The following is a 57671-nucleotide window of genomic DNA, read 5'->3' on the forward strand; positions in this document are numbered from 1 at the left end:
AGTTGATCTGCAATTTCAGCCTGGGATTCGAGCAGATCGAACAGGCGTTCAACATTGATTTCCGAGGCTATTTCGACGACTTGTGGCCACAGCTGCAGACAATGGCGGCAGACGGTCTGATCGAACTGGACGCACAGGGCATCCGCGTACTACCGGCCGGGCGCTTGCTGGTGCGCTCGGTGTGCATGGTGTTCGATGCCTATCTGGAGCACCAGAACAGGCAACGATTTTCACGGGTGATCTGAGCGCAGTTATCGCGAAGCCAGGCTCATGGCTTCCAATTGAGACGCCGGTGGCGCGTCTTTCAGCGCTTTGGCCAAAGCGTTTTGAGCGGTGGTAAAGCTGGCCTGCAATGCCGACACAGCGCTCTGCAGGTTAGCCAACTTGGCCATGCGCGCCTCGGGCGTCATAGAGGTGTCGGCCATGACCGCTGCCAGTTCGGCCATTTTTTCGGCCAGTTGCTTTTTGAGTTCACGGATCATTTTCAGCAACTGCTTGACGTTATCGCTCAGGTTACTGTTGTCGATATCGCTGTTCTCGCCATCGGCTTTGGAGGCGCCCATGCCTGCACCGGAAATGGTCACTTTGACGCCTTCAGTGGCTTTGGGTGGCACTGACGATGCAGTCTGGGTGGCGTCGTTGTCCTTGTCCTTTTCCTTTACGACATCAGAAGGTTTCAAGATCGCAACAACCGGTACGTTGATCGTTGGGCTCTGGAGGGTGCTGACTGACATGATCTGAGCTCCAGCTCATAGGGAATACATCCATGTATCGGCATCGATACAGAGAGCTTTATATCACTGCTGCTTTTTTGTACGTGCTGGCCTGATCTACCCTCGGTGCGTTACCCTTACGTCTTATGTGTGATTTCCCACAAGGATTTAAGAAATGTCCGAGCCAGTTAAACTGCGCGCTCACAGCCAGGCTCATTGCAAGGATTGCAGCCTGGCTCCCCTCTGCCTGCCACTTTCATTGAATCTGGAAGACATGGATGCGCTGGACGACATCGTTAAACGCGGCCGGCCGCTGAAAAAGGGCGAGTTCCTGTTTCGCCAGGGAGACAAGTTTGACTCCGTCTATGCAGTACGTTCGGGTGCCTTGAAAACGTTCAGCCTGAGCGACAGCGGCGAAGAACAAATCACCGGTTTCCACCTGCCCAGCGAATTGGTCGGGTTGTCCGGCATGGACACCGAGATTCACCCGGTGTCGGCCCAGGCTCTGGAGACTACGTCGGTGTGCGAAATCCCCTTCGAGCGCCTGGATGAATTGGCCCTGCAACTGCCGCAGCTGCGCCGCCAATTGATGCGCGTGATGAGCCGCGAGATTCGCGACGATCAACAGATGATGCTGTTGTTGTCGAAAAAAACCGCAGACGAGCGCATCGCTACATTCCTGGTCAACCTGTCGGCACGCTTCCGTGCCCGTGGCTTCTCGGCCAACCAGTTCCGACTGAGCATGTCGCGCAATGAAATCGGCAATTACCTGGGCCTGGCGGTGGAAACCGTTTCCCGGGTGTTTACCCGCTTCCAGCAGAACGAGCTGATCGCCGCCGAAGGCAAGGAAGTGCATATCCTTGACCCGATCCAGTTGTGCTCGCTGGCCGGGGGTTCGCTGGACAGTTGATCCAGCCACCTGCGGCCGCGCCATTCGGCAAGGCCGCAGGTATACTTCGAGTCCGTTTTCCGCTCCCAGGACTCTTCGACGATGACCTTCGATTCGTTCGACATCAAATCCCTGATCCGCCCTGTCATCGATTTCCCCAAGCCTGGGGTGATCTTTCGTGACATTACCCCGCTGTTCCAATCGCCCCGCGCCCTGCGCCTGGTAGCCGACAGCTTTGCCCATCGCTACGTGGAGGCCGACTTCACCCATATCGGCGCGATGGATGCCCGGGGCTTTCTGATCGGCTCGATCATCGCCTACCAGTTGAACAAGCCGCTGATCCTGTTCCGCAAGCAAGGCAAACTGCCTGCCGACGTGCTGGCCGAGGGTTATCAGACCGAGTACGGCGAAGCCTTCCTGGAAGTGCACGCCGACAGTTTGTGCGAAGGCGATTCAGTGCTGATGTTCGATGACCTGATCGCCACCGGTGGCACCCTGATCGCGGCTGCCAACCTGGTACGTCGAATGGGCGCGAAAATCTTCGAAGCTGCGGCGATCATCGATCTTCCGGAGCTGGGTGGTTCACAGCGCCTGGAAGATATGGGAGTTCCAACGTTTTGCCTGACCCAGTTTGCATTGACCGAGCGGTGATCAAAGCCCCATCTGCTTGCTGATGATTTCATTCATCACTTCGCGCGTCCCCCCACCGATGGACAGGATGCGGTTGTCGCGGTACAGCCGCTCCACCAGGCTGCCACGCATATAACCCTGGCCACCGAGGATCTGCACGGCGTCATAAGTGACGCGGTCAGCCGTGTCGGTGGCGAGGTTCTTGGCCATGGAAATCTCCTTGATCACGCTCTTGCCGGCGGCCATCTTGGCCGCCTGGCGATAGGTGAACTCCCGGGACACTTCCACTGCAGTGGCCATTTCCGCCAAACGGTGCTTGAGCACCTGAAACTTGCCGATGGGCTTGCCGAATGCTTCGCGCTGGGTGGCCCATTTGAGGCTTTCCTCGAGCGCCAGTTGCGCGGTCATGTTGGCCATCAGCGCCAGGGCCAGGCGCTCGCTCTGGAAGTTGCCCATGATGCAGGCGAACCCCATATTTTCGGCGCCGATCAGGTTGCCCACGGGCACCCGGCAATCGTCGAAGAACAACTCAGCCGTATCCGACGCCCACCAGCCCATTTTCTTCAGGGGCTGACCGACCGTGAAACCCGGGGTGCCTTTTTCGATGAGCAACAGGCTGATGCCGCCAAAGCCCGGCCCCCCGGTGCGTACGGCCACCGTGTAGAAGTCGGCGCGGATGCCACTGGTGATGAAGGTTTTGCTACCGCTGACGCGGTAATGTTCGCCCTCACGGACCGCACGGGTTTGCAGATTGGCCACATCAGAGCCGCCGCTAGGCTCGGTCACGGCCAAGGCGATGATCTTTTCACCGGCCAACACCGGCGGTACCACACGGTCGCGCACCTCGGACCTTGCCCATTTGACGACGGGTGGCAAGCCGATATCCAGCGAACCCAAGCCCGCCACCACACCGCCAGACCCGCAGCGCATCAGTTCCTCACTGGCAGCCACCTTGGCGAACAGGTCGCCCTCATGACTACCACCAAGCGCTTCGGGATAACCGATGCCCAGAATCCCTGCGGCGCCTGCCTTGAGGTACAGCTCACGGGGAAAGCTTTCGGTCTCTTCCCATTGCTCGACGCCCGGCAATAGCTCGCGCTCGACAAAACGGCGCACGCTATCGCGGACCAATTGGTGGCTGGGATCGAAGTAGTCCTGATAGGCAGACATCGGCAAACTCCACGGTGAGGTGGAGCAAACTTACCAAGCGCTTGCTTGGTTATCAACCCAAATGCAAACGCTGCCAACCCTACACAACCACAGCGCTGTGGTTTTTAGAGCGCGATCGGCTTACGTCCGGCGAATGAGTGGGCCAGGGTGCCGCCATCCACCAACTCCAACTCGCCGCCCAACGGCACGCCATGGGCAATACGCGAAGTGATCAGGCCTTTATTGGTCAACAGCTGGGCGATGTAGTGCGCCGTGGCTTCACCTTCCACCGTAGGGTTGGTGGCCAGGATCACTTCAGTAAAAGTGCCCTGCTCTTCAATCCGTGCCACCAGTTGCGGAATACCGATGGCTTCCGGCCCCAGGCCGTCCAGTGGCGACAAGTGTCCCTTGAGCACGAAGTAGCGCCCGCGATAACCGGTCTGCTCCACCGCGTACACATCCATCGGCCCTTCCACCACGCACAGCAGTGTGTCGTCACGACGTGGGTCGGCGCATTGCGGGCAGAGTTCTTCCTCGGTGAGGGTGCGGCACTGGCGACAGTGACCCACTCCGGTCATGGCCTGGCTCAGAGCCTGGGCCAACCGGGTGCCGCCGCTGCGATCGCGCTCCAGCAGTTGCAGCGCCATGCGTTGGGCGGTTTTCTGACCGACGCCCGGCAAGGTACGCAGGGCGTCGATCAGTTGACGAATCAGGGGGCTGAAGCTCATGGGCAATGGGTCCGACAAAACAACGAGACGCGGTTTATACCCGCGCCCCGGATTAGCGTCAAATGCTCAATCCTGCGCGACGCGCACCACCAACTTGCCGAAGTTGCGCCCTTCCAGCAAACCGATAAAGGCTTCGGGTGCTTGCTCCAGGCCGTCGACCACGTCCTCACGGAACTTGATCTTGCCGTCGCGCACCCACGGCGCCATCGCACTGAGGAACTCGGGCTGGCGGTCGCCATAGTCGTCGAACACAATAAAGCCCTGGATACGCACGCGCTTGGTGAGCAAAGTACGTTGCAGTGCCGGCAGACGATCCGGTCCACTCGGCGCCTCATGCGCGTTATAGCCGGCGATCAGGCCGCACAGGGGAATACGTGCCTTTGGGTTGAGCAGCGGCAGCACGGCATCGAAGACTTTGCCCCCGACGTTTTCAAAGTAGATGTCCACGCCCTTGAAGCACGCCTGGGAAAGCTCATCGGCAAAATGCTCGCTTTTGTGATCGACACAGGCATCAAAGCCCAATTCGTCCACCACGTAGCGGCACTTGTCGGCACCTCCCGCAATACCGACCACACGCAAGCCCTTGAGCTTGGCCACCTGCCCCACCACCGAACCCACCGCGCCGGACGCCGCCGCCACAACCAGGGTCTCCCCGGGCTTGGGCTGGCCGATATCCATCAATCCCATGTAGGCGGTCATGCCCGGCATCCCCAGCACGCCCAGCGCCATCGAGGGGCTCGCCAGGCCCTTGGGCACAGGCATCAGGTTGCGACCGTCGGAAATACTGTGGCTCTGCCAGCCGGTTGAGCCAACTACCAGGTCGCCTACTTCGAATTTGGGATTACGGGATTGCTCAATACGGCTGACGGCACCACCGGTCATCACCTCGTCGATTTCCACCGGTGCTGCGTAGGACGGGGCATCGCTCATGCGTCCGCGCATGTAGGGGTCGAGGGACAGGTACAACGTCTTCAGCAATACCTGGCCGTCCGCCAATTCCGGCAGGTTCACGCGTTCCAGGCGAAAGTTTTCCGGTGTCGGCGCGCCCTGGGGGCGCGAGACCAGAACAATGCGCTGGTTCAGGACCGGTTCTTGAGGCATGGGGAGGTCTCCTTTATCGAATATGTCGGTATAGGGTGCAGACCTTACGCACCCTGCCAGGGTTCGATTGGATCAGCACAAACAAAAATGCCAGGCACGAAGCCTGGCATTGGAGTCCAGCTAAAGCGGCTCGATCAGAACGGCAGCTTCATGCCCGGCGGCAGTTGCATGCCAGCGGTCACGCCGGACATTTTGTCCTGGCTGTTGGCTTCGATCTTGCGCACCGCGTCATTGACGGCGGCGGCGAACAACGCTTCCAGCATTTCCAGATCGTCTTCGCCAACACCTGGCAATACGCTTGGGTCGATGCTCACGCGCTTGATGTCGTGACGACCGGTCATCACCACACTGACCATATCGCCACCGGCTTTACCGGTGACTTCGGCGTTGGCCAGCTCTTCCTGCATCTTGGCCATCTTTTCCTGCATCTGCTGCGCCTGCTTCATCAGGCCGGCCATGCCACCTTTCATCATGGGAATCACCTCAAAGTACGTGGATCAATTTAGTAGCCCGGCGTCAGGATGCCTGGGGCACCGGGGCTTCGACAGGTTCAATTGTATCTTGGCGAACGACTGCGCCGAACTGTTGCATCATTTGCTGGATGAGCGGATCACCGTGGATCGAGTCTTCCGCTTCGCGCTGACGGTTGATACGCCGACGCGTGGCGGCCTGCGCCGGGGTTTCCTGCTCAGGCTTGATCAACTCGATGGTGATGGTCAGCGTACGCTCATGGTACTGGTTCAGGGCATCGTTGAGACGACGCTGCTGCGTGGCGTTGAACAGCGCGCTGTGGGCCGGGTCCAGGTGCAGCAGCCAGTGATCGCCTTCGATGGAGATCAGCGTGCAGTTGGCGGCGATGCTCCCGGTCATGCCGGAAATCGGCAATTTCGGGAACAACTCCAGCCATTGCAAGGCCAGGCCGGTAGCCGGTGCCGCAGCGGGCTCGGCTTCGGGCTCCGGAGCCGGCTCGGCCGTGTGTTCGCTGGCCAGGTCGTCCAGGTAACTGTAGGCCGAATCCATGTCCGGCTCGATGTAGTCTTCGTCCAGCGGCGGTTCGTCGTCGAGGTCAATGCCTGGGGTGGCGGCATCCACCTGGGCGACGGTCGGCTCGGGAACCGGCGCGCTGACCCACTCGGGGGCATCCGGCACCACACTGTCCGGGGTCGGCGTTGGCATCGGCGTCAGCTCGGGCTGCTCGCCACTGGTTTCCAGCACGGGCTCCACGGCTGGCTGCAACTCGGCCTCCACCGGGTCGTTCCAAGGCAGGTCGACGACCGGCTCAGGCTCGGCAACCGGCTGCGGTTCGGCCACGGGAGCGGCCACAGGCACTGGTTCAGGTTCAGGTTCAGGAACAACCGGCGCAGGCGCAGCAACCACTGGCGCGACGACCGCCGCACCAGCCACTGGTTTGGCGGAATCAACTGTGGCCTGGCTGATCCCCACTGGCTTTAGCGGCTGTCTCGGCGCGTCTGCCGTGTCCGCCGGCCGGAAGGCCAGCATCCGCAGCAGGACCATTTCAAAGCCGCCGCGCGGGTCCGGTGCCAAAGGCAGGTCCCGGCGGCCGATCAGGCCCATCTGGTAGTAGAACTGCACGTCTTCAGCCGGCAACGCCTGGGCCAGGGCCAACACGCGGTCGCGGTCGCCATGACCGTTGTCGACACCTTCAGGCAGCGCCTGGGCAATGGCGACACGGTGCAGCACATTGAGGATTTCCGAGAGCACGCCGTTCCAGTCCGGGCCTTGCTCCGACAGGTGGCGCACGGCTTCGAGCAACGCCTTGGCGTCGCCTTCGATCAGCGCGTGCAGCACATCGAATACCTGGCCGTGGTCGAGGGTGCCAAGCATGGCGCGCACATCGGCGGCCATGACCTTGCCTTCACCGAAGGCGATGGCCTGGTCGGTGAGGCTCATGGCATCGCGCATCGAACCATCGGCAGCGCGACCGAGCAGCCACAACGCGTCGTCTTCGAACGGCACGTTCTCGACGCCCAGCACGTGGGTCAAATGCTCGACCACGCGCTCTGGGGTCATGTTTTTCAGGGAGAATTGCAGGCACCGCGACAAAATCGTCGCAGGAAGTTTCTGCGGGTCGGTCGTGGCCAGAATGAATTTGACGTAGGGTGGCGGCTCTTCCAGGGTCTTCAGCAAGGCGTTGAAGGAGTGGCTGGAAAGCATGTGCACTTCGTCGATCAGGTAGACCTTGAAGCGACCACGACTGGGTGCGTACTGCACGTTGTCGAGCAGTTCGCGGGTGTCTTCGACCTTGGTGCGGCTCGCGGCGTCGATCTCGATCAGGTCGACGAAGCGCCCTTCGTCGATTTCCCGGCACACCGAGCAGGTGCCGCAGGGTGTCGAGGTGATGCCGGTTTCACAGTTCAGGCATTTGGCGATGATGCGCGCAATGGTGGTCTTGCCCACCCCCCGAGTCCCGGTGAACAGGTAGGCGTGGTGCAGCCGCTGGCTGTCCAAGGCATTGATCAGAGCCTTGAGCACATGGGTCTGGCCGACCATTTCGCGGAACGAGCGCGGACGCCATTTACGTGCAAGAACCTGATAACTCATCGAAAACCGTCGCAACTGGAGAGCAGAGGCCGGTAATGCTAGCGGAGCAAGGGCGAAATTGCATCCGGCACGCTCGTCTAATCTGATTTCGCGGAGCTGGCAGGCTCTGCGTTGCACCCGACACGCTCCTGACAAGAACTGACAGCACGGCCTTATAGACTCGGTTTCACTCACCACCCGTGCTCAAGGAGCCTGCATGAATACCGTCGCTCACTACTTCCTGCTGTACGTCGACAGCCCAGCCGCCAGCGCCAGATTTTACAGCCGCCTGCTGGACAAGCCCCCTGTGGAACTGGGCCCGACGTTCGCCCTGTTCATCCTCGACAACGGCGTGAAGCTGGGCCTGTGGTCGCGGCACACCGTAGAGCCGGCGGCCCAGGCCACCGTGGGAGGTGCCGAATTGGGCTTCTCGCTGCCCGACAAAGCGGCTGTCGATGCCCTGCACCAGCATTGGGTGGAACGGGGGGCGATGATCATCCAGTCACCGACCGCCATGGATTTCGGCTACACCTTTGTCGCCCAGGACCTCGACGGCCACCGGCTGCGGGCGCTCTGCCTGAGCGACTGAACGTCGGCGTCCTTCCAGGGCGATGGCAGCCACGCTGGCCAACACGAGCACCCCGCCGAGCATCACCTGCAACGCAATGTGCTCGCCCAGCAGCGTCGCTGCCATCACCATCGCCACTGGTGGGATCAGGTACATCGCCACCGATGCGCGACTGACTTCGACATGCTTCAACACATACCCCCAGGCCAGGTAGGCCAGCGCACTGGGGAAAATGCCCAATACCAACACCGACAAGTTCTCCGGCAACGGCGCCCGCATCACTGCGCCCGGCAGGCCAGGCAGGTTCACGCACAGCATCAATGTGCCGGCCCACACCATGTAGCACGCCATGGTCAGCGGGCTGTAGCGGTGCGCGTAGTGCTTCTGGATGGCGAAATAGATACTCCACGAAACCGCCGCCAGCAGGATCAGCAAGCCCCGCGGGTCGAACTCCCCCCTGCCCGCGTCGCCCCAGACCACGATCAGCACACCGGCCAACCCCAGCAGCACGCAGCCCCAACGCCAGGCGCTGACACGCTCCTTCAAGCAGAGAGACGCGATCAGCACACTGAACAAGGGCGCCGACTGGGCCAGCACACTGGACGCCGCCGCCGTCACCCACTGCTGCCCATGGTTGAGGCTGGTGTGATGCAGAAACACGCCAAAAAACCCCAGCACCAGCAACCACGGCAGGTCCCGCAGGCGCGGCCGACCGATACCTGCTGCCAGCGCGACACCGGCCATGAATACCGACGCGATCAAGAATCGCAGCAATGCCAGTTGCCCGGGGCTGTAGCTGTGCAGTCCCATATGCACACCAATCGGCGAGTAGGCCCAGCAGAGGATGACGCCGGCGATGACTAGCGTAAGCTTCAAGGGTGACGGGGTATTCATTGACGGCATCCGCAAACTGAGTAGGAATGCAGTCAGTCTTGGCTTGCACGGGACGCAGGACAATTAACTGTTTCTGACTTCTGAAATCACTGGAACTGAGCAATGGAACTGGCCCAACTGAAAATGGTGCGAGCCGTGGCGCAAACCGGCAGCGTGGCACAGGCCGCCCTGCAACTGCACTGCGTGCCGTCGAACATCACCACACGCATCAAGCAGTTGGAAAGCGAGTTGGGCACGCCCCTGTTCATCCGGGCCGGGCGTGGGCTGGCGATCAGTGCTGCCGGTGAAATCTTCCTGGAGTACTGCGAGCGCATCCTGGCGTTAGTGGAGGAATCCAAACGCGCAGTGGATGCCAACGCAATTCCCCGGGGCACTTTGCGCATCGGTGCCGTGGAATCCAGCGCCAGCGGACGCCTGCCGCCCTTGCTCGCGGAATACCAACGGCGCTACCCCGATGTCAGCCTGGAACTGGTCACCGGCGCCTGGGCGCAACTGCTCGATGATCTGCAACACCACCGCCTCGATGTGGCCTTGGTGGCCAGCGGCAGCAGGCGCGCCAAGCTCGAACACAGCGTGGTCTACAGCGAGCGCCTGGTGTTGATCGCCAGCGCCTCCAGCGCACCGATCAACAGCGCCAAGGACCTGGCCGGGCGCACCTTGCTGGTGTGGCCGCCCGGCTGCCCCTACCGCGCCGCACTGGAAAACTGGGTCAGACCTCACGACTTCAAGCCGAGCATCGCCAGCTATGCAAGCTGGGGCACAATCATCGGTTGCGTCAGTGCGGGCATTGGCGTGGCGTTGGCGCCCGAGGGCATCCTGGCCCGCTATGAGCAGGCCAATCAGCTGGCGTCGTACCGGTTCGAGGAACTGCAGGCGGTGGACAACCTGCTGTTCTGGCACAAGGACACCCAGCGGCATCTGGCGCGGGATGCTTTCGCCGGGTTACTGCGGGAAACCTTTGGCTGACACCGTTCGACCTGTATCGACTCAGCTCTTCGGGGCGGCCAGACGGGCGTACTGGTCCTGGCTGATCCAGCCGGTGAACGAGCGATCCTCGGCATTGATGAACTCTACCTGAGCCCAGCCATCCTTGAACGCCAGCACGCCGACCACGTCATTCTTGACGATGTAAGGGCGCTTGGCGGCCTTGGCACTTGGGCTCTTGAGCAGGTAAGCCTTGTCGGCGGACACCTTGACCAGGCCGATCCATTTCGTGTTGGCGGTCTGGGACAGGTCCAGGCCGGTGGCGATCTCCGGCATCAGCACATTGAGGCAACCAGGGTGCTGGCGGCCTTCTGCCACGGTCAGGGTCACACCGTCCGACGACGGTGCCACGCTGCCGGGGTAGGCGTTGTCGAGCCAGGTGGTCAGCGCAGCGGGCTTGCCTTGCAGGTAGAACGAGCAGCTGCGGGTCACACCCTCGCCCATTGCTTCGGAGTAGTAGCCTTCAACCTGATGCTCAGGCGTCACTGCCAGCATCAGCCCTTCGTATTTGCCTGAATGCAACGCGGGCGAACCGGCAAAGGCAGGTACTGCGGCGCACAACGACAACACACCCATCGCTAGAAAACGCATCATGTTATTTTTTCCCTTCCAGTTTTTCGTAGGCTTTTTGCATAAGGACGTCATAGTTGCCGTAGTCCTCGCCGTTATAGTTGCGCGCCATGCCAGTGAAATCCTTGGCTTTCATGGCTTTCATCAACGCCGGACTCTTGCTGCAAAAACCGAGGAAAGCCTTTAGTTGGTTGCCGGCATTCACTTTTAATGCCGCCGCGAATTCAAACACCGTCTTGTAACCGCATGACGCGTAGTTGAATCCCATGATCTGAAACATGCCCCAGGATGCAGACATCAACGCCGCTTCCTGATCCAGGGCAAAGGCGGTGGCCATGGTTTCCCAGGCCTTGGTCTGGTCCTTGTTATTGGTCTGCCACTGCGGACCGGCCTTCTTCTTGTAGGGGTAAGACAGCAGCGGGTGCGCCTGGTCGTAGATGTGCTTGGTGTACTTGCGAAACAGGTGCCCTTCGAAAGCAATCACCGGCAACTTGGCTGGCCCGAACCCCGAACGCCCACCGGACTCCACCGTGGCAAACGCCTTGATGATATTCACCGAAATGCCACCACCCAACTGCGTGGCAGCGTTCTGGAAGTCGGTCTCGCTGAGCGTCATGCCGCCGTCGCACGTGGCTTGGAGCATCAACTGGCGGTTACGCCGCTCGGCCTCGATCATCGCGCGCATGCGGTCCAGGTACACATTGACCGTGGCCTGCACCGCGTCCCCCTGGTTGTTGCCGAACACATTGAGAAAGCTCGGAATGCGCATGTTCGGGTAAGCCTTCACCGGTACCTTCACCGCTTCTTCGATCAGGCTGTTGAAGGTGCGCCCGGTAGGGTCGATCACGCCATCGGGGTGGGCATACTTGAGGTGACGGAATTGATACTGGCTGATGCATTGCACCAACTGGCCATCGCACTTGCCGTTTTCGGCCAGCGGAAAACCCATTTTCGGAATGATCAGATTGAATAAGTACTGGATGCACTGCACATCGGCGGGCAAGTTGCGGGCTTTACCGGGAGCACCTACCGAAGCACTGATAAGTCGAGGCAACCCTTGCAGGCTTTTCATGACAGACATCCTTGTTAGTTAAAGAAGTGATAGCACTTCAATATCATCCGCATACCCTTGTCATACTCTGAAACAAGCGGCTGGCGAAAACTAACAAGGCGGTTTTGGGTTGTCCAGAGGAGGTTTGGAAAGTTGTGAATCAGCCGAACTTAATCAATCAGCAACCGTGGGACTCACGAAACTTCTGATCCCTGTGGTAATCGATCCATTCAACCACATCATAGGGCAGGTACAGCTGCGACGTGGCCCGGGAAATCGCAATATAGACCGCGCACAGTCGCTGGTCGAACGCGTAGGCATCCTTGAACGGAACGTTGGTCAACAGTTCGGGGGTCAGCAGCACCTGCTCAAACTCCATCCCCCCCGCCTCTTGCGCCAGCATTAACAGGCAACGCTTGCCGGGTTCGCCACCCAGGCGGCTCAAGCGCGTGACATCCGCGACATTGAAACCTTTTTCCAGCTCGGCCTCGACCCACAGGAACGACTCATCGAACTGACTGGCCTCACGTACCTGCCGCCAATCATCCATGCCACTGAAATAAGCGTGTGCGCCTTTTTCGTTGTGCTCATCGCTGTAGAAGTCCGGCTTGAACAAACCGATGACGCTGATCATGAAGCGCTCCAGGTCCTGCTGCGCCGCGTTGCCCTGCAAACCGAAGGGGCAGTTGGCCTGGTACAGCTGGATCGCCCACTTCATGGTGTCCCAGTGGGACGCGGTCAACACCACGCAACCTTCCGGCGGCACAAAGCCCTGTGGGTAGTGCTCGATGCCGACGTCGGCATCACGCGCGCCCTCGAAAGGGATCTTGCACTTGTTTGAGTGCACGCTGATCAACGGGTTGACCAGACGCTCGATATTGCGCCCCGAGCGCACGGAGTAGCTGATGTCGCTTTGCCGGACCTCGCGCTTTCTCCGCACCATCACACCACTGGCCGATTGGTATTCGTCGCCAAGGGTGATCAGTACCTGACGGCCACGCTCGATAATCTGCAGCAATGGCGCGGGTATGTCCTGGCTTTCATCGATCAATACATGGGTGTAACGCGGCGGCACCACACAACCGGCGAGGCAGGCGCGCTTGATCAGCAACAAAGACGCGAACCCGGTCTGGCCGGCCCATTCAGGGTTGCTTTCCAGGTAGGTCCACACACGGCTTGAATACTCCAGCAGCGCCTGGGCATCCACACTGCCCAAAGGCTGCTTGAAATGCGGAAAGTGCCGGGCCGACAGGCTGTGATGCGCGGAGTGACAATAGTTTTCAAGCACCTTGAGACAGACATCCAGGGTCGCCTGGCCGTCATGCCCACGCCAACCGTAGATATCCAGGGCCTGGGCCACCGCCTGCCTGGTGGGTAGCCTGCTCGTTGTGTTCACCACGACGGGCCGCGGGCCGTGCAACAGGGCCTTGGCGAAAGCGGCAAAAGTAGAGCCAGCCTTGCTGTCGCGGGGCAGGCCCATACGCTCGCGCAACGTCGCCAGTTTGGCTCCCGTGCGCGCCAGTACCAACGTCTGTGCAGGGCGCAGGCACTCGATCAAGGCGCCGAGCAGATGGCTCTTGCCGATGCCCGCATAACCCTGCACGTGCAGGTCTTCATTGAGATTGGCGCGGAACGTGCGCACCAGCTTGTCCTGGGCGGGGCTGAGCCAACGTTCACGGTGCCGGGGCGTGATCATCTGCTGGCTGAACGGATCATTGCCGCGCAGGTGGCGGACCTTGTAGTCGACATCCCATTTGCCGGTGGGCAGCAGGTAATCGCGCGCCTGGACTTCTTCAGCCGACAAAAGGCGCAGGTTGATGCTTTTGAGCGCGTTGAAACCGAAATACAAGGTGCGCGGATCGAACAGTCGCTGTGCCTCGGACAGTAATGTGGCCGTGCCCTCTGCCTGCGTATCCACAGCCCAGCCGATCAATTTGGCCAGGATGCGCTCGGCGCCCGTACAGGTCAGGTCTTTTTCCGCGGCCTGGGCCAGGTTCTGGATGACCAGCACCGCCGCCAGTTCCGGGTCCGTCAGGCCGAGCAGGACGTTGGCCCCCTCGGCACCCAGCAAGGCCGTGCAGGTTTGCGCAGTGACCGGCAAGAACACCGGGCTGGATAAATCAAAATGTTCCGGTTGCATACTTCCTCGTCGCGTCGCTGGCGTCAGGCTTCGCCGGGTTCAACCTGAATACCCAGCTCAAAGCGATACTCGCCGAGCGATCCCGACATGCCGCCGGGATGCCTACCCGCGGCACTGGCTGCATTGATCTGCTGCTGCAGTTCGAAGACGGCCATATCGAACAACCGGCGCAAGTCCTCGGTGCTCTGCGCGGCCACATTCAACTGCAGGGTGTACGCGCCGTTCAGCGCGGACGGTGCAGGCTCGGCGGCGGGGGCCACCTCCCCGACCCGGATCATCTCGGCCTGGCTCAGGATTTCAGCGTGCTCGTCATCCATGAGGTCCAGCACCCTCGATAACTCCAGGGTCTGTTCCGGATGCGATTGAATACGGTCCTTGATTTCCAGACGCCGCATCTGCCACTCCCGCAGTTTTTCGCGAGTGAGGTCGTCCACTTTTTCCACGTGTGCTGTCTCCGAATGCCAGGCACTGGAGTATGCCGCCATGGACTGCTCGATGACAGATGGCGTGAAAGCATTTTTGAATTGAATTTGAGACGGTGCTGCCGGGAAGAGCATAAGGAAGAGCGTTATGGAGGCAACCCCACCAGCCACACCCCGGCACACAATGTTCCCGCTGTGGCTGCTCCCTTCCGGGCCTGACCAGGTTAACGGGTAATCGTTGCGGGGGGACCGATGGGGTCACCATAACGACGCCTGCCTCTCGGCAAGCCGCGCCATTGTACCGATCTCATCGGAAGTTACAACCGTTGGTTCCGGATTAAAAATATGAAGAAGCTCAAGTACTTGTCACAGCCATAAGCACTGCGCCCGTGTCCTGTGGGAGACGGCTCCTCATTGGGCCAATACAACCTCATCGGCCCGACCACCCTCCTCCTGAATCACCAGGTGAATAAAGTGCAGCTTGGCGATTACCGCCGGCGGCAACACGAAGGGATAGAAATCCGGCTGGCCCATGCTGCGCGACAGCTCGTTGAGCATGCCGGCCAGTTCGATCCAGGCGTTGACGAACGCCAGGAACGCCGGGCCACCGGGATGCTCGGGGTCATAGAGGGTAGTAAGCGGGAATGGCTGGTAATCCAGGTCCATCTCCCGGGCGCTCATGCCGAAGCCGAGAGCGGTGTCGACGGCGTCCATCATGTGCAGGTAATGCGCCCAGGTTTCCGCCCAGTCTTCCCAGGGGTGCATCGTGGCGTAGGCGCTGACGCAGGTGTGTTGCCAATCCGGGCGCGGCCCGTTCTGGTAGTACTGGCCGAGGGCATCGGCGTAACTGGCGCGTTCGTCGCCGAACAGCTGGCGAAAGGCTTGCAACCAATGGGTGTCGGCAATCAGGCGATCCCAGTAGTAATGGCCGACTTCATGACGGAAATGGCCAAGCAAGGTGCGATAAGGTTCGCGCATCTGGACCCGGACTTTTTCTCGGTGGGCATCGTCGGCCTCCTTGATATCCAGGGTGATCAAGCCGTTGGCGTGGCCTGTCATGGGCGCGTTGCCTTCCAGGTCGATGCCGATGAAATCGAAGGCAAGGCCGGTGTCTTCATCGACGCTTTTGGGCACGACTTGCAGGCCCAGGTTGATCAGTTGCGCCACCAGACGACGCTTGGCGGTTTCCACTTTGCGCCAGCGCTCGTGGTTTTCCGGAACCGAGAGATCGGGAATGGTGCGGTTCAGACTGCAAGCCGTGCACAAGGTTGCCGTACTGTGGGCCGGTATCAACCAGTTGCAGGCCGCGGGGGTATCGAGGTTGGCACAGCGACGGAAGGCACCGGCATCGAGATTGTCATCCTGAAGCCACGTGTCTGCCACGGGGCCGGGCTGCAGCGAGGAAAGGCGAGCTTGCCGGGGGTAATACCCCAGCAGCGCCTGACAGGCCAGGCATTGGCTGTTGCGAAAGAACAATGACTGGCCGCAACGGCACTGCCATACCTTGCTATCGCGAGACGTGCCGGCCACGAAGGGTGCCGCGATGCGTGAACTGAGTTGCTCGAAGTAGCGGAACATGGCGATCTCTCCCTGGGTGACTGAGACTAGATCATTGTCGGGTCGAGATCGTTCCACTTTCCTACCCGGGCCGCTTCGCAGCCCAGCGTGGGGCAAACCTGTTAAGCGCAACAAGCCTGCCCTTCACGACACGCGATCAGACCGTGATGTTGTGCCCGGCCAGGAAGACGACGAACGCCGCTTCATCCAGCACTTTCACGCCCAATTCACTGGCCTTGGCCAACTTCGAACCGGCGCCCGGCCCGGCGACCACGCAGTGGGTCTTCGCCGAAACGGAACCTGCGACCTTGGCGCCAAGACTTTCGAGCTTGTCCTTGGCCACATCGCGGCTCATCAGCTCGAGGGAGCCCGTCAGCACCCAGGTATGGCCGGCTTCCGGCAAGCCCTCAACCACCTTCTTCTCGCTCTGCCAGTGCATGCCGAAGTCCTTGAGCTGTTGCTCGATAGCCAGGGCGCGATTGGCGTTGCTTTCGTCATCGAAAAAGCCGCGCACGGCCTTGGCTTGTTTCTCGGGCAGCGCCTGGCGCATATCCAGCCAGTCGGCCTTGATCACACCTTCCAGGGAGCCGAATTTGTCCGCCAGTTTCTGCGCCGCACCCGGGCCGACGCTCGGCACATGAAGCTTGTCGAGCAAACCACCCAAGGTCGTGCTGGCGGCGAATTCAGCGCTGAGTTCGCCCTGATCCTGCAATTGCAGGCCGCATTCCTGCGGTGACAGCAGCGCACCAATCACGTCCTGGTTATGGCTGTCTTCAAAGAAGCTGTGGATTTCATGCGCCACCTCCAGACCGACGTCCGGCAGGTACGTCAGCACCTCCGGCAGTGCCTTCTGCACCCGCTCCAGGGACGCCAGGGAGCGCGCCAGTACCTTGGCGGTCTCTTCGCCCACGTCGGGAATGCCCAGGGCGTAGATGAAGCGCGCCAAGGTCGGCGTCTTGCTGTTTTCAATGGCCGCGATCAGTTTCTTGCTGGAGATATCGGCAAAGCCTTCCAGGTCGATGATCTGTTCGTACTTGAGTTTGTAGAGGTCGGCGGGCGAGCCGATGAGTTTCTCATCCACCAGTTGCTCGATGGTCTTGTCGCCCAGGCCATCGATATCCATCGCGCGCCGCGAAACAAAATGAATGATCGCCTGCTTGAGCTGCGCCCCACAGGCCAGGCGGCCGACACAGCGGTACACCGCGCCCTCGCTGACGGTTTCCTTGCCTTTGCTGCGCTTGACCAGTTGTGTGCGCTCCACATGGGAGCCACATACCGGGCAGTTCTGCGGCACTTGCACCGCTCGGGCATTTTCCGGGCGACGCTCGACGACCACCGAAACCACCTGCGGGATCACATCCCCGGCGCGGCGGATAATCACGGTATCGCCGATCATCAGGCCCAGCCGTGCCACTTCATCCATGTTGTGCAAAGTGGCGTTGGACACGGTCACACCGGCCACCTTGACCGGCTTGAGGCGCGCCACCGGCGTCACGGCGCCAGTACGGCCGACCTGGAATTCCACGTCGAGCAATTCGGTCAGCTCTTCCATGGCCGGGAATTTATGGGCGATGGCCCAGCGCGGCTCACGGGCGCGGAAGCCCAGTTCACGCTGGGAAGCGATGCTGTTGACCTTGAACACCACGCCGTCGATTTCATAGGGCAGGCTGTTACGCCGCTCGCCGATATCACGGTAGTAATCCAGGCAATCCTGGATACCCTTGGCCAGTTTCAACTCGCGGCTGATGGGCATGCCCCACTTCTGCAACTGCTGCAGGTTGCCGATATGGGTGTCGCTGATATCGGTCGTCACACCGTAGCAGCAGAACTCCAGCGGGCGGCTGGCGGTGATCTTCGAATCCAGCTGGCGCAGGCTGCCGGCGGCGGCGTTGCGCGGGTTGGCAAAGGTCTTGCCGCCCACTTCCAGTTGCGATGCGTTGAGACGCTCGAAGCCGGCCTTGGACATGAACACTTCGCCGCGCACTTCCAGGGTCGTCGGCCAGCCGCTGCCATGCAGCTTCAGCGGGATATTGCGCACGGTGCGCACGTTGACGCTGATATCTTCGCCGGTGGTACCGTCGCCACGGGTGGCGCCGCGCACCAATTCGCCGTCTTGATAAAGCAGGCTGACCGCCAGGCCATCCAGCTTCGGTTCACAGCTGTATTCCACCGCTGCGCCCCCGCCAAACAGATCGCCCACCGGCAGGTCGAGACCTTCCGTAACGCGTCGATCAAACTCGAGCATGGTGGTTTCATCGAACGCGTTACCCAGGCTGAGCATCGGGATCTCATGCTTGACCTGGGTGAACGCCGACAGCGCCGCACTGCCGACCCGCTGCGTCGGTGAATCGCGCGTCACCAGTTCCGGATGCTCGGCTTCCAGGGCCTTGAGCTCGTGGAACAAGCGGTCGTACTCGGCGTCCGGAATGCTCGGCTCGTCGAGGACGTGGTAGCGGTAGTTGTGCTGATCCAGTTCAGCGCGCAGTTCGAGGATACGGGTATGGGCGGCGGTCATGGGTGTTCTCTCATAAAGCAAAAGAGCAGCCGAAGCTGCTCAATATGTTAGTGCACGGATTCTACAGACAACGTTTGAGATCGAACCTCAGCGTTTCTGTGTCAGCGCGCGACGCTCGAACTCGACGATGCGCTGACGATAGTGCTCGATGGTCTGGGCAGTCAGGACGCTGCGCTGATCATCCTTGAGCTCGCCGTTGAGTTCCTGGGACAGCTTGCGCGCTGCAGCCACCATCACGTCGAATGCCTGTTTCGGGTGACGCGGGCCTGGCAGGCCGAGGAAGAAGCTCACCGCCGGGGTGCTGAACAGGTCGATATCGTCCAGATCAAACGTGCCGGGCTTGACCGCATTGGCCATGGAGAACAGCACTTCGCCATTACCGGCCATGCTTTCGTGACGGTGGAAAATATCCATCTCGCCGAAACGCAGGCCGCTTTCCAGGATGTTCTGCAACAGTGCCGGGCCTTTGAAGCCGGCAGCGTCGCGGCAGATCACGCTGATCACCAATACTTCTTCGGCGGCCGGCTGATCGTTCACCGACTGGCGCGGCGCATTGCTTTTGGCCGGAGTCTCATCAGGAAAATCATCATCGCGGCTACTGAAGCTCGGGCCTTCATCGACATCGAGGTTCAGGTCGCCCTGATGCGGCTCGGCAACCGTTGCGGTGTTGCGCTTGCCGCGCTTGGAAGACGGTTCGCGGGCTTCACGCAGCGGCGCACTCATGGACGGCAGGTCGTGCTCGTCCAACTGCGGCTCTTTGTGAGTATCCAGTACACGGGGCGGCCCCAACAGCTCGGCGTTGCCGTCGTCGTCGGGCAAGTTGGACAGGTTGCGGTCCAAGCGGAACTTGAGCTTGCCCTTGCCACCGCGCATGCGGCGCCAGCCATCAAAAAGAATACCGGCAATGACAATAATGCCGATGACGATCAGCCACTCGCGCAGACCGATTTCCATGTAATCCCGTGCCTCTAATAAAAAATGCTGAAAAATAAGGGGCTTAGCAACGTGCAAACCGCTTTAAAACGTGGCGCCAACTCTATGTTCTGACTGACGTTTTGCCCACGCATACGAAAAATTGACATTAAATTAGCACAGTTGGCAGAAAGTGTGTCGGATTGGTCGCTTTCGATACACAGGACGATCTTTTATCTCAGCGCCAACTGTGAGCTATAAGCTGCAAGCTGCAAGCTCAAGCCAACTCACTTGCAGCTTATAACTTGCAGCTTGCCGCTAGGCGTCCACCATCTTCATCGCTTCTTCCACATCCACGGCCACCAGACGAGAACACCCCGGCTCGTGCATCGTCACCCCCATCAATTGATCCGCCATTTCCATGGCGATCTTGTTGTGGGTGATATAGATGAACTGCACAGTCTGGGACATCTCTTTAACCAGCCGAGCGTAGCGTCCAACGTTTGCGTCATCCAGCGGCGCATCCACTTCATCAAGCATGCAGAACGGCGCCGGGTTCAATTTGAAGATGGCAAATACCAGGGCCAATGCCGTCAGTGCCTTTTCGCCACCGGACAACAAATGGATGGTGCTGTTCTTCTTGCCCGGAGGCCGCGCCATGATCGTTACCCCTGTATCGAGTAGATCTTCGCCCGTCAGTTCCAAGTAAGCGCTGCCACCACCGAAAACTTTCGGGAATAAGGCCTGTAAACCGCCATTAATCTGATCAAAGGTATCTTTGAAGCGATTACGCGTTTCCTTGTCGATCTTGCGGATCACGTTTTCCAGCGTGTCCAGGGCCTCTACCAGATCGGCGTCCTGGGCATCCAGGTAACGTTTACGTTCGGACTGCTGCTGATACTCATCGATGGCCGCGAGGTTGATCGCGCCGAGCCTTTGAATACGTGCGGCAATGCGCTCAAGTTCTTCTTCGGCGTCTTTCTCGTTGGCCTGGGCGTCCAGGGTATTGAGCACACCGTGCAGGTCGTAGCCGTCTTCCAGCAGTTGATCCTGCAGGGCCTTGCGGCGCACGGTCAGGGCCTGCCATTCCATGCGCTGCTGTTCGAGCTGGCTGCGGATCAGCTGGGACTGCTGCTCGGCCTGGGTCCGGCGCTTTTCCGCATCGCGCAGTTCGCGGTCGGCGTCTTCCAGGGCGATCTGCGCGGTCTTGAGCTCTTCGTCGACGCTCATGCGCTTGTCGAGCAACTCTTCGAGCTTGAGCCGCAACTCTTCCAGCGGGGCTTCGCCCTCCTCCAGGTTGAGGCTCAGTTGCTCGCGCTTTTCGGTGAGGCGTTCGGATTGCATCTCCAGGCGCTCAAGGGCCTGGCGCGTGGCATCGTACTGAGTGCGCAAAGAGCCGAGACGCACCGCCAATTGATGCGCGTGATCCTTGTGCTGACGCGCTTCCTGACGCACGCGGTCGAGGCGTTCGCGCAGGCTGTCGCGCTGGGCCAGCAGCAGTTCACGCTGCTCGGTGTCCTGCGCCATGCTGTCGAGCGCCTCCTGCAATTGCAGGCGCGCTTCGCCGATCTGCTCGTGCTCGAGGGCGCGCTGCTCGCCCATCTCGGCCACTTCCTCGTCAAGGCGGGTGCGGCGCAGGGTCAACTGCTCCACCTTGGCCTTGCTCGCCGACAGCTGGGCTTTTAATTCGCCTTGCTGGCGCGCTTCATCCTGCAACAGCCGGCGCAGATGCTCGCGGCCGGTCTCCTGCTGGCGCTGGGTGGCACGCAGGGTTTGCAGTTCGGTTTCCAGGCTTTCCAGGGTGGCTTCGCGCTCTTCACGCTCGGCGATCAGGTTGACGATCTCCTGGCCACGGGCCAGGACGCCACTTTCCGCTTCACTCGCGCGGCGCACCCGCAGGAAGTGGCGACCGACCCAGTAGCCATCGCGGCTGATCAGGCTCTCACTGGCCGTCAATTGACCACGCAGGGCGAGAGCCTGCTCCAGGGAGTCCACGGGCTTGACCTGGCCCAGCCAGGGCGACAGGTCAATCGCCGCCTCGACCTTGTCCAGCAAACTGCCCGGTACCCGAGTGCCATCGGTTGCCGGGCTGAGCAAACGTAAATCGCCCTGGGTGAAACCGGCCAGGTCGAACCCGCCAAAATCATCTACCAGCACGGCTTGGAGGTCGGCGCCAAGCACGGTTTCGACCGCCAGCTCCCAACCCGCCTCCACCTTCAAGCCTTCAGCCAGGCGCGGGCGTTCGGCCAAATGCTGGTCGCGCAGCCACTCGGCAGTGCCGGTACCCGGATCCAACGCGGCTTGCTGCAAGGCTTCAAGGGATGCCAGGCGACCGTTGAGCCGCTGCAAATCGCCCTGTGCCTGCTGCTGGGCCTGGGTGGCCTGTTGCAGTTGCTGGCGCAGTTGCTCCAGGCGCTCGACCTGCTGTTCTTCGCTGGCCTCCAGCTCTTCCAGGGTCATTTCACTTTCAGCCAACTGCTCGCTGAGCTCCATGATCGCCGCGTCTTCCGGGTCGGCGGCGAGCAACGCGCGCTCTTCCAGCAGCCGGCGCTGGCGCTCGGCCAGGCGTTCCATGCTGGTTTCCAGCTGCTGGATGCGTGACTGCTGCACCTCGGCCTGGCGGCGCGGCTCGGCGGACTTCAGGTTGAACACATCCCACTGTTCCTGCCAGCCGTGCATGGTGGTTTCGGACTCTTCCAGGGCCGCGGCGGCTTCTTCCGCGGCAGCGCTGGTGACTTCCTGCTCGGGGGTGAGCATGTCCAACTCTTCGCCGAGGGTCAGCAGCAAGGTGCGGTCATGGCCCAGGTGCGATTCGGTCTCCAGGCGCGCCCGTTCGGCTTCCTTCAGATCGTCCTGCAATTGCCGCAGACGCTGCTGGCCATGCTGGATGCTCTGCTCCACGCGGGCGATATCACCGCCAACCGAATAAAATCGGCCCTGCACCAGATTGAAGCGTTCGGACAAGTCATGGTGCCCGTCACGCAGGCGTTCGATGCTCGCGTCGGCGTTACGCTGCTCGGCCACCAAGGCTTCGAAGCTGATCTCCTGGGTGCTGATGATTGCTTCGCGCTGGCCGACCTGGTCATTCAACGCCTGCCAGCGCAGGGCAGAGAGTTGCGCCTTGAGCTGGCGCTCCTCGCCCTTGTATTCCTGATACTTCTCGGCGGCCTGGGCCTGGCGGTGCAGGCGCTCCAACTGGCGCTCCAGCTCTTCGCGCAGGTCGGTGAGGCGGGCGAGGTTTTCGTGGGTGCGGCGGATACGGTTTTCGGTCTCGCGGCGGCGCTCCTTGTACTTGGAGATGCCGGCCGCTTCCTCGATAAAGTTACGCAGGTCTTCAGGCTTGGCTTCGATCAGCTTGGAGATCATGCCCTGCTCGATGATCGAGTAGCTGCGCGGGCCCAGGCCTGTGCCGAGGAAGATATCGGTGATGTCGCGGCGTCGGCATTTGGTGCCGTTGAGGAAGTAGCTGTTCTGGCTGTCGCGGGTCACTTTGCGGCGGATGGAGATTTCCGCGTAGGCCGCGTACTCGCCGACCAGGGTGCCGTCGGAGTTGTCGAACACCAGCTCGATGCTGGCCTGGCTCACCGGCTTGCGGCTGGTGGAGCCGTTGAAGATGACGTCGGTCATCGACTCGCCGCGCAGGTTCTTCGCGGAGCTCTCGCCCATCACCCAGCGTACGGCGTCGATGATGTTCGACTTGCCGCAACCATTGGGGCCGACCACCGCCGCCATATTACTGGGGAAGTTTACCGTGGTCGGGTCGACGAAGGATTTGAACCCCGCCAACTTGATGCACTTGAGCCGCACGCTTAGATGTCCGCCAACGCAGCGATAACCAGCGAGCTGCTGCGCTGGCAGTAGGCCGACAGCACCAGGCGAATCTGCACCAGGTCACGGGCCAGCACGGCGGCGAGCAGTTGTTCGAACAGCTCCAGGTATTCGCTCATGGATGCCTGGCGCTGATCCAGGGCGAGGTAATAGGCACGGTTCATCGCCGGTTGCAGGTTTTCGACGGTTTCCTGCAGGTACGGATTGTTCGCAAAGGGGTATGCCGCGCGCATCACATTGAAGCTTTCTTCGACGAAGGCGCGGATGTCGCCACGCTCATAACTGCCCTTCAAGCGTTGCTGGATCTGCAGGAACGGCGCCATGTCGGCCTGGGTCTGCCAGCCTTCGGCAACCGCATTGCCGAGCAGGATGTACATTTCGCCCATCAACGTGCACAGGCTCTGCACCTTGTGCGCGGTGAGCTCGGTGACGTGTGCGCCACGGCGCGGCAGGATCGCGATGAGATGACGGCGCTCGAGGATCAGCAAGGCTTCGCGCACGGAACCACGGCTGACATTGAGCGCCAGCGTGACCTTCTGTTCCTGGATCCGCTCTCCAGGCTTGAGATCGCCGCGAATGATACGTTCGGCGAGGTGATGAGCAATTTGCTCGGCGAGACTGTCCGGCGCCTTGAACGTCATGTTTTCCCTTCAGAATCTTCTGTCAATACAAGCGCGGCAGTGTAGCGCATTGGCCCGCTGATGGCGCTACGTCAACCGTGGCGAATTGGCATGAAACACGCAAGTCCCAACGCCCAGACGCCCCGAAAAACACTGGCCTCAGGAGACTGGGCCATAATTGAAAGTGTTGTGACCGAAGTTTCTTGACCCTTAGGTCAGAAAACCATTGACCGAAAAGTCAGACATGACTAGATTCGGCGCAAAGCGGTTAACAACAATAATGAGTCTGCGAGGCCTTCCGTGATCCAGTTTTTACTCAACCAGGAACTCCGTAGCGAGCACGCCCTGGACCCCAACCTGACCGTGCTCAACTATTTGCGTGAGCACGTGGGCAAACCCGGAACCAAGGAAGGCTGCGCCAGCGGCGACTGCGGTGCCTGCACCGTGGTGGTCGGCGAGTTGCACAACGATGCGCAAGGCGTGGAGCACATTCGTTATCGCAGCCTCAACGCGTGCCTGACCTTTGTTTCGTCGCTGCACGGCAAGCAACTGATCAGCGTGGAAGACCTCAAGCACCAGGGCCAACTGCACAGCGTGCAACAGGCGATGGTCGAGTGCCACGGTTCGCAATGCGGCTTTTGCACCCCTGGCTTTGTGATGTCGTTGTTCGCGCTGCAAAAAAACAGCGAGGCGCCCGACAGCCAGAAAGCCCATGAAGCCCTGGCCGGCAACCTCTGCCGTTGCACCGGCTACCGCCCGATCCTGGCGGCCGCCGAGCAGGCTTGCTGCAACAAACCCCTGGATCAGTTCGACAGGCGCCAGGCCGAGACCATCGCCCGCCTCAAAGCCATCGCGCCGACGCAAACCGCTGAACTCAAAAGCGGCGACAAACGCTGCCTGGTGCCACTGACGGTGGCCGACCTGGCCGACCTCTACGACGCTTATCCGCAAGCCCGCCTGCTGGCCGGCGGTACCGACCTGGCACTGGAAGTCACCCAGTTCCACCGCACTCTGCCGGTGATGATCTATGTCGGCAATATTGAAGAAATGAAGCGCATCGAGTCGTTCGACGACCGCCTGGAAATCGGCGCGGCCACCGCGCTGTCCGATTGCTATACCGCCCTGCACCACGAGTACCCGGACTTCGGCGAGCTGCTGCAGCGCTTCGCCTCGTTGCAGATCCGCAACCAGGGCACCCTGGGCGGCAATATCGGCAACGCCTCGCCGATCGGCGATTCGCCACCGCTGCTGATCGCATTGGGTGCGCAGATCGTGCTGTGCAAGGGTGAGACCCGTCGCACCCTGGCGCTGGAAGATTACTTCATCGATTATCGCGTCACTGCCCGCCAGGACAGCGAATTCATCGAGAAAATCATCGTGCCCAAGGGCCACACGCTGTTCCGTGCCTACAAGGTGTCCAAGCGCCTGGACGATGACATTTCCGCCGTGTGCGCCGCCTTCAATCTACAGATCGACAATGGTGTGATCAGCCAGGCCCGCGTGGCATTCGGTGGCATGGCCGCCACGCCCAAGCGCGCGAAACACTGCGAAACCGTGTTGGTCGGTGCCACCTGGAATGCCGCCACCGTGGAAAAAGCCTGCGCCGCCCTGGCCGAGGATTTCACGCCGCTGTCGGACTTCCGCGCCAGCAAGGAATACCGCCTGCTCAGCGCGCAGAACCTGTTGCGCAAATACTTCATCGAACTGCAAACGCCGCACATCGAGACTCGGGTGACCGCTTATGTCTAACCATCACGCCGTCGTTAAAACCCAGGCCGAACTCGCCGAGCTGTTTGCCCAGGACCTCACCAGCGGGGTCGGCCGCAGCGTCAAGCATGACAGCGCCGCCAAACACGTCAGCGGCGAAGCGCAGTACATCGATGACCGCCTGGAATTCCCCAACCAGTTGCATCTGTACGCGCGCATGTCCGATCGCGCCCACGCCAGAATCCTCAGCATCGACACCACCCCCTGCTACGCCTTCGACGGTGTGCGCATCGTCATCACTCATGAAGACGTTCCGGGCCTCAAAGACATTGGCCCGTTGATGCCCGGCGACCCGCTGCTGGCTATCGATACGGTGCAGTTCGTAGGCCAGGTCGTCCTGGCCGTCGCCGCCCGCGATCTGGAGACCGCCCGTAAGGCGGCGATGGCGGCGGTGATCGAATACGAAGACCTGGAACCGGTGCTGGATGTGGTCGAGGCATTTCGCAAAAAGCACTTCGTGCTGGACAGCCACACCCATCAACGGGGTGATTCGGCAGGCGCACTGGCCACCGCGAAACACCGTATCCAGGGCACGTTGCATATTGGCGGCCAGGAACACTTCTACCTGGAAACCCAGATCTCGTCGGTCATGCCCACCGAAGATGGCGGCATGATCGTCTACTGCTCCACGCAAAACCCCACCGAAGTGCAAAAGCTGGTGGCTGAAGTACTGGACGTGTCGATGAACAAAATCGTCGTCGATATGCGCCGCATGGGCGGTGGTTTCGGCGGCAAGGAAACCCAGGCCGCCAGCCCGGCGTGCCTGTGCGCGGTGGTGGCGCGCCTCACCGGCCAGCCGACCAAGATGCGTCTGCCGCGCGTGGAAGACATGCTGATGACCGGCAAGCGCCACCCCTTCTACATCGAATACGACGTGGGCTTCGACGACAGCGGCCGCCTGCACGGGATCAACCTGGAACTGGCAGGAAACTGCGGTTGCTCGCCAGACCTGTCCAACTCGATTGTCGATCGCGCCATGTTCCATGCCGACAACTCGTATTACCTGGGCGACGCTACGGTCAACGGCCACCGCTGCAAGACCAACACCGCCTCGAACACGGCCTATCGCGGCTTCGGCGGCCCCCAAGGCATGGTCGCCATCGAGGAAGTGATGGACGCCATCGCCCGCCACCTGGCGCTGGACCCGCTGGCCGTGCGCAAGGCCAATTACTACGGCAAGACCGAACGCAACGTCACCCACTACTACCAGACCGTCGAGCACAACATGCTCGAAGAAATGACCGCCGAGCTTGAGGCCAGCAGCCAGTATGCCGAACGCCGCGAAGCAATCCGGCTGTACAACGCCCACAGCCCGATCCTGAAAAAAGGCTTGGCGCTGACGCCGGTAAAATTCGGCATTTCATTCACCGCCAGCTTTCTCAACCAGGCCGGTGCGCTGATCCACATCTACACCGACGGCAGTATCCATCTGAACCACGGCGGCACCGAGATGGGCCAGGGCTTGAACACCAAGGTCGCGCAGGTGGTGGCCGAGGTGTTTCAGGTGGAAATCGACCGTGTGCAGATCACCGCCACCAACACCGACAAGGTGCCCAACACCTCGCCGACGGCTGCCTCCAGCGGTGCCGACCTGAACGGTAAGGCCGCGCAGAACGCTGCCGAAATCATCAAGCAGCGCCTGGTGGAATTTGCCGCGCGCAAATACGACGTGAGCGAAGCGGACGTGGCCTTCCACAACGGCCATGTGCGGGTGCGCGATCAGATCCTGACCTTTGAGGCGCTGATCCAGCAGGCTTACTTTGCCCAGGTGTCGTTGTCGAGCACCGGGTTCTACAAGACCCCGAAAATCTTCTACGACCGCAGCCAGGCGCGCGGCCGGCCGTTCTATTACTACGCTTTCGGCGCGGCCTGCTGTGAGGTGATCGTCGACACCCTGACCGGCGAATACAAGATGCTGCGCACCGACATCCTTCACGACGTCGGTGCCTCGCTGAACCCGGCCATCGACATCGGCCAGGTGGAAGGCGGCTTTATCCAGGGCATGGGCTGGCTGACCATGGAAGAGTTGGTATGGAACAACAAGGGCAAGCTGATGACCAACGGCCCGGCGAGCTACAAGATCCCGGCGGTGGCTGACATGCCCCTGAACCTGCGGGTGAAGTTGGTGGAAAACCGCAAGAACCCAGAGGACACGGTGTTCCACTCCAAGGCTGTGGGTGAGCCGCCGTTCATGCTGGGGATTGCCTCATGGTGTGCGATCAAGGATGCGGTGGCGAGCCTGGGCGACTATCGCCATCAACCCAGGATCGACGCACCGGCAACACCGGAGCGGGTGCTGTGGGGGTGTGAGCAGATGCGGCAGGTGCAAACCACCCCACCCCCTGTAGGAGCTGGCTTGCCAGCGCTGACGGCCTGACAGACACCACAAGAGGTGACTATGAACAACTGGATCAGCGCCCTCGCCGATCTGCAGAACCAGGGCGAACCCTGCATACTGGTGACCATCATCGAAGAGCTCGGCTCCACGCCGCGCAATGCCGGCTCGAAGATGGTGATCAGCGCCGCGCAGACGTTCGACACCATCGGCGGCGGGCACCTGGAATACAAAGCGATGCAGATCGCCCGCGACATGCTCGTGCGCGGCCAACAGAACACCCATCTGGAACGCTTCAGCCTCGGCGCCAGCCTGGGCCAATGCTGCGGCGGCGTGACGGTGCTGCTGTTCGAACCCATGGGCCAGGTGCAGGCGCAGATCGCGGTGTTCGGTGCCGGCCACGTGGGACGCGCGTTGGTGCCGTTGCTGGCGAGCCTGCCGTGCCGGGTGCGTTGGATCGATTCCCGTGACCAGGAGTTTCCGGACCACATCCCCCAGGGTGTGCGTAAAATCGTCAGCGAGGAGCCGGTGGACGAAATTGCCGACCTGCCGGTGGGCAGTTACTGCATCGTCATGACCCATAACCATGCGCTGGACCTGGAGCTGACCGCCGCCCTGCTCAAGCGCAATGACTTCGCCTATTTCGGCCTGATCGGTTCGAAGACCAAACGGGTCAAGTTCGAACACCGCCTGCGTGACCGCGGCTTCGACGCCACGCAACTGCAACGTATGCGCTGCCCCATGGGCCTCACCGAGGTGAAGGGCAAGCTGCCGATGGAGATCGCCATCTCCATCGCCGGCGAAATCATCGCCACCTATAACGCCAATTTCGGCCAGCGCAGCGCGAGCGCCGAACCCATTGCCAAGCTGCTGCCGGCGTCACGTCGCAGCCAAGCTTCGACTTCTTTTGCCAAGAATTGAGATGATCATGCCTTTGACCCGCAAAGCCTACCGTGCCGCCCTCCTGCACAGCATCGCCGACCCCGCTGAAGTGGGTATAGAAGCCTCCTATGAGTATTTCGAAGACGGCCTGCTGGTCATCGAAAATGGCAGGATCAGTGCGGTCGGCCATGCCGGCGACCTGCTGCCGACCCTGCCCGCCGATATCGAAGTCACCCATTACCAGGATGCACTGATTACCCCGGGCCTGATCGACACCCACATCCACCTGCCGCAAACCGGCATGGTCGGCGCCTATGGCGAGCAGTTGCTCGACTGGCTCAATACCTACACCTTCCCCTGTGAAAGCCAGTTTGCCGACAAGGCGCACGCCGAGGAGGTCGCCGACATTTTCATCAAGGAACTGCTGCGCAACGGCACCACCACCGCGCTGGTGTTCGGCAGCGTGCACCCACAGTCGGTGAATGCATTCTTTGAAGCGGCCGAGAAACTCGACCTGCGCATGATCGCCGGCAAGGTGATGATGGACCGCAACGCACCGGACTACCTGACCGACACCGCCGAATCCGGCTACCAGGAAAGCAAGGCGTTGATCGAACGCTGGCACGGCAAGGGCCGCCTGCACTATGCCGTCACGCCGCGCTTCGCCCCCACCAGCACACCGGAACAATTGGCGCTGGCCGGTCAACTGCTGGGCGAGTACCCGGATCTGTACATGCAGACTCACATCAGCGAGAACAAGCAGGAAGTCGAGTGGGTGAAAGCGCTGTTCCCGGAGCGCGATGGCTACCTGGACGTGTACGACCACTACAAGCTGCTGGGGGAACGCTCGGTGTTTGCCCATGGCGTGCATCTGTGTGACGAGGAATGCGCGCGGTTGGCCGAGACCGGTTCGGCGGTAGCGTTCTGCCCGACGTCGAACTTCTTCCTCGGCAGTGGTTTGTTCAACCTGCCGATGGCCGAGAAACACAAGTTGAATGTGGGCCTCGGCACGGATGTGGGCGGCGGCACCAGCTTCTCACTGCTGCAAACGTTGAACGAAGCGTACAAGGTCATGCAGCTCCAGGGCGCGCGGTTGAGCCCGTTCAAATCGCTGTACCTGGCGACCCTGGGTGGCGCGCGGGCGCTGCGCCTGGAAGACAAGATCGGCACCTTGCAGCCGGGCACCGATGCGGACTTCCTGGTATTGGATTACAACGCCACACCACTGTTGAGCTATCGCCTGAAACAGGCGAACAACATTGCCGAGACGTTGTTTGTGCTGATGACGCTGGGGGATGATCGGACGGTGCTGCAGACGTATGCGGCCGGCCAGTTAGTGCATCAACGCTGATTTCAGCTACAGGCAAAAAGGGGGCGCGCTCCCGATTGCGGTAGATCAGTCAATGGAACCGATGACTGACAGACTGTAATCGGGAGCACGCCCCCTTGCACATTCGATTAGGTTTACAGCTTTATGGAGGAACGCCCCGGCTTCTTGGTCTGCAACAAATGCGAGAACACCGCATGCAGGTCATCCGACGCGCTCTCTTCATCGAGGTTGAGCTTGCTGTCGATATGATCCATGTGGTGCATCATCAAATTCACCGCCAGCGTCGCGTCCCGAGCCTCGATCGCGTCGATCAACTGGGTGTGTTCATCGTAGGAACAGTGCGAACGGTTGCCGCTTTCGTACTGGGCGATGATCAATGAGGTCTGGGACACCAGGCTGCGCTGGAAGCTGATCAGCGGTGCGTTCTTCGCCGCTTCGGCCAGCTTCAAGTGGAATTCACCGGAGAGGCGGATGCCCGCACCGCGGTCGCCACGGGAGAAACTGTCGCGCTCGTCATTGACCATCTGGCGCAATTCGGCCAACTGTTCGGCGGTGGCATGCTGCACCGCCAATTCGGTGATCGCGCGCTCCACCAGACGCCGGGCCAGGAACACCTGACGGGCTTCTTCCACACTCGGGCTGGCCACCACCGCACCGCGATTGGGCCGCAGCAACACCACGCCTTCATGGGCCAGGCGCGAGAGCGCACGGCGAATGATGGTGCGGCTGACGCCGAAGATCTCGCCCAGTGCCTCTTCACTCAATTTGGTTCCGGGCGCCAGGCGTTGTTCGAGGATCGCCTCGAAGATATGCGCGTAGACGATATCGTCCTGGGTTCCGCTGCGACCGGCCTTGCCGGCTCGCGGTTGTTTCTTGAGAGGTTGCAACTGTTCGTTCATGGGCACTCGGGTTTGGAGAACGGCGGCGAATTAACGGGTAATACGGCAACAACGGGTCGCTGGCAAGTATCACCTAAAAACAGCGCACATTGTACACAACCCAATACGCCAACACACTGTACGGCTGTTTGTGGTATCGGCTGTATTGCAATGACTCGCTGCGTTTGAGTTTAGGCTTGAATCAGCAACTTCTCAGGTAAAAGGAACACCTCCCCCATGACCGACGTCACCCACGTGCCCTTGCGCCCGCTGGCCGACACATCCGCATCGGCCGTCGTCGCCGGCTTTATCGCCATGATGACCGGCTATACCAGCTCCCTGGTGCTGATGTTCCAGGCCGGACAAGCCGCCGGTTTGACCAGCGCACAGATTTCTTCGTGGATCTGGGCGATTTCCATCGGCATGGCGGTGTGCAGCATCGGCCTGTCCCTGCGCTATCGCACGCCGATCACTATCGCCTGGTCCACACCCGGCGCGGCGCTGTTGATTACCAGCCTGGGCGGCGTGAGTTACGGCGAGGCCATCGGCGCGTACATCACATGTGCGGTGCTGGTCACAATCTGCGGGCTGACCGGCAGCTTCGAAAAGCTCGTCAAACGCATCCCGGCATCATTGGCAGCGGCATTGCTGGCGGGGATCCTGTTCAAGATCGGCAGCGAGATCTTCGTCGCTGCACAACATCGCACCGGGCTGGTGCTGGGGATGTTTTTCACCTACCTGATCATCAAGCGCCTGTCGCCGCGCTATGCGGTGCTGGCTGCGTTGATCATCGGCACGTTGCTGTCGGGGCTGATGGGCCTGCTGGACTTCAGCGGCTTTCATCTGGAGGTGGCAACGCCGGTGTGGACCACGCCGCACTTCTCGCTGGCGGCAACCATCAGCATCGGCATCCCGCTGTTCGTGGTGGCGATGACCTCGCAAAATATGCCCGGCGTCGCCGTGTTGCGGGCCGACGGGTACAACGTGCCCGCCTCTCCGCTGATCACCGCCACCGGCCTGGCCTCGCTGGTGCTGGCTCCTTTCGGTTCCCACGGCATCAACCTGGCGGCGATCAGCGCGGCAATCTGCACCGGCCCCCACGCCCATGAAGACCGCACCAAGCGCTATACCGCCGCGGTCTGGTGCGGAGTGTTCTATGGGATAGCGGGCGTATTCGGTGCCACGTTGGCGGCGTTGTTTGCGGCCTTGCCCAAGGAGCTGGTGCTGTCGATTGCAGCCTTGGCGCTGTTTGGCTCGATTATCAACGGCCTGAGTATCGCCATGAATGAGCCGAAGGAACGGGAAGCGGCGCTGATCACTTTTATGGTCACCGCGTCAGGCCTGACCTTGTTTTCCATCGGTTCGGCGTTCTGGGGGATTGTGGCGGGGATATTGACGCTGCTGATTCTGAACACGCGTACACGCGCTTAAGCGGGCATGGACGGCCTCGAGAACGCCGGCCATGTCTTGGGCAGGACGGTCTCAGTGACGCAAAAGCTTGCGTAACGGCACACCGTCCTTCAACACCGGTGACTTGATCACGATATAGCTGAAGTACTTGGAGATGCCGATGTTTTTGTCCAGCAAGCCTTCCACCACCTCCTGATAGTGCTGGATGCTACGGGTCATGAAGCGCACCAGGTAATCGTAGCCGCCACTGATCAAGTGGCATTCGAGCACCTCATCGACCAGGCGGATGTTGGACTCGAATTTGGCGAAGTCTTCACGCTTGTGGTCGCTGAGGGTGATTTCGGTGAACACCGTGACCGAATCTGTGATCTTGGCCAGGTTCAGATGTGCCTTGTAGCTGGAGATATACCCGGCCGACTCCAGCCGCTTGACCCGTTGCAGGCAAGGGCTTGCAGACAACCCTACGGCGTCGGCCAGGCTGACGTTGGTCATCCGGCCGTCCTTTTGCAATTCAACCAGAATACTGATGTCGATCCGGTCCAGCTTGACGAGCCCTTCCATTGCATACCTCTTGACTGCCGTTTGTAAGACAATCTTCTAGCAAAATCAGCGCCGTAAACACAACTGATGCTGAGCCACCAAGTCAGCCATGCTGTTGATGCAATAGTCGGCCGCGCACGGCACGGGCTGTCGAGCCGACTGGCGACCGATCAGGCAGCGGTCGAGCGACACGTCGGGGCCGACCGATGGCCGGGTCACATGCAACACAGGCTGGACCTGCGCGCCGTGCCGGTCAAGCCATTGCCGGGCATCGACCAGTGAGATGAAATCGTCCGCTTCTATGCCGAGGCGCTCGCACAACAGACCACGGTCTTCGAAATCGCGGTCGCCACACACCAGCAGGCGATAGAACTTGCGCAAGTACAGCATCGCCCCCGGGGCATCTTCGAACAGCGACCAGTTGCCTGCCGAGCGTGCAAAGCTCATCCCCTCCTCCCAACTGGCCGGCAGCCCCCAGCGCTCGGCAAGTTGGCGATGGGCGAAACACAAGATGCCGCTGAAGCCGAGCTCGGCAAAGCGCGGGTACAGGCCCTCGATCACCGCATGGAATTCGGCCAGTACCTGCTCCCGGGGCAGCGACTTCCCGCCTCGACTGTCGAGCAACGGCTGCAATGCCGCCAGCACGCCCGAGTCGCGATCCACCAGTACTCCATCACAATCGATCAGCAACGCTCGGTAATCTGTGAGTCCCATGCGGGTCAAGCCTCTAATGATGCAGTGTGATCGCCCGTGCGCCAAAACGGTTCACGGGCAGTGCCGCCAACAGGTCCCGAGGCGGGCACGGGCTCAGTTCAAGACCCGTGCCAAGGCCGCATCGAGAATCTGCACGGCTTCGTCGACCTGCGCCTCGGTCGCCACCAGCGGTGCCAGGAACCGCAGCACATTGCGGTGCACGCCGCACTTGATCACCAATAAACCACCGGCGCGGGCTTCATCGATCACCCGTTGATTAAGGTCGGCATCCGGGGTGCGCGCCGAATCATCCTTGATCAGCTCGATGGCCAACATAAAGCCGGTTCCCCGGACATCGCCGATGCGCGGGTAGCGCGCCTGCAGACCCAGCAGGCCATGGCGCAGGCGCTCGCCGAGCACTTGGCTGCGCGCCAGTAATTGCTCCTGCTCGAATGCGCTGATCACCGCCAGCGCCGCCGCGCACGCTAGGGCGTTGCCGCCGTAGGTGCCGCCCAGGCCACCGGGCAGCGGCGCATCCATGATGTGCGCTTTGCCCACCACGCCGGACAACGGCAAACCGCCGGCCAGGCTTTTGGCCACGGTCACCAGGTCGGGCTGGATCCCGGCGTGCTGGAAACCAAACCAGGTACCGGTGCGCCCGAAGCCGGTCTGGATCTCATCGAGGATCAGCACAATGCCGTGCTTGTCGGCCAACGCACGCAGTGCCTGGAGAAACTCGGCCGGCGCCGCGAGGAAGCCGCCGTCGCCCTGCACCGGCTCGATGATGATCGCCGCAACGCGCTCCGGGGCAACCTGGGTGGCCAGCAATTCATCCAGGGCCTTGAGCGCCAGCTCGCTGGTCACGCCGCGATAAGCGTTTGGATAAGGCGTATGGAAGACCTCCGGCGCAAACGGCCCGAAGTTCTGTTTGTACGGCTGGCTCATGCCGGTCAGCGTGGTCCCCAACAACGTACGGCCATGGAAACCGCCGCGAAAGGCGATGACCGCCGAGCGATTGGTGTGAGCGCGCGCGATCTTCACCGCATTTTCCACCGCCTCGGCGCCCGAGGTGAAGAACGCGGCCTTGTAGGCTTCCTGCCCACCGACCAGTTCGCACAGGCGCTGGGCCAGGTCGAGATAGGGCTGGTACGCCACCACCTGGAAGCAGGCGTGGGAGACTTTCTGCAACTGCGCCTGCACAGCCGCCACCACCTGTGGGTGGTTATGGCCGATGTTCAACACGCCGATACCGCCGACGAAGTCGAGATAGCGCTTGCCATCCACGTCCCACAACTCGGCGCCCTGGGCGCGATCGATCACCAATGGGTGCGCGGTGATCAGGCCACGCGGTACGAATTGATCGCGCTGACGGAGCAAATGTGGGGTTTCGTCGACTCTGCTGTTCATGGCATTTCCCATTGTGAGACTGGCAACCTGAGACAGTTGCGATGCCATTCAGAGTACGACCTGCCGGAAACGAACTGCACCGAAGTTACCCCGTGAGAAATTCGGATCAACTGTTTTTCCCCTGTGTTTCAACAGATCCTGCGCCGCGCTTGGAGGATGATGAGGACTACTTTCAACCCTGCGGAGAGACCCATGGCCCTGCTCTACAAATCCGACCCGGTACGCGGCCAGCGCTGGCAGGCACTGTTCGCCGAGCATGCGCCGGACATCGAATGGCGCGCCTGGCCCGACATCGGCAACCCCGCCGAGATCGAATACCTGGCCGCCTGGCTGGCACCGGACGATCTTGAGCAACTGCTGCCCAATCTGAAAGTGCTGTTTGCCGTGTCGGCCGGGGTCGACCAGCTCGACCTCGCGCGTTTGCCCGCGGACGTGCCCGTGGTGCGCCTGCTCGACCCGGGCATCACCCGCGGTATGTGCGAATACGCCAGTTGGGCCGTGCTCAGCCTGCACCGCGATATGCTGCGCTACCGCCAGCAGCAGGTGGCGCGCAACTGGCAGGCGCACCTGTTGCAACCGGCGGCGAACCGCCGTGTCGGCGTGATGGGCCTGGGCGCCCAGGCCCAGCAGATCCTCGCTACGCTGGCGCCGCTGGGGTTTGCCTTGTCGGGTTGGGCGCGCAGCCCTCATCAATTGCCGGGCGTGGACTGCTTTGCGGGCGAGGCGCAACTGCCGGCGTTCCTCAGCCAGTGCGATATCCTGCTGTGCGTGCTGCCGCTGACCGAGCAGACCCAGGGCATTCTCAATCATCGCCTGTTCGCTCAACTGCCAAGGGGAGCGGCGTTGGTCAACATGGGCCGCGGTGGGCACCTGGTGGAGGAGGACTTACTGCAAGCCCTGGCCAGCGGGCAACTCAGCGGCGCCGTGCTGGATGTACTGCAAGAGGAACCGGCGCCGGCGGACCACCCGTTCTGGGACCATCCACAGATCCTGCTCACGCCGCATATTGCCGCGATGACCCAACCGGACAGCGCATTTGCGGTGTTGCTGGAGAATATCCGGCGGCATCAGCGTGGCGAGCAGATGGTGGGCGAGGTAGATCGGGACAAGGGTTATTAAGCGGCAGATTCACTGATTGAGCCGCTGTCCGTTACCAGGGTAACGGACCGCGGCCCCCGCCTGCATCGGGCGCGTCAGCGCACGAGCCTTTCGGTAATCGCCGCTCCCACGTCTTGCGTCGACGCCTTGCCGCCCAGATCCGGCGTGATCGGCCCCTCGGCAATCACCGCTTCGATCGCCTGCAGGATTGCGTCATGGGCCGCGCGATAACGTGCATCGCCATTACCGAGGAAATCCAGCATCAAGGCGCCCGACCAAATCATCGCAATCGGGTTGGCAATGTTCTGCCCATAGATATCCGGCGCCGAGCCATGCACCGGCTCGAACAACGAGGGAAAGCGGCGTTCGGGATCGAGGTTGGCCGACGGGGCAATGCCGATGGTGCCCGCACACGCCGGCCCCAGGTCAGACAAAATGTCGCCGAACAGGTTGGACGCCACGACCACGTCGAAGCGATCCGGCTGCAGCACGAACCGCGCGCACAAGATGTCGATATGCTGCTTGTCCCACGTCACCTCTGGGTAGTCAGCCGCCATCAGCGCAGTGCGTTCATCCCAGTAAGGCATGCTGATGGAAATGCCATTGGACTTGGTCGCCGCCGTGAGTTTTTTACGCGGACGGCTCTGGGCCAGGTCGAAGGCGAACTTGAGGATGCGGTCGACGCCGCGCCGGGTGAATACCGACTCCTGCAACACGAATTCATGTTCGGTGCCTTCGAACATCTTGCCACCCACCGAAGAGTATTCGCCCTCGGTGTTTTCCCGGATGACCACGAAATCGATATCACCCGGCTTGCGCCCGGCCAGTGGGCATGGCACGCCAGGAAACAGCCGTACCGGGCGGATATTCACGTACTGGTCGAAGTCGCGGCGGAACTTGAGCAGCGACCCCCACAGCGAAATGTGATCCGCGACCTTGTCCGGCCAGCCCACGGCCCCGAAGTAAATGGCGTCGAAGTCCTTGAGCTGCTCGAACCAGTCGTCAGGCATCATCTGCCCGTGTTGCAGGTAGTAATCGCAGTGGGCCCAGTCGAACACTTCGATGCTCAGGTTCAGGTCCCAGACCTTGGCGGCCTGCTCCAATACCCGCAGCCCTTCGGGCAACACTTCCTTGCCAATGCCATCGCCGGCAATGGCGGCGATTCTGAATGCCTTGCTCATTGATCATGCCTCACTCGTTCAATCCGCCAATGTGGAAAGCCTTGACTTCAAGGTACTCGTCCAGCCCGTACTTGCTGCCCTCGCGCCCCAGCCCCGATTGTTTGATGCCGCCAAACGGCGCGACTTCCATTGAGATAATTCCGGTATTGAGCCCCACCATGCCGAACTCGAGGGCCTCACCAAAGCGCCACGAGCGCGCCAGGTTCTGGGTGAAATAATAGGCCCCCAAACCGTAGGGAGTGGCGTTGGCCAGGGCGAGCGCCTCGGCTTCGTCGGTAAAGCGCATCAGCGGCGCCACCGGGCCGAACGTTTCTTCGTTGGCCAGCAACATCCCGGCGTGAGCGTCGCCCAGCACCGTGGGCTGCACGAACGGGCTGTCGTCGGAAGGGATTGCGCCGCATAACAACGTAGCGCCCTGGCTCAAGGCATCCTCGATATGCCGCGTCACCTTGGCGACTGCCGCCGGGTTGATCAACGGGCCGATACTCACGCCCTCGTCCAGGCCGTTGCCGACCTTGAGTTTGTCCACCTCTTGCACCAGGCGTGCGGCGAAGCGCGCGTAAATGCCGTCCTGCACCAGGATGCGATTGGCGCACACACACGTTTGCCCGGCATTACGGAACTTGCTGAGCATGACCCCCGCCACGGCCTGCTCGAGGTCGGCATCGTCAAACACCACAAACGGCGCATTCCCGCCCAGCTCCAGGCTCAACCGTTTGATGTGCTCGGCGCTCTGGCGCATCAGCAGGCGGCCGACAGCCGTGGAACCGGTAAAGGAAATCTTGCGCACCGTCGGGTTGCCGGTCAGCTCAGTGCCGATACCGGCAGGCAGCCCAGTGATGACGTTGAACACGCCGGCCGGAATGCCGACGCGCTCGGCCAGCACCGCCAGGGCCAGGGCCGACAACGGGGTAAGGTCCGATGGCTTGACGATGATCGGGCAGCCGGCAGCCAGCGCCGGCGCGCACTTACGGGTGATCATCGCGTTGGGGAAATTCCACGGAGTGATGGCGGCACACACGCCCACCGGTTGCTTGAGGGTCAGCAAACGCCGGTCGCCGCTGGGTGCCGGCATGGTTTCACCGTAGACCCGGCGGGCCTCTTCTGCGAACCATTTGACGAAACCGGCGCCATAGCGGATCTCGCCCTTGGCTTCATTGAGCGGCTTGCCCTGCTCGAGGGTCATGATCAGCGCCAGGTCGTCGAGGTTATCCAGCATGGCCTGGTACCAGCGCTCCAGCAACGCCGCGCGTTCGGCTGCCGGGCGCGCACGCCAGGCGGGCCAGGCCCGTTCGGCGGCTTCAATGGCGCGACGGGTGTCGACCGCATCCATGGCCGGCACCCGGGCGAGCACCTGGCCGCTGGCGGGGTCGAGGATGTCCAGAGTGGCGCCGCTGTCGGCGGCGACCCATTGGCCATCGACATAGGCGAGTTCAGTGAGGAGGCTGGGGTCTTGCAGGCGAGTAGTGAGCATGGTCGAGTCCTGATCCGAGACACGCTCCAGTCTAGGGAGGGGCCACGGATAAGGATGCCGAAAGCGTCGCGTGGGCAGCGTGGCCTGCTGAAATTACGCCCAGGACGGCAGGCTCTGCTAGGCCTTCAACGAGTCGAGCAGGCCGTGCAGGAAAACCTCGCCGGCGTCCATCTGGCTGATCTCGATAAACTCATCGGGCTTGTGCGCCTGCTCGATCGAGCCCGGCCCGCACACCACCACCGGTACATCCAGGCGCTGCTTGAACAGCCCGCCTTCAGTGCCGAAAGAAACCTTGGCAGTGCCCGTGCCCGGCGCGGCGAACTGTTTGAGAAAGCGCACCGCTTCAACACTGGGATGGGTATCAAGGCCCGGGTAGACGTTGATGGTTTCGATCTCGATAGCCGCCACGCTCGACAGCTTTTTCGCCTCGTGCACGATCACTTCGGCGCGCTCGCGCAGTTGTCCCAGGAAGTGCTCAAGGTCATCGGCCGGCAAGTTACGCACCTCGAAATCCAGGGTGCACAGGTTGGGCACGATATTCAGCGCCTTGCCACCGACAATCTGCCCGACATGCACGGTGCTGTAGGGCACGTCGTAATCGCTGTCCTGGGCACCGTGGCGCTGCAACTGCTGCTGGCTCTCACGCAGCGCGGCGATAAAGTCGCAGGCCACGTGAATTGCGTTCACCGAGCGTGGCGCCAGCGACGAGTGCGCCTCCAGGCCACGGCAATACGTACGGTAGGAACCCTTGCCTTTGTGGCCCAACACAAATTGCATGTTGGTGGGCTCGCCGACTACGCACAAAAACGGACGCACCGGTGCCAAATGCAGCACATCGAGCAGGCGCCGCACGCCGACACAGCCGATTTCTTCGTCATGGGACAGGGCCAGTTGCAATGGACGGCTCAACGTGTGATCGGCCGCATCGAGCATCGCGTCAATGGCCAGGGCAATAAAGCCCTTCATGTCGCAACTGCCACGCCCATAGATGCGCCCGTCCTGTACGGTCGCGGCGAAGGCGGGAAAGGTCCAGGCCTGCCCCGCCGCCGGTACCACGTCGGTGTGCCCGGAGAGCAGCACGCCAGGCTGGCCCTTGGGGCCGGTGCTGGCGAACAGGTTGGCCTTGCGGCCGCTCGGATCCTTGACGATCAGCGACTCGATGCCTCGGGTCAGCAGCAGGTCGCGCACATAGTCGATCAGGGCCATGTTCGACTCCGATGAAACGGTGTCGAACGCCATCAGTTTTTTCAGGATATCCAGTACGCGAGGTTTCATGAGGCCCGGCTCCGTTGCAAGGCAAAAACAGCAAGGCGCCGGCTCATGCGCAGGCTCCCGAGGTCTCGGCCACGAGGCCGTGCTGGGTCTTGCGCAGTTGGGCAGCGTCATGGTGGCAGAGAACTTCACTGCCATTATCCAAGACGCGACGAGGGGGGGCGACGCGGTTGCACAGACCGTCGACGCGCACCGGGCAGCGATTGAGGAAGGTGCACAGCCCCGGCACACCGGCCCGTTCGCCCATGGCCGGCAGCGTATCGCAGGCCGTGCCGCAGCTTTCCAGCCAGCCCTGGCGCAGGTCGGGCACCGAGTGGATCAACAGGTCGGTGTACGGATGGAACGGCGGCTCGGCAAACGATTCGCGGCGGCCGGCCTGCACCTTGTAACCGCTGTACATCACCACAATGTCATCGCACAGCGCACGCACGGTGGAAATGTCGTGGCTGATAAACAGATAGGACACGCCCAACTGCTGGCGCAGGTCGCGCAGCAGTTCGAGGATCGCCGCGCCCACCACGGTATCGAGGGCCGAGGTGACTTCATCGCAAAGGATCAGGTCCGGTTTGGCCGCCAGCGCCCGGGCCAGGTTGACCCGTTGTTTTTGCCCACCGGACAATGCGCCGGGGCGCCGCTCGGCCATGTCCCGTGGCAGGCGCACCAGGTCCAGCAGTTCGCCGATGCGTGCCTGCAGCGCCGCACCCTTGAGGCCGAAATACATCTTCAGCGGGCGGCCGAGGATGGTCGCCACGCTGTGCATGGGGTTAAGCGCGGTGTCGGCATTCTGGAACACCATCTGGATACGCCGAAATTGCTCCGGGGTGCGCTCGGACAGACTGCCGCCCAAGGGTTGCCCGTCGAACGTCAGGCCGCCCAGGGCCGGCGGCAGCAAGCCGGCGACCACCCGGGCCAGGGTCGACTTACCCGAGCCGGATTCGCCGATCACGCCGATGGCCTGCCCCCGGCGTACGGTGAGCTCGATGTCTTCCAGCACCCGGATCGACGGCATGCCCTGGGGCGTTTTATTGCCGTAGCCGGCGGTGAGTCCGCTGATGGTGAGCAACGGTACGTCTGCGGCAATGCCGCAAGGCGGCCGGATATTGCTGTCGGGGCGCGCAGCCGCCAACAGGCTGCGGGTATAGGCATGGGCCGGGGCCTTGAGCAAGGCTGTGGTCGCGCTCTGTTCGACGATCTGCCCGCCGTTAAGCACCACGATCTGGTCGGCCATCTGCGCTACCACCGCGAGGTCGTGAGACACATACACCGCCGTGGCGCCACGCTCGCGCACCACACGCTTGAAGGCGCGCAACACGTCGATCTGGGTGGTCACGTCCAACGCGGTGGTCGGCTCGTCCAGTACGACCAGCAAGGGGTCGCTGATCAGCGCCATCGCCGCCATCACCCGCTGCAGTTGCCCGCCGGAGACCTGGTGCGGGTAGCGTTGCCCGATGCGCTCGGGGTTTGGCAGGGCCAGGTCACGGAACAACTCGATGGCCTTGGCTTGAAGACCGGCGCGAGTGCCCAGGCCATGGATCAAGGCGCCCTCGACCACTTGGTCGATGAGCCTTTTCGCCGGGTTGAACGCAGCCGCCGCGCTTTGCGCGATATACGACACACGGTTGCCGCGCAGGCCCTGCAGCTGTTTTTCGCCGAGGGCCAGCATGTCGTGTTCACCCACCTGCACCACGCCACCGGACAGGCGACAGCCGCTGCGGGCATACCCCAGCAACGCCAGGGCGATGGTGGTTTTGCCCGAGCCGGACTCGCCTATCAGCGCAAGTACCTCGCCTTTTTCCAGGGCGAAGCTCACGCCCTTGACGATCTCGACCTCGCCGCGCTCGCCGGAGGCGACCACGCGCAAGTCTTCGACGCGAATCAACTCGCTCATGTCAGTGGCCTCCCGTGCGTCGACTGCGTCGCGACGACAAATAGTCGATCAGCAGGTTTACGCCAACGGTCAAGGTGCCGATGGCCGCCGCCGGAATAATGATGGCCAGCGCCCCCTGGCTGAGGCCGCCAATGTTTTCACGGACCAGGGAACCCAGGTCGGCATCGGGGGGCTGTACGCCGAGGCCGAGGAAACTCATGCCGGCAAGCAACAACACGATGTAGCCGAAACGCAGGCCCAGGTCGGTCAGGACCGGGTTGAGCATGTTCGGCAGGATCTCCCTGCACGCCACATACAAGCGGCGCTCACCCCGGGTGCGGGCAACCTGCACGTATTCCAGGGTTTCGATGTTCACCGCCATGCTGCGCGCCACGCGGAACGAGCCGGGGATATAGCTGATCACGGCGGTGCAGATGAGCAGCGTCACGGACGAACCGAAGGCCGAGACCATGATCAACGCGAGCATTTTGCTCGGAATCGAAATGAAGGCATCCATCAGGCGACTGATGATTTCGTCCAGCCATTTGGGCGACACCACTGACAACAGCGCACAGCCGGTGCCCAGGGTGCTGGCCAGGACGGCGGCTACCAGCGCCAGCCCGACGGTGAAACGCGCGCCCACCAGCACCCGGCTGAGCATGTCACGCCCCAGGTAGTCGGTGCCGAACGGGTACGCGAGGCTGAAACCCTCGAAGACGTTATCGGACACCACTTCCCCCACCGGGTGTGGCGCCAGCCATGGGCCGAACAACGCGACCAGCAGCCAGGCCACGCATACAGCTGCACCCACCAACCCCAGCCAGGGCGGCCCGTTGGACGCTTTGGCGAGGGCCAGGGCGGAAGAGGCAGGCTTGGATTTCGCAATGAGCGTATTCATTGGTTTCTCAGCCTCGGATTGGAGAGGATTGCACACAGGTCGGCGAGCAGCACCAGGCCCAGGTAAGCGGCACAGAACAACATGGTGCAGGCCTGCACCAGCGCCATGTCGCGGTTGGTCACGGCATCCACCATCAAGCTGGCAATCCCGGGATAGTTGAAGATGGTTTCGACGATCACCACCCCGCCCAGCAGATAGGACAGGCTCAGGGCGATGGCATTGGCAATCGGCCCAATGGCATTGGGCAAGGCATGGCGCAGCACAATCCGTATCGGGCCAACGCCCTTGAGGCGCGCCATTTCCACGTAGGGGCTGTCCAACTGGTCGATGACCGCGGCGCGGGTCATGCGCGCCATTTGCGCGACGATCACGCAGCACAGGGTCATCACCGGCAACGCGTAGGTGCGCATGAATTGCCACGGCGAGCTGATATCGCTGGCATAGGACAATGACGACAACCAACCCAGGTTGACCGCGAAAATCAGCACCGCCAGGGTGGCCACCAGGAACTCCGGCACCGCGACCATGGCCAGGGTGACGAAGCTCAGGAGACTGTCGATGCGCCCGCCCCGCCCCATCGCCGAACCGATGCCCAGCACCAGCGCCACCGGCACCGAGACCAACGCCGTGGCTCCCGCCAGCATCAACGTGTTCGGCACCCGCCCCGCCATCAGCTCACTGACCGGCGTGGCGCTGGAAACCGACACGCCCATGTCGCCGGTCAGCAGGCTCATCAACCAGTGCAGGTAACGCAATACACCGGGTTGATCGAGCCCCAGCTTCAGGCGCAATGCCGCGACCTGTTCAGGGGTGGCGAACTGGCCAAGGGCTTGTTGCGCCGCATCCCCCGGCAATACCGCCGTGATCGCGAACACGACCATGGACACGATCAATAAGGTCACGACCCCGGCGCCCAGGCGCCGGCCGATCAACCACAGTGTAGTGCTATTCATCGTCCTGCCCTCACGGTGCTCAAGCGTCCAGCCAGACTTGCTCGGAGAACATGTAGCCCATGAAACCACCGAGCGGATTGGCGACATAGCCCTGCACACGCTTGTCCACGCCATCAATGTTGCTGATGAACACTGGCACGCCGATACCGCAATGGTCATGCACCAGCGCCTGCATGTCGTGGTACATCTGGGTGCGCTTGGCTTCATCGGTTTCCGCGCGGGCCAGCAGCAGCAACTGGTCGAACTGCTCATTCTGCCACCCGGACTCGTTCCACGGTGCCTTGGACTGGAAGAACTGCGAGAACATCACGTCGGCGTTCGGCCGTGGGTTGATGTTGCCGAAGCCCAGCGGGTGTTTCATCCAGTGGTTGGACCAATAACCGTCGGTGGGCAAGCGGCTGACGTCCAGCTTGAGCCCCGCCTGTTTGGCCGACTGCTGCAGCAATACGGCGATGTCCACCGAACCGGTCGCGGCGGGCGATGCCACCAGCGGCATGGTGATGCTCTCCATGCCGGCTTTCTTAAGCAGGAATTTGGCTTTCTCAGGGTCGTACACGGTTTGCGGCAGGTCGGTATTGTAATAACGCGCACCGGGCGAGATCGGGTGATCGTTACCCACTACCGCATACCCACGGAATACCGCCGATTTGATTTGTTCACGGTCCAGCAGCAGCTTCATGGCCTGGGTGAATTCGGGGCTTTTGCCAGGCATCTGGTCCTGGCGAATGATCAAGTCCGTGTAGTTGCCCGACGGCGCATCGACGACCCGATGCTTGGGGCTGGCGCTGATACGCGTGGTGGAGCGCGCATTGACCTCGTTGATCATGTGCACGTCACCGGACAGCAGCGCGTTGATCCGCGATGGTTCGTCGGCGATGGCAATGAACTCGATCTCGTCGAGGTACGGCAAGCCCGGTTTCCAATAGTTCTTGTTGCGCACGGCAATCGAACGCACCCCTGGCTTGAACTCGCCGACGGTGAACGGGCCGGTGCCGATGCCCTTGTTGAAGTCGGTGGTGCCTTCGGGAACGATCAACAGGTGCGACACCGCGAGGATCGAAGGCAGCTCGGCGTTCGGTGAACTGAGGCGGATCTGCACTTCGTTCGGACCGCTTGCCTTGATCTCGGCGAACTGCTCGACCAATGCCATGACCTTCGAGCCGGTGAGCGGATCCTTGTGCCGGCTCAGGGAAAACACCACGTCGGCGGCGGTAAGCGGCTTGCCGTTGTGAAAGGTCACGCCGTTGCGCAGGGTAATGGTCCAGAGCGTGGCGTCGGTATTATCGATGCGCTCGGCCAGTTCCAGTTGCGGGGTCATGTGGCTGTCGAAACGGGTCAAGCCGTTATAGAACATGTAGTGACGCACGTAGTCGGTGGACAGCGCGCCCTTGGCGGGGTCCAGCGTATCGGCGGTGGAGCTGGACACACCGGCCACGCGAATCTTGCCGCCCGGCTTGCCCTTGCCGGCCGCCGGCGCTTCATCGGCCCACAATTTGCCGGCCGCACCGAACAAACTGCCCGCGCCGGCCGCCGCCACACCGGCCACGCCGAGCATCTGCAGGGCGTTGCGGCGCGACATGCCGCGATTGAGGCTTTCGAATACCCGCAGGCTCTCTTCACCGGAGATGAGAGGAGGCGTGGTTTTGTTGTCTGTCATGGCAAGGCTACCTGTCGAAAATCGGAAGATTCGAGTGCTCACGGTTATCCGGAGCGTTCTGGAAACACAAACGACGGTGAGGCAACAACGGCAACTCAGTGTAAGTAGTCTTGAAAGCGGTAATAGGCGCCCACGAACGGCAGGAACCAGGGTTTGCCGAAATGCCCGGGGATCGCCGGCCATTCGAGTTCACGCCAAGGATTGGCCTCGGCATTGCCGGCCATCACCTGGGCCATTACCTGGCCCATATGCACCGACATCTGCACCCCATGGCCGCTGTAGCCCATGGAATGAAACACGCCGCCATGCTGGCCGGCACGTGGCAGGCGGTCGGAGGTCATGTCCACCAGGCCACCCCAGCAATAATCGATCTTCACCTGCGCCAGCTGCGGAAACATGTTCAGCATCGCGGCCTGCAGCACTTTGCCGCTCTTGGCATCGGACACGCTATTGGACATCGCGAAGCGCGCACGCCCGCCGAACAGCAGTCGATTATCCGGGGTCAGGCGGAAATAATTGCCGATCATGCGGCTGGTGACGTAGGCACGGTGCTGCGGCAATAGCTGATCGATCAGCGCCTGGGGCAACACTTCGGTGACGATGACAAAACTGCCTACCGGTACGATGCGTCGGCGATACCAGCCAAGCCCACCGTGCTGGCAGGCACCGCTGGCAAGCAGCACTTGACCGGCGTGCAGCGAGCCCCGGCCGGTGTTGACTTGATAGCCACCGGCCTGCGCCTTCCAGTCATTGACGAGGGTGTGCTCATAAATCATCGCGCCGCGTCGCGCCGCCGCCTCGGCCAAGCCCACACCGAAACGGCCGATGTGCATTTGCACGCCGTTGCGTTGCAGCAAGCCGCCGTGAAACTGCGTCGAATTCACTTCGGTCCGGGTCTGGCCGGCGTCGAGCAACTCGACATCGGCATCGACTTCGCGGCGAATCAGATCGCAGGTGCGCGCCAGCCCTTCGTAATGCATGGGCTTGGCCGCCAGCTTGAGCTTGCCGTTGCGCACCATGTCACAGGCGATCTGCTCCTGGTCCACTAACGACACCACGGTCTGCACCGCGCTTTCATAAGCCTGGTAATAATCCCGCGCCTTGGCTGCCCCGAGGCTGGCATGCAGCCCGGCGTAATCCTGGGCCACCCCGGTGTTGCACTGCCCACCGTTGCGCCCCGAGGCTTCACCGACCACCCGCCCGGCATCCAGCACCACCACACTGGCGCCGCGCATGGCCAATGCCCTGGCCGCCGAAAGGCCGGTAAACCCACCACCGACCACCGCCACGTCGACCTGCCTGGGCAGGTCACCCAACTGCGCGCCGGTGAAGGCTGGTGCGGTATCGAGCCAATAGGATTCACTGCCCATGTTTAACCTCGTGCGCCAATGACGTTGGTTTTTACAGACCGACCAGGCCAGGCAACCCACCGATATCGGTGATCTGCTGGTAGCCGAAGGCAGCATTACCCGGAACTTCATGACCGCGGGCGACAAACGCCTTGTGCTTGATCTTCATGTCGTGAGCCGACATCAGGTCGTAACGGAAGCTGGACGACACATGCAAGATGTCTTCCGGCCCGCAGCCGAGGTTGTCGAGCATGTACTCGAACGCTTGCAGGCGTGGTTTGTAGGCCTGGGCCTGCTGAGCGGTGAACACCTTGTGAAACGGCGCACCGAGCTTTTCGACGTTGGACATGATCTGACTGTCCATGGCGTTGGAGAGAATCACCAGGGGAATCTTGTCGGCGATCTTCGACAGGCCGGCCGGCACATCCGCGTGAGGGCCCCAGGTCGGTACGGCGTCGTAATACAGCTGACCTTCTTCACGGTAGTCGATACCCCAGCGCTTGCAGGTACGCGCCAGGGCGGTCTTGAGAATTTCGTCGTAGGGCCGCCAGTCGCCCATCACCTGATCAAGACGGTAGGCGGTGAAATCCTTGACGAACTGGTCCATCTGCCCAGGCGCGAGGCGATCCGCGAACAGCTCGCGGGTCATGGTGCCCATCTGGAAATTGGTCAGCGTACCGTAGCAGTCGAACGTGATGAATTTGGGACGAAGGAAGCTCATGGGGTGCGGTCCTGGAGTCAGTGGAAAGTGACAAGCATTCGCGGCTCTGACGGCGCGTCGGCCTCGTTGCAGCACAGGTTCATTACACCACTGTGAAATCAGCAGATGGCATCAAAAATGCCCCTGACTCAATACAAAGCACCGTTTTTGCCGTCGGCGCCAGCAGAGTTTGCGGCGCGCTCCAGGCTTGGGCAAAGCCCGTATTCATGCGCTTTTATGGGCCTTTTCAGGTGCAAGGGCTCAAGGCTGGGGGTGACGAGCGGCAGAATGTGTGGCGCACGGCACTCTATAAAGAAGCGTTCCGCGCACAGCGCTGAACAGGCTCATCGGCCGCGAGGCATTTGCTGCTGAGCACCCCCTCCAATTTGGTAGTAACTATGGTGGCGTCACCCTCTTGCACGGCAAATCTACCGAATACCGCGCGCCCTCTTGCCAGCCCTGAAAGCAGGTGGGATACAGGCATTTCAACGACTCTCAACCGGTGCTTAACGGAGACCCGCCATGGCTGCCCTGCCACACCCTGATTACGTTTACCGCTCGATGACGGCAGCCGACCTTCCGGCCGCCCATGCGTTATCGGTGCAACTCAAATGGCCCCACCGCCTGGAAGATTGGGCGATGTTGCAACGGGTCAGCGATGGCTTTGTGGTACTCGACGGCGAGCGCCTGATCGGCACGGCTTTCGCCTGCCCCCAAGGCGATTACACGACGATCGGCCTGGTGATCGTCAGCAACGACTACCAGGGCCAGGGCATCGGCCGCCGCTTGATGGAAATGGCCCTGAAGGCCTGCCGGTCAAGCACGCCACTGCTCAATGCCACCCTGGCTGGTGCGCCGCTCTACGCAAGCCAAGGCTTTGTCGAGTTTGGCCAGGTGCAGCAGCATCAAGGCCAGGCGCAGGTTCCCGCACTGACCGCGCTAGCCGAGGGCGAAACCTGCCGCACGCTGAATGCCGACGATCATGCCGCCTTGATCGCCCTGGCCAATGCCGGCAGCGGCCTGGACCGCCGTGAAATCCTGCGCGACGTGCAAGTGGAGCACGCCGTGGGCATCGAACGCGACGGCCAGTTGCGCGCGATTGCGCTGCTACGCCCCTTTGGTCGTGGGCGTTGCATCGGCCCGGTGGTGGCCGAAACGCTGGACCAGGCCAAGCACTTGATCGGCGCGTTGCTGGCCGAGGTGCCGGATGCATTTGTGCGCATCGACATCCCGGCCGAATGCGGCCTCAACGACTGGCTCGAACAGGCCGGTTTGAAGTGCATCGACACGGTTGCACGCATGGCCATGGGTGAACCGCCCAAAGCCCGCGCCGGCGTGCATGCATTTGCCCTGATCACCCAAGCGATCGGCTGACCTTCCTGGAGTATTGCCCATGTCTTCCCCTCGTATCCTGATGCTCGCTCGCGCTGACGGCAGCCCCGTCGACACGCCCTTTCGCAACGCGGCCTTGAGCGCGCTCGACCCCTTCGGCGACAACCGCCGGCTTGCCTGGCTGAGCGACGACGGCGTGTCTGCCGGTCTGGTCGCGCTGAACGGCGAAACCGTTATCGAAGATTTCCCCCACAGTGAAACGCTGGTGGTTCACGCCGGTTCAGTACAGCTGCACAGCGCCGGGCAGACGCTGGAGCTGGGGGTCGGCGACAGCGCGGTGATCGGCCGCGGCACCCGCCTCACCCTGCAGGCCAGCCCCGGCACCTGGTGCGCGTTCTGCGCCGTGAACCTCACCGATGCCCCGCTGCGTCCCGGCCTGACCTGGCTCGATCCGCGCGCCATGCTCAACCCTTCAGCCGCACCCGACGCACACATCCTGATCGGCTCCGCGCCGCAATGCCGCTCCAACAACCTGTTTGACGATGCCAGTACCGAACTGCGCGTCGGCATCTGGGATTCGACGCCCTATGCCCGCCACGCTCGCCCGCACAAGCTGCACGAATTGATGTACCTGATCGAAGGCAACATGACGCTTCAGGACGCTGAGGGTGTCGATCTGACGGTCAACACCGGCGATACGGTTTTTGTCCCCAAGGGCGCGCCATGTGCCTGGCGCGGCACGGTGTATGTGCGCAAGGTTTACGCGGTGAAATAAGTTCGCAACGCCTGTTATCGCTCCAGGGAGCCCGTTGAAATGACTACACACTCTACGAACCAGCACAGCGTCGCCCCCCACATACTGGGCAGGTTCTACATCAATGGCGAGTGGGTTTCGCCGGCAGTTCCGGCCAGCCTCGGGGTGGTCAACCCGGCCACCGAGCAGGTGGTGGCGCAGGTGGCGCGCGGCACTGCCGAAGATGTCGATCGCGCCGTTGCGGCAGCGCGTGCGGCGTTTCCGGGCTGGGCGGCGTGCGCCCCTGCCGAGCGCGCCCGCGTGCTTGGGAAGATCCATGAGCTGATCCTTGAACGCAAGGAGGCGCTTGCCCAGGCGCTGTGCCTGGAGATGGGCGCGGCGATAGGTTTCGCACGTGCCATGCAGGTGCCGCTGGCGGCCGAGCACGTGCGGGTCGCACGTGACCTGCTGGCCGACTATCGCTTCCAGACGCTGGAAGGCAGCACCGCGATCGCGCGTGAGCCCATCGGCGTATGCGCACTCATCACCCCGTGGAACTGGCCGTTGTATCAGATCACCGCCAAGGTTGCCCCGGCGATTGCCGCCGGCTGCACGGTAGTGCTCAAACCCAGCGAACTGTCGCCGCTGAGCGCGTTGCTGTTCGCCCAGTTAGTGCATGATGCCGGCCTGCCGCCCGGGGTGTTCAACCTGGTCAATGGCAGTGGCCACGAGGTGGGCGCCGCCATGGCCGCGCATGCCGACGTCGATATGATCTCCATCACCGGCTCCAACCGCGCCGGAGCCCTGGTTGCGCAGGCGGCGGCGCCGACGGTGAAACGCGTCACCCAGGAGCTGGGCGGCAAATCACCGAATGTGTTGCTGCCCGACGCGGACTTTGCCAAGGCCGTGCCGCTGGGCGTGATGTCGGCATTTCGCAACGTGGGGCAATCCTGCAGCGCGCCAACGCGGATGATCGTGCCCAGGAACAGACTCGCGGAGGTTGAAGCGCTCGCGGCGGCAACCGCCAACGGCATCGTCGTGGGCGACCCGCAATCGGTGGACAGCGTACTCGGGCCGATTGCGAATCAGGCACAGTTCGAGCGTGTACAGGCCATGATCGAGATCGGCATCGCCGAAGGCGCGAAACGCGTCTGCGGTGGTCCCGGGCGCGTGCCCGGCTTTGACACAGGCTTCTATGCCCGCCCGACCGTGTTTTCCGAAGTCGCGAGCAGCATGCGCATCGCCCAGGAAGAAATTTTCGGCCCGGTCCTTTGCATCATCGCGTATGACAGCCTCGATGAAGCCGTCGCCATCGCCAATGACACGGTGTACGGGCTGGGTGCCCATGTGCAGGGGCAGGACATCCAGCTTGCCCGAGCCGTGGCGTCGCGTATTCGCGCCGGGCAAGTGCACCTGAACCATCCCGCCTGGGACCCGATGGCACCCTTTGGTGGCTACAAGCGTTCGGGGAATGGCCGGGAGTATGGTGTGCAGGGTTTTGAAGAGTATCTGGAGACCAAGGCCATTGTCGGCTTCGGTGCCTAGAGCAGCGTCTGCCGGCACTGCACATCGACTGTGAAAAGGGGGCTTGCTCCCGATAGGGGTGAGTCCCCCCTATCGGGAGCAAGCCCCCTCTTACATTGCGGACCGAAACCGGCATGCTATGCCGGTCCGGCGCAGAGCCATTCGGCCCCTCAGAAATCCGCGACTTTGCCCCACGCCGATGACTTGAACCGGTCCGGATGATAAGGCGTCGGGTCTACGATAGGTTGCGCACCACTGACAATGTCCGCAATCAGATGCCCCGCCCCCGGCCCGATACCAAACCCGTGCCCACTGAACCCCGCCGCCAGTATCAGCCCAGGCAGGTTGGCCATTTCACCGATGCCGGGTACGCCGTCGGGCGTGCTGTCCACATACCCCGCCCACGCGGCCGTCACCGATGAGTCCTTGAGGGCCGGCATCAATGCCGTCCCGCGCTCGTAGGTCAGCTTGACCGCCAAAGCGTCCGGGGTCGGGTCAAGAATTCGCATTTTCTCCATCGGCGTCGGCTCGTCCAGACGCCAGCGCTTCCAACTTTCGTGGCCTGCCCGTACGCCTTCGAACCCACCCACGGCGAGGTTGCGCCAGCGCCGTTGAAACATCGGCAGGAACTGCGGCGCAAAGCTGAGCAGCTGCGGGGTGGGATCGACACGCCCGCGCCCGCTGATCGCCAGGGTGTAGCTGCCATCGAAACGGCGCGTCATCGAGGCATTGGCCGTGTGCAATGCAGTCGGCAGTTCCTGACTTGGGGGCGACACGCGCAGCACGGTTTGGCGAATGGTCGCCTGGGGAAAACGAATGCCGTATTGGCGGCAGAACGAGGAGGCCCAGGCACCTGCGGCGAGCACCGCAAGCCGGGTGCGGATGGTGCCTTTTTCAGTCACCACCGCAGACAGTCGGCCGCCTTCGGTTTCCACGCCCCGCACCGCGCAGTCCTGATGCACCGTGCTGCCTAGCGCCATGATCGCGCGTGCGACCGCCGGGGCTGCGCGGGAGGGGTCGGCAATGCCGTCGGTGGGTGCGTATACCCCGCCTTTCCACGGCTTGCCGGTCGCACTGCCGCGCTCAGCGGCTTGCTGCGCGGTGAGCATATGGGTCTCGACGTTGACCGAGCGAGCGAACTCGCCCCAGCGTGCCCAACCGTCAATTTCCTTTTCGTCGTTGCTCAGGTAAAGCAGGCCGCACCGAGTGAAGCCGGTCTGCTCGCCGGTCTCGGCAGCGAACTGCGCCCACAGTTCCAAGCTCTTGGTGGCCATCGGCAGCTCGCGCGCATCGCGATTCTGCTGACGGCACCAGCCCCAGTTACGGCTCGACTGCTCGGCCCCTATACGGCCCTTTTCGACCAAGGCGACCTTCATGCCGCGCTTGGCCAGGTAGTAAGCGGTAAAGGAACCGATGATGCCACCGCCAATCACCACCACGTCAGCGTCAGTCGGCAAGTCGGGAGAAGTTTCTACAGCAATCAAGGGAGCGGGCATAAGTGGGTATCCGTCAAGGGTCGGTCATGGCATCGCGGCAGCATGGATTCATTACACCACCATGAAGCCATGCATAAACGGTTAAAAAGACCGGTCGGGTGGTACAAACCACCGTTTATCAGGCCCGCTCCGGCAGACTTTACCGCCCGGGCACACCACGGTTTTCTGCCAGGCGGCAGACGGTGATAGCACGCAAATGGGGCAGTCACGCCTATTAACTGGTAGAGTGCGCACCGTTATTTATTAAGAGGAATGTTTTCATGGCCACTAACCGCTCCCAGCGTCTGCGCAAAAAACTGTGTGTGGACGAGTTCCAGGAATTGGGTTTCGAGCTGAACCTGGAATTCAAGGAAAATCTGGCTGACGATGCAATCGATGCATTTCTCGACGCATTCCTGAAAGAAGCCATGGAAGCCAACGGCCTGGGCTACGTCGGCGGTGACGACTACGGTCTGGTCTGCCTGCAGAAGCGTGGCTCGGTCAGCGAAGAGCAGCGCGCCAAGGTTGAAGCCTGGCTCAAGTCCCGTGATGAACTGACCAAAGCCGAAGTCAGCCCGTTGCTGGACGTGTGGTACCCGGAAAAGCCGATCAACCCTGTTGCTTGATCGCCATCAGGGCCATCCTTCGTGATGGCCCTGTTTGTTTAAGCGTCACCCCCTCGTTACCTGCAGCAAGCCTCTCCTGGCTCTGCGCGCGCTCGGCATTCAAGCCTTCCAAAGCCCCCAATTCCTGATATCCAACGCACTCACCGCCCGAATCGGCAGGGAGAGCGCCCCTCTGCCTGGAAAAAAACGCCGAATACCCGCTATCGTTCAGCTACAACTGGATGCACCTTGGGGCATAATGCCGACACTTTCAGGACCATTGAGGGATTTTTCTTATTTGCCCCTCACCTTTTCACCCTCCTCAGCAGTAGGGTTTTATTTCTTATGATCAAATCTTTACGTTCAGTGCTCATTGCCGGTTTTTTCCTCCCACTGGCCTTTTCCGCTACCGCTGCCCCCATCAATAACACCCTGCCACCCAACGTCCAGCAGGCCCTCCAGAAAGCCAAAATCCAGAACACCGCACTGTCCCTGGTGATGCTGCCACTGACCGGCCCTGGTACACCGACCGTATTCAACGCTGACGTCTCGGTTAACCCCGCCTCGACCATGAAGCTGGTCACGACCTACGCCGCGCTGGAAATGCTTGGCCCCAACCATCAGTGGAAGACCGAGTTCTATACCGATGGCACCCTCAGCGGTGGCGTGTTGCGCGGCAACCTGTACCTCAAGGGCGGTGGCGACCCCAAGCTGAACATGGAAAAACTCTGGCTGCTGATGCGCGACCTGCGCGCCAACGGCGTACAGCAAGTGACCGGCGACCTGGTGCTGGACCGCAGTTTCTTCAACCAGCCACAACTGCCGGAATTCAATGACGACGGCAACGACGAAAACAAACCGTTCCTGGTCAAGCCCGACGCCTTGCTGGTCAACCTAAAGGCCCTGCGCTTCGTCACCCGCAATGATGCAGGCCGGGTGATCGTATCGGTCGAACCGCCGATCGCGAGTATTCGCATCGACAATCAGGTGAAGGCGAACAACGCCAAGCAGTGCACCGGCGACGTGCGCTACAACCCTACGACCGCGGCCGATGGCAGCGTGACCGTTACCGTCAGCGGCCAGTTGGGCGATGGCTGCAGTTCGCAGACTTACCTGTCGCTGTTGGACCATGCCACCTACACCGCCGGCGCCGTACGGGCGATCTGGCAGGAGTTGGGCGGCACTATCCAGGGCCGCGATATCCAGGCACCGGTGCCCAAGGATGCGAAGGTGCTGGCCCGTGCGTTCTCGCCGGACCTGGCGGAAATCATCCGCGACATCAACAAATACAGTAACAACACCATGGCCCAGCAGTTGTTCCTGAGCCTGGGTGCACAATTTCGCAACGATGCCGACGGCGACGATGCCAAGGCTGCGCAACGCGTGGTACGCCAATGGCTGGCGAAAAAGGGCATCACCGCACCGCACCTGGTGATGGAAAACGGCTCCGGCCTGTCCCGCGCCGAACGGGTCAGCGCCCGCGAGATGGCAGCCATGCTGCAAGCCGCCTGGAAAAGCCCTTACTCGGCCGAATACATCAGTTCACTGCCGATTGCCGGCACCGACGGCACCATGCGTAAACGCCTGAAGACCACCGCCCTGCGCGGCGAGGCCCATGTAAAAACCGGCACCTTGAACACCGTGCGCGCTATCGCCGGGTTCAGCCGGGACAACAATGGCAATACCTGGGTCGTGGTGGCGATTCTCAACGACTCGAAACCGTGGGGTGCTTCGTCGGTGCTGGATCAGGTGCTGCTGGACCTGTATCGCCAACCGAAACTGACCGCCGCAGCGCCGGTGCTCTAACCCAACGCAAGCGACGGTGCGACGTGCTCGCGAATACGGACGGTCAGTCACCCCAGGTTTTGACTGACCCATCGTATTCGCGAGCCGGTCGACTTGTCGCAACGCTGCCGCCACACATTTCCACCCGGTCCCTGCCCGCCTGCTTGGCCACATACACCGCCGAGTCCGCGCGCAACAGCAACCCATCAATCCCTTCATCGACCCGCCAGTTGGCCACACCAAAGCTGGCGGTGACGATCCCCACCGTCTCCATCGGCGCACAGCGCAACGACTGCCACAGTTGCGTCGCCAGGCTGTAGGCCTGCTCGCCGTCGGTGTTGGGACACAACACCACGAACTCTTCGCCACCCAGGCGACAGAACACATCGGTGCGACGCAGGCGTTGGAGAATACGCTTGCACAGCTCCTGCAGGACGCCGTCTCCCACGCCGTGTCCGTACTGATCATTGATCCGCTTGAAATGGTCGATATCGAACATGATCAATGACAACGCCCCGCAGGTACGGTTAAGCCGGATCATCTCGGCCTTGACGCGATCCTGGAAATAACGCCGGTTATGGATGCCCGTCAGGGCGTCGGTAATCGACAGTGTGCGCAGCTCGTCCTCGACCCGTTTCAGATCGGAAATATCCGATACATAGCCATGCCACAACGTGCCGCCTCCCGGTAACTCTTCCGGTGTGGCCTCGCCTCGAATCCAGCGCAGGCCCCGCTGCGGCAATTGCACGCGATACTCTTCGCGCCAATGGCTCAACTGCAGCGCCGACAAACGAATCGAGTTTCGCACGCGCTCCACGTCCAATGGATGGATACGCTCCAGGACGCTGCTCGCATCCTGCTGCAACACGCCGGGCTCGATTTCATAGATATCGCGCATGCCGTCACTGGCGTAGATGAAACGCCAACGGTCCTGAGGCTCCAAGGTGAACTGGAAGATCCCGCCGGGCACGTGGGCGCTGAGCTTTTTCAGCAACCGATCCCGTGCGGCCAGGGCTTCGTAGGCGCGCTTTTGTTCAGTGACATCCAGGTAAATCGCCAAGTGCCCGATCCACAGACCATGCTCGTCGAGCAACACGGTTGGCAGCATGTTGACGGTCAGGTGGCTGCCATCCTCGCGCCTCAAGGTCCACTCGCGGGCTTCATGTTGGCTGTCGGGGCTTTCCACCAGCATCGCCTGGCAGGGCGGGATACGTTTGCCCAATACCGTGCTCAAGTACCCGGCCCGGGATTCGAGTTCCGAAGGCAGGTGCAGGCTTTCCAAGGTCAGCTGCCCCAGCGCGTGCTCGGCCTTGAACCCGAGCATTTGCTCGGCACCGGCATTGAAGGTATTGATCACGCCGCGCAGGTCAGTGGCGATGATCGCGACCTGGGTCGCCGCATTCAGCACACTGCGCAATTGACCATGTGCTCCGCGCAATTGCTGCTCACGCAGGCGCAACTGCTCCGTGCGTTGCTCCACCAGCTTCAAGGCGCGCTGGCGTTGGCTGACCAGCACGTAAAGCAGGGCACTGAGCAAGACACTGAGCAACACGCCCATGGTCAGGATCATGTTCATCGAAGAATGATTGGCCTGGTCGAATACCTTACTGGCACGCAGGCTCAGGGTGTAGACATGATCACCGAGGGTGATCCGGCGCGCGGCGACCAGGCCGCTGTCGCCCACCGAATTACTCGAGGCGTACAACACTCGCTGCTGATCATCGGAGGTGTCGACAATCTGCATCACCAGGTTGTCTCTATTCGGCTTGGGCAGACCATCGGCCACCAACTGGCGCATGCTGATCACCGCCATCACGAACCCGTAGGGCTCGGCATCGGGTTGTTTGCTGACCGGCGACACCAACAGTACGCCGGCGGCGTAGGCAGGCTCCACCCCAACCAATTGCATCGGTTGGGAAACTGCCAGCTTGCCGCTTTTTTGCGCACGCTCAAGCACCGAGCGCCGCAGGGGCTGGGCCAGCAGGTCGAACCCCAGGGGCGAGCCCAACAGGCTCTGGGTCTGGCTATACAGCACCGGGACGTACTCGTCGCGCTCGGAGGCCGGTGCCAGGTTGCCCGACGAATCGAGTTCACGGATGGCAAAAGGGCTGCCGCGCTGTCGGGAAATGTCCTGTTCAAACTGAACGCGCTGATCGCGAAATACCCGTGGAGCCCAGGCATAGGCGCGAGTGTGCAAGAGCAAGGGCTGGGCGAAGCCATCGAACTCTTGGCGTGACACATCATTGGAGTTGATAAAAAAACGCCGCAGGCTGCCCAGGCGTTGCTCCTGGTCCTCGAAGCGTTCCTGGAGGCGGGCATAGCGCTCGTTGACCAGCAATTGGAAACGCTGGCGTACCTGCTGTTGATAGAGGTCGGCAGCCGCCAACGCGACCACCGCGGTCAGCGCACTGCCTACCAGCAACACCACCAATGCCACCAGCCAAGCCGACGCCTGTTCACTGATAAAGCCTAGAATTTTCGGGCGGGCACCTTGTAACGGCATAGGCAACACTCACAACGCCAGCGTGCGGGGGTGTCACTTTGGCTAGGCATTTAGTTATAGCCATCGGTCCTGTATTTGACCAGCGCAAAAAAGCCGCAAGCCCGGAATAATCCAGGCTTGCGGCTTTTTGGTAGAACCGAGTGGCGAAATCAGCGCGAGGTGATTTTCCAGGCCCGGTGGATCTTCGCGTTACGCGCGAAATCCGGGTCGA

At 61.7% G+C, this 57671-nt stretch carries 48 protein-coding genes and 1 other RNA gene (2 of these 49 running past the window's edge); 16 read left to right on the plus strand and 33 right to left on the minus strand.

Annotated features, from left to right (window positions below; all coding sequences use genetic code 11):
* Positions 1 to 245, plus strand: the final stretch of a protein-coding gene (hemN, locus tag M5B97_RS09355; protein WP_134656970.1) for an oxygen-independent coproporphyrinogen III oxidase. The gene continues 1138 nt to the left of window position 1, outside the view; the window shows 245 of its 1383 coding nt (coding positions 1139–1383); the start codon falls outside the window, past its left edge; it ends in the stop codon at positions 243 to 245.
* Positions 246 to 251: 6 nt separating this feature from the next.
* On the opposite strand, the gene M5B97_RS09360 is transcribed toward hemN, so the two are convergent.
* Positions 252 to 734 (minus strand): hypothetical protein, encoded by a 483-nt coding sequence (locus M5B97_RS09360; RefSeq protein ID WP_123715458.1) that lies wholly within the window; start codon positions 732 to 734, stop codon positions 252 to 254.
* Positions 735 to 888: 154 nt separating this feature from the next.
* On the opposite strand from M5B97_RS09360, the gene fnr reads away from it, so the two are divergent.
* Positions 889 to 1623 carry a fumarate/nitrate reduction transcriptional regulator Fnr gene (gene fnr / locus M5B97_RS09365; RefSeq protein ID WP_123715457.1) on the plus strand — a complete coding sequence of 245 codons (735 nt, stop codon included), beginning with the start codon at positions 889 to 891 and terminating at the stop codon, positions 1621 to 1623.
* Positions 1624 to 1704: 81 nt separating this feature from the next.
* Positions 1705 to 2253, plus strand: coding sequence for an adenine phosphoribosyltransferase (locus M5B97_RS09370; protein ID WP_248731331.1), 549 nt, complete (start codon positions 1705 to 1707; stop codon positions 2251 to 2253).
* Here M5B97_RS09370 and M5B97_RS09375 read toward each other — a convergent pair whose 3' ends face one another.
* The 5 genes from M5B97_RS09375 to dnaX form a co-directional block, all read right to left on the minus strand.
* Complete coding sequence (locus tag M5B97_RS09375) at positions 2254 to 3402, minus strand: acyl-CoA dehydrogenase family protein (protein ID WP_248731332.1); 1149 nt, start codon at positions 3400 to 3402, stop codon at positions 2254 to 2256. It abuts the gene before it with no gap.
* Between the two features lie 104 nt (positions 3403 to 3506).
* Positions 3507 to 4109: a recombination mediator RecR gene (gene recR, locus M5B97_RS09380; protein ID WP_015885312.1), complete on the minus strand. Its 603-nt coding sequence runs from the start codon at positions 4107 to 4109 to the stop codon at positions 3507 to 3509.
* A 66-nt stretch (positions 4110 to 4175) separates the two neighbouring features.
* Complete coding sequence (locus tag M5B97_RS09385; protein WP_248731333.1) at positions 4176 to 5210, minus strand: NADP-dependent oxidoreductase; 1035 nt, start codon at positions 5208 to 5210, stop codon at positions 4176 to 4178.
* Between the two features lie 134 nt (positions 5211 to 5344).
* Complete coding sequence (locus M5B97_RS09390; protein WP_003193199.1) at positions 5345 to 5683, minus strand: YbaB/EbfC family nucleoid-associated protein; 339 nt, start codon at positions 5681 to 5683, stop codon at positions 5345 to 5347.
* Positions 5684 to 5726: 43 nt separating this feature from the next.
* Positions 5727 to 7772, minus strand: a complete 2046-nt coding sequence (gene dnaX, locus M5B97_RS09395; protein WP_248731334.1) for a DNA polymerase III subunit gamma/tau — start codon at positions 7770 to 7772, stop codon at positions 5727 to 5729.
* A gap of 196 nt (positions 7773 to 7968) precedes the next feature.
* On the opposite strand from dnaX, the gene M5B97_RS09400 reads away from it, so the two are divergent.
* Positions 7969 to 8340 carry a VOC family protein gene (locus M5B97_RS09400; RefSeq protein ID WP_123715452.1) on the plus strand — a complete coding sequence of 124 codons (372 nt, stop codon included), beginning with the start codon at positions 7969 to 7971 and terminating at the stop codon, positions 8338 to 8340.
* Here the strand turns inward: M5B97_RS09400 and M5B97_RS09405 are convergent.
* A complete protein-coding gene (locus M5B97_RS09405) occupies positions 8254 to 9213 on the minus strand; it encodes a DMT family transporter (RefSeq protein WP_248731335.1) in 960 nt (319 codons plus the stop codon). The genes M5B97_RS09400 and M5B97_RS09405 overlap by 87 nt on opposite strands.
* Before the next feature lie 102 nt (positions 9214 to 9315).
* On the opposite strand from M5B97_RS09405, the gene M5B97_RS09410 reads away from it, so the two are divergent.
* Positions 9316 to 10179: a LysR family transcriptional regulator gene (locus M5B97_RS09410; RefSeq protein WP_248731336.1), complete on the plus strand. Its 864-nt coding sequence runs from the start codon at positions 9316 to 9318 to the stop codon at positions 10177 to 10179.
* A gap of 21 nt (positions 10180 to 10200) precedes the next feature.
* On the opposite strand, the gene M5B97_RS09415 is transcribed toward M5B97_RS09410, so the two are convergent.
* From M5B97_RS09415 to M5B97_RS09460, 10 genes are all read right to left on the minus strand, one after another.
* Positions 10201 to 10791 carry a hypothetical protein gene (locus M5B97_RS09415; protein ID WP_123715451.1) on the minus strand — a complete coding sequence of 197 codons (591 nt, stop codon included), beginning with the start codon at positions 10789 to 10791 and terminating at the stop codon, positions 10201 to 10203.
* Between the two features lies 1 nt (position 10792).
* Positions 10793 to 11839: an N-acetylmuramidase family protein gene (locus M5B97_RS09420; RefSeq protein ID WP_123715450.1), complete on the minus strand. Its 1047-nt coding sequence runs from the start codon at positions 11837 to 11839 to the stop codon at positions 10793 to 10795.
* 157 nt (positions 11840 to 11996) lie between these two features.
* Positions 11997 to 13958 carry a hypothetical protein gene (locus M5B97_RS09425; protein ID WP_248731337.1) on the minus strand — a complete coding sequence of 654 codons (1962 nt, stop codon included), beginning with the start codon at positions 13956 to 13958 and terminating at the stop codon, positions 11997 to 11999.
* 23 nt (positions 13959 to 13981) lie between these two features.
* Complete coding sequence (locus M5B97_RS09430; RefSeq protein WP_248731338.1) at positions 13982 to 14401, minus strand: hypothetical protein; 420 nt, start codon at positions 14399 to 14401, stop codon at positions 13982 to 13984.
* Positions 14402 to 14538: 137 nt separating this feature from the next.
* Positions 14539 to 14635: signal recognition particle sRNA small type (ffs, locus tag M5B97_RS09435), an RNA gene on the minus strand.
* A gap of 156 nt (positions 14636 to 14791) precedes the next feature.
* Entirely contained in the window at positions 14792 to 15958 is a 1167-nt protein-coding gene (locus M5B97_RS09440) for a putative zinc-binding metallopeptidase (protein WP_248731339.1), read from the minus strand.
* Between the two features lie 136 nt (positions 15959 to 16094).
* Positions 16095 to 18452 carry an NAD-dependent DNA ligase LigA gene (gene ligA / locus M5B97_RS09445; RefSeq protein WP_248731340.1) on the minus strand — a complete coding sequence of 786 codons (2358 nt, stop codon included), beginning with the start codon at positions 18450 to 18452 and terminating at the stop codon, positions 16095 to 16097.
* 87 nt (positions 18453 to 18539) lie between these two features.
* Positions 18540 to 19406: a cell division protein ZipA gene (gene zipA / locus M5B97_RS09450; RefSeq protein ID WP_123715446.1), complete on the minus strand. Its 867-nt coding sequence runs from the start codon at positions 19404 to 19406 to the stop codon at positions 18540 to 18542.
* 276 nt (positions 19407 to 19682) lie between these two features.
* Positions 19683 to 23171, minus strand: coding sequence for a chromosome segregation protein SMC (gene smc / locus M5B97_RS09455; RefSeq protein ID WP_248731341.1), 3489 nt, complete (start codon positions 23169 to 23171; stop codon positions 19683 to 19685).
* A 2-nt stretch (positions 23172 to 23173) separates the two neighbouring features.
* Positions 23174 to 23833 (minus strand): GntR family transcriptional regulator, encoded by a 660-nt coding sequence (locus M5B97_RS09460; protein ID WP_123715444.1) that lies wholly within the window; start codon positions 23831 to 23833, stop codon positions 23174 to 23176.
* Positions 23834 to 24112: 279 nt separating this feature from the next.
* Between M5B97_RS09460 and xdhA the strand changes: the two genes are divergently transcribed.
* From xdhA to guaD, 4 genes are read left to right on the plus strand one after another with little or no spacing between them, the layout of a single operon-like run.
* Entirely contained in the window at positions 24113 to 25561 is a 1449-nt protein-coding gene (gene xdhA, locus M5B97_RS09465; protein ID WP_248731342.1) for a xanthine dehydrogenase small subunit, read from the plus strand.
* Entirely contained in the window at positions 25554 to 27956 is a 2403-nt protein-coding gene (gene xdhB, locus M5B97_RS09470; RefSeq protein ID WP_248731343.1) for a xanthine dehydrogenase molybdopterin binding subunit, read from the plus strand. Before xdhA ends, xdhB begins: the two co-directional genes overlap by 8 nt.
* Positions 27957 to 27977: 21 nt before the next feature.
* A complete protein-coding gene (gene xdhC, locus M5B97_RS09475; protein WP_248731344.1) occupies positions 27978 to 28835 on the plus strand; it encodes a xanthine dehydrogenase accessory protein XdhC in 858 nt (285 codons plus the stop codon).
* Positions 28836 to 28842: 7 nt separating this feature from the next.
* Positions 28843 to 30147, plus strand: coding sequence for a guanine deaminase (guaD, locus tag M5B97_RS09480; protein ID WP_123715597.1), 1305 nt, complete (start codon positions 28843 to 28845; stop codon positions 30145 to 30147).
* A gap of 113 nt (positions 30148 to 30260) precedes the next feature.
* Here guaD and M5B97_RS09485 read toward each other — a convergent pair whose 3' ends face one another.
* Positions 30261 to 31025: a GntR family transcriptional regulator gene (locus M5B97_RS09485; RefSeq protein ID WP_016973197.1), complete on the minus strand. Its 765-nt coding sequence runs from the start codon at positions 31023 to 31025 to the stop codon at positions 30261 to 30263.
* 216 nt (positions 31026 to 31241) lie between these two features.
* Between M5B97_RS09485 and M5B97_RS09490 the strand changes: the two genes are divergently transcribed.
* Positions 31242 to 32435 (plus strand): benzoate/H(+) symporter BenE family transporter, encoded by a 1194-nt coding sequence (locus tag M5B97_RS09490; protein WP_248731345.1) that lies wholly within the window; start codon positions 31242 to 31244, stop codon positions 32433 to 32435.
* Between the two features lie 51 nt (positions 32436 to 32486).
* Here the strand turns inward: M5B97_RS09490 and M5B97_RS09495 are convergent, their stop codons facing one another.
* From M5B97_RS09495 to gabT, 3 genes are all read right to left on the minus strand, one after another.
* Positions 32487 to 32975, minus strand: coding sequence for an Lrp/AsnC family transcriptional regulator (locus M5B97_RS09495; protein WP_003230384.1), 489 nt, complete (start codon positions 32973 to 32975; stop codon positions 32487 to 32489).
* Positions 32976 to 33020: 45 nt separating this feature from the next.
* Positions 33021 to 33668 carry a 2-haloalkanoic acid dehalogenase gene (locus M5B97_RS09500; RefSeq protein WP_248731346.1) on the minus strand — a complete coding sequence of 216 codons (648 nt, stop codon included), beginning with the start codon at positions 33666 to 33668 and terminating at the stop codon, positions 33021 to 33023.
* A gap of 93 nt (positions 33669 to 33761) precedes the next feature.
* The gene (gabT, locus tag M5B97_RS09505; protein WP_123715438.1) at positions 33762 to 35054 is read right to left on the minus strand and encodes a 4-aminobutyrate--2-oxoglutarate transaminase; all 1293 of its coding nucleotides are present in this window, start codon (positions 35052 to 35054) and stop codon (positions 33762 to 33764) included.
* A 192-nt stretch (positions 35055 to 35246) separates the two neighbouring features.
* Here gabT and M5B97_RS09510 point away from each other — a divergent pair, with 192 nt between their 5' ends.
* Positions 35247 to 36173 carry a glyoxylate/hydroxypyruvate reductase A gene (locus tag M5B97_RS09510; RefSeq protein WP_134656987.1) on the plus strand — a complete coding sequence of 309 codons (927 nt, stop codon included), beginning with the start codon at positions 35247 to 35249 and terminating at the stop codon, positions 36171 to 36173.
* A gap of 74 nt (positions 36174 to 36247) precedes the next feature.
* Here the strand turns inward: M5B97_RS09510 and M5B97_RS09515 are convergent, their stop codons facing one another.
* From M5B97_RS09515 to M5B97_RS09555, 9 genes are all read right to left on the minus strand, one after another.
* Entirely contained in the window at positions 36248 to 37333 is a 1086-nt protein-coding gene (locus tag M5B97_RS09515) for a tartrate dehydrogenase (protein ID WP_248731347.1), read from the minus strand.
* A 10-nt stretch (positions 37334 to 37343) separates the two neighbouring features.
* Positions 37344 to 38807: an NAD-dependent succinate-semialdehyde dehydrogenase gene (locus tag M5B97_RS09520; protein ID WP_248731348.1), complete on the minus strand. Its 1464-nt coding sequence runs from the start codon at positions 38805 to 38807 to the stop codon at positions 37344 to 37346.
* Positions 38808 to 38924: 117 nt separating this feature from the next.
* Positions 38925 to 40082 (minus strand): acetylornithine deacetylase, encoded by a 1158-nt coding sequence (argE, locus tag M5B97_RS09525; protein ID WP_134656990.1) that lies wholly within the window; start codon positions 40080 to 40082, stop codon positions 38925 to 38927.
* Positions 40083 to 40125: 43 nt separating this feature from the next.
* Positions 40126 to 41967 (minus strand): ABC transporter ATP-binding protein, encoded by a 1842-nt coding sequence (locus M5B97_RS09530; protein WP_123715433.1) that lies wholly within the window; start codon positions 41965 to 41967, stop codon positions 40126 to 40128.
* A 1-nt stretch (position 41968) separates the two neighbouring features.
* The gene (locus M5B97_RS09535; protein ID WP_123715432.1) at positions 41969 to 42844 is read right to left on the minus strand and encodes an ABC transporter permease; all 876 of its coding nucleotides are present in this window, start codon (positions 42842 to 42844) and stop codon (positions 41969 to 41971) included.
* A complete protein-coding gene (locus M5B97_RS09540) occupies positions 42841 to 43797 on the minus strand; it encodes an ABC transporter permease (protein WP_248731349.1) in 957 nt (318 codons plus the stop codon). Before M5B97_RS09540 ends, M5B97_RS09535 begins: the two co-directional genes overlap by 4 nt.
* Before the next feature lie 19 nt (positions 43798 to 43816).
* Positions 43817 to 45454, minus strand: a complete 1638-nt coding sequence (locus M5B97_RS09545) for an ABC transporter substrate-binding protein (RefSeq protein WP_248731350.1) — start codon at positions 45452 to 45454, stop codon at positions 43817 to 43819.
* 95 nt (positions 45455 to 45549) lie between these two features.
* Entirely contained in the window at positions 45550 to 46824 is a 1275-nt protein-coding gene (locus tag M5B97_RS09550) for an FAD-binding oxidoreductase (protein ID WP_248731351.1), read from the minus strand.
* Between the two features lie 31 nt (positions 46825 to 46855).
* The gene (locus M5B97_RS09555) at positions 46856 to 47524 is read right to left on the minus strand and encodes a haloacid dehalogenase type II (RefSeq protein ID WP_123715428.1); all 669 of its coding nucleotides are present in this window, start codon (positions 47522 to 47524) and stop codon (positions 46856 to 46858) included.
* A 501-nt stretch (positions 47525 to 48025) separates the two neighbouring features.
* Here M5B97_RS09555 and M5B97_RS09560 point away from each other — a divergent pair.
* The 3 genes from M5B97_RS09560 to M5B97_RS09570 are packed head-to-tail and all read left to right on the plus strand — an operon-like array spanning position 48026 to position 51113.
* The gene (locus M5B97_RS09560; RefSeq protein WP_248731352.1) at positions 48026 to 48877 is read left to right on the plus strand and encodes a GNAT family N-acetyltransferase; all 852 of its coding nucleotides are present in this window, start codon (positions 48026 to 48028) and stop codon (positions 48875 to 48877) included.
* A gap of 19 nt (positions 48878 to 48896) precedes the next feature.
* A complete protein-coding gene (locus M5B97_RS09565; RefSeq protein WP_248731353.1) occupies positions 48897 to 49610 on the plus strand; it encodes a cupin domain-containing protein in 714 nt (237 codons plus the stop codon).
* 39 nt (positions 49611 to 49649) lie between these two features.
* Positions 49650 to 51113, plus strand: coding sequence for an aldehyde dehydrogenase family protein (locus M5B97_RS09570; protein WP_248731354.1), 1464 nt, complete (start codon positions 49650 to 49652; stop codon positions 51111 to 51113).
* Positions 51114 to 51262: 149 nt separating this feature from the next.
* Here the strand turns inward: M5B97_RS09570 and M5B97_RS09575 are convergent, their stop codons facing one another.
* Complete coding sequence (locus M5B97_RS09575; RefSeq protein WP_248731355.1) at positions 51263 to 52588, minus strand: FAD-binding oxidoreductase; 1326 nt, start codon at positions 52586 to 52588, stop codon at positions 51263 to 51265.
* A 260-nt stretch (positions 52589 to 52848) separates the two neighbouring features.
* Here M5B97_RS09575 and M5B97_RS09580 point away from each other — a divergent pair, with 260 nt between their 5' ends.
* Together M5B97_RS09580 and dacB are read left to right on the plus strand one after the other, a co-directional pair.
* Positions 52849 to 53193, plus strand: coding sequence for a YggL family protein (locus tag M5B97_RS09580; RefSeq protein WP_123715423.1), 345 nt, complete (start codon positions 52849 to 52851; stop codon positions 53191 to 53193).
* Between the two features lie 324 nt (positions 53194 to 53517).
* Positions 53518 to 54978, plus strand: a complete 1461-nt coding sequence (gene dacB / locus M5B97_RS09585; RefSeq protein ID WP_123715422.1) for a D-alanyl-D-alanine carboxypeptidase/D-alanyl-D-alanine-endopeptidase — start codon at positions 53518 to 53520, stop codon at positions 54976 to 54978.
* 43 nt (positions 54979 to 55021) lie between these two features.
* Here dacB and M5B97_RS09590 read toward each other — a convergent pair whose 3' ends face one another.
* Both M5B97_RS09590 and rlmKL read right to left on the minus strand, forming a co-directional pair.
* Positions 55022 to 57460: a GGDEF domain-containing protein gene (locus tag M5B97_RS09590; RefSeq protein WP_248731356.1), complete on the minus strand. Its 2439-nt coding sequence runs from the start codon at positions 57458 to 57460 to the stop codon at positions 55022 to 55024.
* Positions 57461 to 57609: 149 nt separating this feature from the next.
* On the minus strand, positions 57610 to 57671 hold the 3' portion of the coding sequence (rlmKL, locus tag M5B97_RS09595) for a bifunctional 23S rRNA (guanine(2069)-N(7))-methyltransferase RlmK/23S rRNA (guanine(2445)-N(2))-methyltransferase RlmL (RefSeq protein ID WP_134656998.1). Its footprint extends 2203 nt past the window's final position; 62 of the gene's 2265 nt are visible here — the last part of the coding sequence; the start codon falls outside the window, past its right edge — the gene reads right to left on this strand; the stop codon is at positions 57610 to 57612.

This window comes from Pseudomonas sp. MWU13-2517, assembly GCF_023242545.1.
Taxonomy (GTDB): Bacteria; Pseudomonadota; Gammaproteobacteria; order Pseudomonadales; family Pseudomonadaceae; genus Aquipseudomonas.

Coding starts and splice junctions, on each gene's coding strand:
- recR (WP_015885312.1), bottom strand. CDS start 4,109: ATGAGCTTCAGCCCCCTGATTCGTCAACTGATCGACGCCCTGCGTACC.
- M5B97_RS09410 (WP_248731336.1), top strand. CDS start 9,316: ATGGAACTGGCCCAACTGAAAATGGTGCGAGCCGTGGCGCAAACCGGC.
- M5B97_RS09375 (WP_248731332.1), bottom strand. CDS start 3,402: ATGTCTGCCTATCAGGACTACTTCGATCCCAGCCACCAATTGGTCCGC.
- M5B97_RS09370 (WP_248731331.1), top strand. CDS start 1,705: ATGACCTTCGATTCGTTCGACATCAAATCCCTGATCCGCCCTGTCATC.
- M5B97_RS09560 (WP_248731352.1), top strand. CDS start 48,026: ATGGCTGCCCTGCCACACCCTGATTACGTTTACCGCTCGATGACGGCA.
- fnr (WP_123715457.1), top strand. CDS start 889: ATGTCCGAGCCAGTTAAACTGCGCGCTCACAGCCAGGCTCATTGCAAG.
- M5B97_RS09460 (WP_123715444.1), bottom strand. CDS start 23,833: ATGACGTTCAAGGCGCCGGACAGTCTCGCCGAGCAAATTGCTCATCAC.
- M5B97_RS09490 (WP_248731345.1), top strand. CDS start 31,242: ATGACCGACGTCACCCACGTGCCCTTGCGCCCGCTGGCCGACACATCC.
- M5B97_RS09515 (WP_248731347.1), bottom strand. CDS start 37,333: ATGAGCAAGGCATTCAGAATCGCCGCCATTGCCGGCGATGGCATTGGC.
- xdhC (WP_248731344.1), top strand. CDS start 27,978: ATGAACAACTGGATCAGCGCCCTCGCCGATCTGCAGAACCAGGGCGAA.
- M5B97_RS09500 (WP_248731346.1), bottom strand. CDS start 33,668: ATGGGACTCACAGATTACCGAGCGTTGCTGATCGATTGTGATGGAGTA.
- M5B97_RS09590 (WP_248731356.1), bottom strand. CDS start 57,460: ATGCCGTTACAAGGTGCCCGCCCGAAAATTCTAGGCTTTATCAGTGAA.
- M5B97_RS09530 (WP_123715433.1), bottom strand. CDS start 41,967: ATGAGCGAGTTGATTCGCGTCGAAGACTTGCGCGTGGTCGCCTCCGGC.
- M5B97_RS09405 (WP_248731335.1), bottom strand. CDS start 9,213: ATGAATACCCCGTCACCCTTGAAGCTTACGCTAGTCATCGCCGGCGTC.
- zipA (WP_123715446.1), bottom strand. CDS start 19,406: ATGGAAATCGGTCTGCGCGAGTGGCTGATCGTCATCGGCATTATTGTC.
- gabT (WP_123715438.1), bottom strand. CDS start 35,054: ATGAACAGCAGAGTCGACGAAACCCCACATTTGCTCCGTCAGCGCGAT.
- M5B97_RS09390 (WP_003193199.1), bottom strand. CDS start 5,683: ATGATGAAAGGTGGCATGGCCGGCCTGATGAAGCAGGCGCAGCAGATG.
- M5B97_RS09535 (WP_123715432.1), bottom strand. CDS start 42,844: ATGAATACGCTCATTGCGAAATCCAAGCCTGCCTCTTCCGCCCTGGCC.
- M5B97_RS09360 (WP_123715458.1), bottom strand. CDS start 734: ATGTCAGTCAGCACCCTCCAGAGCCCAACGATCAACGTACCGGTTGTT.
- dacB (WP_123715422.1), top strand. CDS start 53,518: ATGATCAAATCTTTACGTTCAGTGCTCATTGCCGGTTTTTTCCTCCCA.
- M5B97_RS09485 (WP_016973197.1), bottom strand. CDS start 31,025: ATGAACGAACAGTTGCAACCTCTCAAGAAACAACCGCGAGCCGGCAAG.
- M5B97_RS09580 (WP_123715423.1), top strand. CDS start 52,849: ATGGCCACTAACCGCTCCCAGCGTCTGCGCAAAAAACTGTGTGTGGAC.
- M5B97_RS09385 (WP_248731333.1), bottom strand. CDS start 5,210: ATGCCTCAAGAACCGGTCCTGAACCAGCGCATTGTTCTGGTCTCGCGC.
- M5B97_RS09565 (WP_248731353.1), top strand. CDS start 48,897: ATGTCTTCCCCTCGTATCCTGATGCTCGCTCGCGCTGACGGCAGCCCC.
- M5B97_RS09545 (WP_248731350.1), bottom strand. CDS start 45,454: ATGACAGACAACAAAACCACGCCTCCTCTCATCTCCGGTGAAGAGAGC.
- M5B97_RS09400 (WP_123715452.1), top strand. CDS start 7,969: ATGAATACCGTCGCTCACTACTTCCTGCTGTACGTCGACAGCCCAGCC.
- ligA (WP_248731340.1), bottom strand. CDS start 18,452: ATGACCGCCGCCCATACCCGTATCCTCGAACTGCGCGCTGAACTGGAT.
- M5B97_RS09520 (WP_248731348.1), bottom strand. CDS start 38,807: ATGCTCACTACTCGCCTGCAAGACCCCAGCCTCCTCACTGAACTCGCC.
- M5B97_RS09510 (WP_134656987.1), top strand. CDS start 35,247: ATGGCCCTGCTCTACAAATCCGACCCGGTACGCGGCCAGCGCTGGCAG.
- xdhB (WP_248731343.1), top strand. CDS start 25,554: ATGTCTAACCATCACGCCGTCGTTAAAACCCAGGCCGAACTCGCCGAG.
- M5B97_RS09495 (WP_003230384.1), bottom strand. CDS start 32,975: ATGGAAGGGCTCGTCAAGCTGGACCGGATCGACATCAGTATTCTGGTT.
- M5B97_RS09540 (WP_248731349.1), bottom strand. CDS start 43,797: ATGAATAGCACTACACTGTGGTTGATCGGCCGGCGCCTGGGCGCCGGG.
- guaD (WP_123715597.1), top strand. CDS start 28,843: ATGCCTTTGACCCGCAAAGCCTACCGTGCCGCCCTCCTGCACAGCATC.
- M5B97_RS09425 (WP_248731337.1), bottom strand. CDS start 13,958: ATGCAACCGGAACATTTTGATTTATCCAGCCCGGTGTTCTTGCCGGTC.
- M5B97_RS09555 (WP_123715428.1), bottom strand. CDS start 47,524: ATGAGCTTCCTTCGTCCCAAATTCATCACGTTCGACTGCTACGGTACG.
- M5B97_RS09570 (WP_248731354.1), top strand. CDS start 49,650: ATGACTACACACTCTACGAACCAGCACAGCGTCGCCCCCCACATACTG.
- dnaX (WP_248731334.1), bottom strand. CDS start 7,772: ATGAGTTATCAGGTTCTTGCACGTAAATGGCGTCCGCGCTCGTTCCGC.
- M5B97_RS09550 (WP_248731351.1), bottom strand. CDS start 46,824: ATGGGCAGTGAATCCTATTGGCTCGATACCGCACCAGCCTTCACCGGC.
- M5B97_RS09440 (WP_248731339.1), bottom strand. CDS start 15,958: ATGTTCCGCTACTTCGAGCAACTCAGTTCACGCATCGCGGCACCCTTC.
- argE (WP_134656990.1), bottom strand. CDS start 40,082: ATGAAACCTCGCGTACTGGATATCCTGAAAAAACTGATGGCGTTCGAC.
- M5B97_RS09420 (WP_123715450.1), bottom strand. CDS start 11,839: ATGAAAAGCCTGCAAGGGTTGCCTCGACTTATCAGTGCTTCGGTAGGT.
- M5B97_RS09415 (WP_123715451.1), bottom strand. CDS start 10,791: ATGATGCGTTTTCTAGCGATGGGTGTGTTGTCGTTGTGCGCCGCAGTA.
- M5B97_RS09575 (WP_248731355.1), bottom strand. CDS start 52,588: ATGCCCGCTCCCTTGATTGCTGTAGAAACTTCTCCCGACTTGCCGACT.